This window comes from Flavobacterium sp. N2820, from assembly GCF_025947285.1.
Classification (GTDB): Bacteria; Bacteroidota; Bacteroidia; order Flavobacteriales; family Flavobacteriaceae; genus Flavobacterium.
In genome coordinates this window covers 1152830-1210237 of record NZ_CP110008.1, presented here as the reverse complement: position 1 = coordinate 1210237, position 57408 = coordinate 1152830, and the positions used below count along the sequence as shown (strand labels likewise).

The window sequence follows — 57408 nt, the reverse complement described above, 5'->3', positions numbered from 1 at the left end:
AAGCACTTTCTAAACCGATAGTTCCATCTTTGGCCAAATCAAATTCTAATTTTTTATGTTCGATGTCTAACGGATTATGGTCAGAAGTAATGCAATCAATTGTTCCATCTAAAACGGCTTCTAGTAAAGCTTTTCTCGTAGCTTCTTCACGCAATGGAGGCAATACTTTGTATCTCGAATCAAATCCAAGTAACATTTCGTCGTTTAATACCAAATTATGAACCGCAACACTACAAGTAACTTGCAATCCTTTTGCTTTAGCTTCTTTGATTAATTTTATACTTCCTTGTGTTGAAATCGTAGGAATATGTAATTTTCCTCCTGTATATTCCAATAAAAATAAATTACGTGCCACTTGTAATTCTTCGGCTAAAGCTGGAATTCCTTTCATACCTAATTTGGTACTTACCACTCCTTCATTTGCAATACCGATTCCTTTTAAAGAACTATCTTGGCAAAAAGCAATTACCATTCCGTCAAAATCTTGTACATATTGTAAAGCAATTTTCTGAAGATTTGCGTTTTGTAAGGCTTTTTTATAATCACCAAAAGCAATTGCTCCAGCGTTTTTCATATCGAATAATTCCGCTAAATCGGTTCCTTCGCTTCCTTTGGTTAATGCACCAATTGGATATAAGGAAGTTGCTTGATTTTTTGCTTTGTCAATTACAAATCGAACTTGTGCTTGGTTGTCTATTACTGGATTTGAATTAGGCTGTAATGCTACTGCTGTAAATCCGCTTTTTGCAGCAACCTTTAGTCCGTTTTCTATGGTTTCTCGGTCTTCATAGCCTGGTTCTCCAAACGAAACCGAGCTGTCCATCCAACCTTGTGAGATATGTAAATTTGGCATTTCAACTACTTTGAAATCAGGAGTTGTCGAAATTTCTTTTTCTATTTGAGTTATCGTTCCGTTTTCAATTTTGATGTCCATTGTTTGGTTGTGAAACGGACTTGAAGCGTCGATAATTTTTACTTGTTTTAGAATAACTTGCGTCATTTTACAAATTTTTGGATTAGTAGTTCTGTTAGTAAAAGTAGTAGTGTTGCGATGATAAACCATTTCCAAATTTCGTTGCTCGTGCGTTCGGAAGCAATGTCGTTTAGAACGGTATTTATATTGTTTACTTTGGTGAAATTTTCAAAATTTGCAGTTGAAATTTGCGTTAAATCACTTTCCGTTCTTGGATAGTTGAAACTGATTTTCTTTAACGATTCATCGCCTTTTATTACTTCAAAATTCCCTGCTTTTTCAGGATAATCGCCAAAGGATAACTTGCATTTTGCATTTAAAATTTGTTGCATTGGAATGAAACTATACGCTTTATTTTTTACGGAAATCACTTCGTCTTTTGCTAAAATAGTTTCTAAAATAAGATTTTCGTTTTCACCAATGGTATAAGCGTTAATGCCTGTTTTACCTTGATTTTGTCCCATGTTATAAAGTGTTGGAACAATTAAAGGTGCATTCTGAAAATTACTATTTTGTTTGTTTATCGGAGCCGAAAATGCATAAAAAGTGCCCAATCGATTGGTAGTTGAACCTACAAAAACCGAATTGTCTTCGAATTGTAAAATGTTTGTAATTCCAGATAAACCAAAGCTTTCTTTTGTATTTGGATATTGAAAATTAGTCACTTTTTTCTCAAAAACCGTTTGGTATAACGGATGACTAAAATTGATTTTCGTGATTTGTTTTTCAGCGTTTGTTAGTTGCGAATAATTTAATCCACCGAAGTTTTTTGCGAAAGTATTCAATAGACTTGTTGTGTTTTTCGCATTCGGAATCAAGATGATATTTCCTCCTTTTTCGTAAAACGATTTTAGCGTTGTTCCTAAAGCAACTGGCAAATCTTCCAATTCATTCAGCACAATCGCATCTTGATTTTCAATTTGATTGTAATCTAAAGTAGCTAATGCTGTACTTTGAAAATTGAACTCATCAGCCGTAAAAATGCGACTCAAGAAATTGTTTTTGTCTGAAGTTCCAATGGCAATTACATTCGCTTTTTCAGGTTTTGAAATGCTTAGATAAAAATCGTTGTCATAGCTTAAACTATTATCTTCAATACTAATATTTCCGTGAAAGTCACTTTTTGGAATCGTAATTTGAATTTCGGTTTTCTGATTTTCAAATTTCGCAATGGTTTTTGCAACTGCTTTATTGTTACTAAAAACGGAAAGAGGTACTTCTAAATCAGTATCACCAAAAGCATTCAACGAAATTTTCAATTCATAAAATTGGTCCAAAACTTGAGAAATTAGTACTTTTTCAATGCTGATATTGTTTTTATTTTCGGCTTCAGGCTGAATGAAATATACGATATTGTTTTCAGCTAAATCCAATGCTTTTTTACTTTCCGATTGAATGGCATCGGTAATGATAACGTAGTCTTTTTTCGTGTTTTTCTTTTTGGTTTCAACCTGATTGATTAGATAATCCAACTGAAAAGGCATCGCTGAATACTCTAAATTTTGCAATTCTTTTTGAATCGATTTAATATCTGTATCCCAAAAAACTTCTGAATTGGTTACTAACGAAAATTGTTGGGTTTCAGGTAATTCTTCTAATAATTCTTGGACGCTACGTTTGAGTAATTCGCCTTTTGCACCTTTAGCTTGCATGGAAAACGAATTGTCTAATATAATGATTAATTCATTGCCTTTATTGGTAGTGTCTTTGGCTTCAAAAAAAGGCTGTGCAAAGGCTAAAATCAAACAAGCTAATAGTAATAATCGTGTGGCTAACAACAACCATTTCTTGATTTTAGAACTTTTTCGGGTTTGAATTTGAAGTTCTTTGAGGAGTTTTACGTTAGTAAAATACTCTTTTTTAAAACGACGTAATTGAAATAAATGCACCAAAATTGGTATAACCAACAGAAAAAGGAAGTAGAGAATTTCTGGATGTTTGAACTGCATTTATAATTAGAATTTGTCAAAAGTACGAAATAGAATTTAGAATTTAGAATTTAGATTTCAGAAAATGTTGTGTGTTGTTTTTTTGGAACACAGATGACGCAAATTTGAGAAATTTTCACAGATTTTTTACTGCCAACTCAATACTGAACACTGAATACTATTTCTTCTTTCTTTTCTCGTCTCTTTTACGTTCGATATTTCTATTTCTCGATTCGGTTTTACGGGGTTTACGTTTTCCTGGTCCGCCAAGGTTTACTTTAGCATTTTTATCTTTTTTCTTGTGAAAGGCTTCGCCACCTTCTTTTTTAGGCGTTTTCAACAAGAATTTCATTTTTTTCTTCTCTTTTTCGAAATCCAAATAGCGTTCTTCGATTTTTAAATCCTCGGGAAGTGGAAATTCTTTAATTTCGGTATTCATTAGTAATTCTACCTCAATTTTTGACTCTACTTCACTTGGAGAAACCAAACTGATTGCAATACCTGTTTTATCAGCACGACCTGTTCTACCAATACGGTGCATGTATTTTTCTGGTTCTTCGGTAAATTGTAAGTTGATAACGTGTGTAATATCAGAAATATCTAAACCACGTGCCATAATATCGGTTGTAACCAAACCACGTAATTCACCAGCTTGAAAAGAAGCCATGGTATTTAAACGATAGTTTTGCGATTTATTGGAGTGAATGACACCAAATTGTTCTGGAAACTCTTCGTCTAAGGTTTCAAAAACCAAATCCACAATACGTTTGTTGTTGACGAAAATCAACACACGTTCCATGGTTTCGGTTGCACGAACCAAATGTTTCAACATGTTTAATTTAGTCAAAAAGTTTGGAACTTGATATACGATTTGCTCAATTTGTTCTAAAGGTGTTCCGCTTTGGGCTAATGAAACCTCTTCTGGAAATTCAAAATATTCATCTAACATCGCATCTACTTCTTCGGTCATGGTTGCCGAAAATAAGATGTTTTGTTTTTTGCCTCGCATCATGGATAAAATCGAAGTCAATTGGGTTCTAAAGCCAAGATTTAAGATTTCGTCAAATTCATCGATGACTAATTTTTGTAATTCGTCAAAACGTAACACACCATCTAAGCCTAAATCCATTACACGACCTGGCGTTCCTACTAAAATATCGACACCTTGCGCTAATGCTTTTCGTTGCGTGTTGATGTTGACACCACCATAAATACCAAGTGTTCTCACACTCATGTATTTGGTTAGTTTTTCTACTTCTTCAGCAACTTGAACTACTAATTCACGCGTTGGAACTAAAATTACAATTCTTGCTGATTCGTTATTTTGAAATTTCCATTGTTTTAAAATGGGCAATAAATAGGCAAAAGTTTTTCCTGTTCCCGTTTGTGCAATGCCCATCATATCTCTTCCAGAAAGAATTACAGCATGCGATTTTTCTTGAATAGGTGTAGCGTGAACAAAACCTAATTCGTCTAATGCTTTTTGTAGTGATTTTGGTAAATCGAATTCTTGGAACGTTTTCATAAAGGGTATTAAATTTGTGCAAAGGTACATAATCTTTTTGTAATGATTTTTTTTTACGATGTAACAAAGTTTGTTGCATTTTCATTTACTTTACAAAATTGAACATACTAAATTGGATTGAAAAGAGTTTAATGTAATTATGAATAAAAAAGTTAGTGTATTTTTTGTGTTTGTTTTTTGCTTTTTTTGCGAGGGCGTTTGGGCTCAAGTAAAAGAGCAAGACAGTACCAATACATTATATCAAGATATTCATGATCTATCAAAAAAAAGTAAGTTTAATAAATTTGTATACAAGCTACTTTTTAGATCTTCGGCGGTGAAAGCTGAAAATTTAGTCCCAAAGAAAAAATCAGTTATCAAGCCATTGATTACGAATAAATTAAATGGAAAAATAATTAGAAATATTACAATTGAAACATTAGATCCATTTGGACAATCGGTGACCAATGAAGCTAAAAAGCCTAGAAATAGTTTTGAGCGTTTTGGAAATTCGATTCACTTGAAAACGAAAGAGTTTACTATTCGAAATTTATTACTTTTTAGAAAAAATAGCCTCTGTGATTCGTTACTTTTGAAAGAATCAGAGCGTTTGATTAGAAGTCAACGTTACATCAGAGAAGTTGTTGTAACGCCAATTTTTTTAGGTTCAACATCAGATTCTATTGATATTAAAGTACGTGTTTTAGATTCATGGACATTGATTCCAACAGGAAGTTTATCCAGTAGTAAAAGCAGTATTAAATTAACTGAGCGCAATATTTTTGGATTAGGGCATCAAATTTCAGGTGAAATTGGCAATCAGTTTTCACCGAGCGAAAAAGCTATTTTTGGAAATTATACGATTAATAATGTTTTAAATACGTTTATTCGTTTTGATCTTGAATACAGTAATGATTTTGATAACGATAGTAAAAGAAAAGTAAGTTTAAATAGGCCTTTTTATTCTGTTTTCACAAAAAATGCTGGAGGATTAAGTTTTGAAAACACCATGTTTACCGAACAATTTCCAGTTTCAGATTCGTTGGTTTATGTTCCTACAAAGTTTGAATTTCAAGAATATTGGTATGGTCGAGCATTTCGTTTAAACAAGAAAATTGTAAAAGACAATATTTATACCAACTTGATTGCGGCCATAAATTTTAACCGAAAAGCGATTTTAAGAAAACCAGATGAAACATTGGATCCAAGTTCATTTTTTGCTTCAGAAAAAAACATTATTGGTTATGTAGGACTTTCTAAACAACGTTTTTATCAAGATAAATATGTCTTTAATTACGATATTATTGAGGATATTCCATATGGACAAAATATTGCATTAATTTTTGGACATCAAGATAAAAACAATCAATCAAGATTGTATTCTGGAATTTCAATTTCTCACGGAAAAAAATACAGTTTTGGTTATTTGAGCAGCTTTATAGACTGGGGAAGTTTTTACAACAAAGGCATTACTGAGCAAACGGCATTCAAAGTAGGATTCAACTATTTTAGCCCTTTGATGAGTTGGGGAAAGTGGCGTTTTCGTCAATTTGTAAAGCCAACATACATTTGGGGAAATAATAGAGATGTTTCTTTTAAAGACCAACTTACATTAAACGATTACTATGGTATTGAGGGTTTTAACAATCGTATTTTAGGTTCACAAAAATGGGTACTTTCTTTGCAAACACAGTCCTATGTACCGGGAAGTTGGTATGGATTTCGTTTTAGTCCTTACTTGAATGTTTCTATGGGTTCGCTAGCCGAAAAAAAAGCATTGTTTAGTAGTAAAGTATATTCAAAATTTAGTGTTGGTGTACAGATTAATAATGATTTTTTGGTGTTTAATAGTTTTCAAATTTCGTTTTCATACTATCCATCCATTCCGTTTGAAGGCGATAATATTTTAAAAACCAATTCGTTTGAAAATACCGATTTAACCTTAAATGACTTTCAATTAGGCAAACCCGCTTACATTCGATATGAGTAGGAATGAGTATTAAGAATAAAGTATTAAGTATTAAGATTTTAGAATTTAAGAATTGGGATTTATATGAAATTTTGAAATTTAGATTTTGTTTTTCGGTATTTAAAATCATATTGTCATTGAAAACAACTTTGTTTCTGGTGCTTTTCGGATTAAACGTAAATCAAAAGCCATACAAATATTACGTACAAAAGGTTTTCCTTTTTCGGTAACGATAATTCCATGATCTAAGAATTTCAATAAGCCATCGGCTTCCATTTCTTCTAAATTGGAGTGAATTTCATCTAATTCTGGAAATTGCATTGATGCATCGTCCCATGAAGTTGTAAATTGGCACATTAAATTTAAAATGTGTTTTCTAATAACTAAATCTTCTGGAGTAAGTAAATGTCCTCTAAAAACGGGTAATTGATTGGCTTCTAATCGCGCATAATAATCTTCGATTGTTTTTTCGTTTTGCGCAAAACTGTACCAACTATCACTAATTGATGAAACGCCAAGTCCGATCATTAATTGTGTTTTTGAAGCCGTATATCCCATGAAATTTCGATGTAATTTTCCTTCATTAAACGAAGTGAACATGCTATCGTTTTTCAAAGCAAAATGATCCATTCCGATTTCTTGATAGTCATTTTTCGCTAATAATTTTTTACCTTCTTCATACAATTTTCGTTTTTCGTCATCTTGAGGTAAATCTTCATCATTAAAACCACGTTGCCCATTTCCTTTAATCCAAGGCACATGTGCATAACTGTAAAATGCCAATCGATCGGGTTGCAGCGATTTAGTTTTATCTATCGTATCGATTACGTTTTCTAAGGTTTGAAATGGTAATCCAAAAATTAAATCATGTCCAATGGAAGTATAGCCAATTTCTTTTGCCCAAAAAGTTACTTTGGCTACATTGTGAAACGGTTGTATTCTATGAATGGCTTGTTGTACTTTTTCAGCATAATCTTGTACGCCAAAACTAACTCGTCTAAACCCTAAATCGTATAATTTTTGCAAGTGTTGACGAGTGGTATTATTGGGATGCCCTTCAAAACTAAATTCATAATTTGGAGCTTTATCGGCAAATTTAAATATTCCGTTAATCAATAATTCTAAATTTTCAGGAGAAAAAAATGTTGGTGTTCCGCCACCTAAATGAATTTCTTTGATGATTGGTTTTCTTGGAAAAAGATCACAATACATGCGCCATTCTTTTAAAACAGCTAAAATATAGGGATTTTCAACTTCGTGGCGTTTTGTAATTCGTTTATTGCATCCACAAAAAGTGCATAGACTTTCGCAAAATGGCAAATGAATATATAAACTAATTCCTTCAGCAGCGTTTGATTCTTTAAAGGATTGTAACAATGATTTTTTCCAATCTTCAACATGGAATAAATCCTCTTCCCAATAAGGCACAGTAGGATAGCTCGTATATCGAGGGCCTGGAACGTTGTATTTTTGTACTAAAGAAACTTGCATAACGGAAACAATTTTTTCATAATACGAAGGTATTATAGTCCCATAAAATAAAAAATGATAATTATCATATCGCGCTTATGTAACAAATATTACAGATGAAAGCCTCTGAAATCAATACCTTTGAAATCAATAAAATCAATCACATGAATGCAAAGTTTAAAGAAGTAATACAATCTAATCAATTAGTTTTGGTAGATTTTTATGCAGATTGGTGTGGTCCATGTAAAATGATGTCTCCAATTTTACAAGAAGTAAAAGGCATCATTAAAGACGATATAAAGATAATTAAAATCAATGTAGACCAGCATCAAGATTTGGCCAGTCATTTTATGGTGCGTGGTGTGCCAACGCTAATGTTGTTCAAATCAGGTAAAATGCTTTGGCGTCAATCAGGTGTATTGAGTACCAAAGATTTGGTTGCCATCATCCAAAATCAGTTGAATTAATATTTTTTTGTATATTTAAGCAAATTAAAAAGGAAAGAAATGAAAATAAGAATTTTAAGCGTATTAGTAGTATTGATGAGTTTGACCTCATGTATTAAAAAGCAAGTTGAAGGTGTGCAAGTAGTAGATATTGCTGCTTATGAGCAACAACTCAAACAACCTGAAATACAATTAATTGACGTAAGAACTCCGGAAGAATTTAGTGAAGGACATATCGAAAACGCTAAGAATATTAACATTATGGGGGATGATTTTGATGCGCAAGTAGCTGCTTTGGATAAAACAAAACCAGTGATGGTGTATTGCAAATCGGGTGGAAGAAGTGCTAAAGCATCGGCTCGTTTGAAAGAATTAGGTTTTACAACCATTACAGATTTAGAAGGTGGTATTACCAACTGGAACAGTGAAAACAAACCGACCGTAAAATAATTTAGAAATGATTAGTTGGCATGATTTTGAAAAAGTAGAAATGCGTGTTGGAACTATTGTTGAGGTGCATGATTTTCCAAAGGCAAATAAACCTGCTTTTCAATTAACAATTGATTTTGGAGCGGAAATAGGGCTCAAAAAATCATCCGCGCAAATCACCAAGCAATATAGCCGAGACGATTTAATTGGGAAACAAATTGTGGCCGTTGTCAATTTTCCAAAGAAGCAAATCGCTGATTTTATGAGTGAATGTTTAGTGTTAGGTTCGATAGGAACAGCTAATGATATTGTTTTGCTATCCTCGGATAAACCTGTTGCAAATGGTTTGCGAGTAGGATAGTGCAAGAGAATTATTGAAAAAGAAAAAGACTTGGATGTTCATCTGAGTCTTTTTTTGTTAAAGACATAAATTGTTAAATCTATGTGTTTAATTATTCTTTTCTAATGAATTTACCTATTCCACAATTAATATGTTCATTAATTATACAAATAAAAGAGTATGAATTTCCTTCTACTTAATATTGTTTATATATATATCATGATTAGTTATAGTTGCTGATGAATATCTTTTTTTTTATCATTTAAAAACAATTAGTCAATACAGTACAATTGTAACCATATATTTGTACATCAGCAAGTATATCTGCTTGTTCAATAGTATCACAGCATATTGATAAGAGAGACGGACATTGGTAAATATTTATACCTTGAGTTGCTAAACTTCCGTTTTTTAAAATCAGTGATTGCAGATTGGGATTAAAACTAACATTAAAAAAACTCAAATTTACACTATCTCTTATGTCTAATGAGACGAAGTGGTTTCCATTACAATCTACATAGCTTAAATTGCTGAGTCCCGTTAAATTTAAAGAGGTCAAATTATTGTGATTACAATTCAAATTTGTGAGAAGTGTACAACCCGTAAGCTTGAGTTCATTTAAATTATTTTGTCCACATTCCATATCCAATAAATTTACGCATCCATTTGCATCTATCGATTGCAAGTTGTTTGACATACAATTTACATTTCTTAGATTCCTCAAACCACTCAAATCTAAATTGGTTAAGAGGTTATCTCCAGCATAAAGTTGTGTAAGTTTTGATAGATGACTGACATCTATTTGAGAAATATTGTTTTGAGAAATTCTCAAGTTTGTAAGATTATCTGCTCCATCAATATTTAGATCTGAGATTTGATTAAACTGACATTCAAGAGTTTTTAAAGAGCGAAGTGAGCTGACATTAAGTGATTGTAAGTCATTTCCGTTGCAAATTAAGTTTTCTAAATTATTTAGTTCGTTAACATTTATTGAAGGGATGTTATTGCCTGAAATTCTCAAATTTACAAGACGTTTTAAACTAGTTAAGTTAAGTGCCTGACTAATGTTATTGTAACTTACAGATAAAGTTTGAAGGTTTCTAAATTTATGAATACCTTCAATCGAATTAATGTTTGATTGGTCTATAGTCAAACTGCCCACATTTTCCGCTTCACAAACTTGTATTTGTCCATCTCCATTGACATCAATTGTTGTTTGTCCATTCAATGTTACGCAAGTTTGATGACCACCGGCTAAAAGTTTTGCTTTAAAATTGGCGTCTGGAATAGTAACAATTTGATTACAATTTGGATCTGAATTAACGATTGCAGAATCACTATTGTATTCATCCTCAGAACTACAGCTTGTTGTAAGAATACATAATGAAAAAAGAAGAAAAAAACAGGATTTAATATTCATTGATAAAATTTTAGAAAAAATAATTTTTAGTTTTTAAAGCTTAAATTAAGCTTTAGAGTTAAATCAGTACTAAGCCATTACAAATATAAAAAAAAACATTCTATTCAGTAGGTAACGATTGAAGCAAACCGCTGTTAGCAGTTCTTGCTTTTAATTTACACTTAGCTCCTTAATTAGTTCCACATCATTTAAATTTTTACTGTCAAATCCATTAGGTTTCATAATTATATATACGTTTCTTCCGATAAAAGATATTGTAGAATAGGCATACATTTGTTCAACGGAAATTATATTTTCAATACTATTATCGATTAAGGATAATACTTCATTTCCCCAAAGTTTGTTTTTAACACGATTTATAAAGTTTAGTTTGTCAGTTTCAACTTTTACAAAATGTTTAATTCTTGAATTTATTTCTTCATCAATAAACATTTTTATCGTTTCCTCTTTTTTATTGTTTGAATAAAAATCATTTGGTAATTGAAAATGCTTTTCAGTACCATTTATTTTTACCCTAATAATATCTGTTTTAAATTCAGTATAAATTTTCATCTCTTTTCGTAATTCAGTATGACTGCTAACGTTCTCAGGCTTCGCGAGGTTGCGGACTAAAGAAGCCGAAACTTTCGATTAAACACTGAACTCAAAGTTACAAAACCAACTTTAAATTAAGCCCAAAACCCGCAATCTTGCGAAACCTGTGTTAGCAGATGGTTTTATTATTTAAGTTATCTATAATATTTTATACTTTCACCATTATAGTATCCAATTCCATCATTTTTGGTTAGAAATAGAATTTCTTTTTCACTTATAAATTCAAACTTAATCACATTTAAATGTAAACAATAGTCTTTCTCATATTGTGAATTACAAGTTAGTTTTGGATTAAAAAATAGTTTTTTTGAAAATGAACAATCTAAATTATTTAAAGTATAAAAACCTTTAGAACTAAAGAAGTATAAATTACTATCATATTTGTTATATGAAATATGACCTAAAATATTAACTTCATTTTCGGTTAATATGTTTTCTCTTAATTCTCTATCTTTATTTTTAAAACCCATAAAATTTCTCTCAAAAGCAATCTTATATCTTTCGTCTTCAAGAATATCTTGGTCAAAACAAGATGTATAATAATCACTATCCTTATTTGTGATTTTTATAATAGTACCATCAACAAAATAATGGAAACCATTTCTTGTTGCGTATATTGAGTTAAGTACACCACTTGAAGTTGTGAAAAGTTCATCTTTGTTATTGTAAGTAGCACCTTTGGTTACACTTGAAATACCTAAACTATAAGGATATTTATAAACTGTATCCTTTTCTGTAACTTTAATTATTTCTGGATATTTTTCCTTTAATTTTGTGAAATAGTCATTTCTGTCTTTATATTTAACCTCATCATCAAGTCTTAACCAATCATCGTAAATGAATTCTTTTTTATTTAAATCAAAAAAGCAAACATTTCCTCCCCATTCTCCTTCATCATAGGCAAACCAAATAAAATTCATTTTATCTAAATAAATGTAATCAGGTTCAATTAATATTGTTCCTGTGTATTTTGCTCTAACTTTTCCATAAAAATTGGTTTCCCTTTTAGGTATATAATTTTTTTTGTTGTAGTAAATAGATTTGTTGGAATATATTATATATTCATCTTTTGTATTTATTAATACAGAAAATATTTCTGCATCGATTTTCTCAATCTGTTTAACTTTATGTTTGTTATTTAGTATAAATATTTTTCCATCTTTACTTCCAAAGACTAATTCGTCATTTGATTTTTTCGCTATTGCAGTAATGTTATTTTTAATTAATTTGAAATTATCTTTTTTTAAATCAATTTCAATTAAATCATTATTTTGAGATATAGCATATAACTTATTTTTTACTGATACAAAATCTTTATATTCGGAATTCAATAATTTTATTTGAGTTATTGAAACGCTATCCTTTTGAAAATTACTTTGTGCAATTCCCAAAAAGCTGAAGAGACAAAAAAAATATATTATGTAGAATTTCATTGATGATATTTTTTATTCGTTTTTCGGGTATTGTGCACAACATTCTCCAATTGGCGTTCGTTGAGACTTAGTTAGCTAAGTATTTTCTGCAAGTTAAAAAGATATATGGAAGAATAAAGTTTTAGGCTTGCATAATGCAGCAATGGAGCGTAGCGAGTATTAGAAGTAGTTCTAATTACAATATGTTTTATACATTTCTTTTCCATTAGTTTGACCTAGCTTCACCAATTCCTCCCAAACTTTGCATGCTCCCGTTTTATCTCCTCCTTGAAATAATGCGATGGCTTTGTTATATAAGCCATCAAGCTCTTGAGGATTTAATTCATAGGATTGTGAAAACAGCTCTGCCGCTTTAAGATATTTTCCTTTTGAATAAGCCTTAGTTCCTTCGTCGTATAATTCAAGCGCTTTAGATAAATCACTAATTTTTGGACCATAGAGTCTATTTACGTCTTCTAAATCATGCGTATGATAAAGAATATTTATACCTTTAAATCCTATTCCTTTATCTGTTGTTCGTTGTACTCTTAATACAAAAGGAATTATAATTTTGTCAAATTGACTAAAATTTTTAAAATCCCATTTGTCATAGGAATTTTCTAAAATTCTTGTTATAATATTAATTTTCGTTGAATCGTTTGTTGATGATTCAATAATTTGTGCTGTAATCTTTTTTTCTTTATAAATTTTCAGGTTACCAATCACGTGATAATTGGAAATGTTTTTGTCGCCTAACTCTTTAAAAATGGCACCTTGAATGTCACCTTTTAACAGTGGTGTAAAAAGTTTTGTCGCTACAATTTCTTTTTTGCCTTGATATTTTTGCAAGAAATTTAAATTGAGAGTTTCTTCCCGTATAAGATGATAACATTTCAATCTATCATTTTGTTGGCCATCAATTCGTTCACAGAGAATTAAAGTATCTTTAGATATCCTTTCTACAGTATATCCTGAAGTTTCAGAAGTTTTTAGATAGTTATCTTTTAATTTGTAGCTGATGTAAGGTTTACCTTTAGTAAGAGGATTAGAATTCATAGAAAGTTTATCCCGACTAATAGTAAATTCAAAATAAGTGGAATCTGCATATGGTCGAGGCAACAGCTTGCTTCCATCACGCATTTCTGCATCAAATTTTATCCATCGGCCAACTATTAGGTCAGGATTTAACTGTGCAAAAGAATTTATGTTAAAAAACATCAATAGTATTAAAATGATTTTTAGTCTCATAGGTTAAGAATTACTGCTAACGTTTAAGGCTTTATAGAGTGGTTTGAATTAATCACTGACGAAAGCAAATATAAAACAAAATTACTAATCATAGAGGTTTTTCCGAAGGAAAAACAAAGCCCAAGCCATTGTGCAAAACCACTGTTAGTTGCAGTAAACTATTAAAGTTCTTTAATTTTATCTATTAAAAGGTCTCGAAGGTCAACATCATATTCTATAGTTCTTATTATAGTTTTATTTTCTTCCCCTTTTGATTTTATAATTGTATCTAAAAACAAGGTTTCTAGAATTTTTCCTTTAGGAGGAAGTAATTTAAGATAGTTTTCTATTTTCGAGTTTTCTCTAAAAAAAGTTGTGTCTAATTTTATAGTTTGATTACCGATTGAATCATTTGTAATTTTCCAACCGATAAATTGTGCATATCTTTTTATTGGTATTGGATATTGCTTTTCATTAGGTGACCAAAGAACTAAATCATTTTCTATTACTTGTAGAAACATACTCTTTGAATAGTCAATTTCTCCATTTGGTAAAAAAGTGATTTTTTCATTAAGTTTTTTGGGATTACCGTTTGAAAATCTATAAATGCAAATCATTTTATTATTCTCATTTTTCAAAACTACAATACTATCAACTGGAGTTTTAGTAGAAATACTTTGTAATTTTGGATTTTCGTGACCACAAGAAAATATAAGTATAATAATAAAAAGACTAATTAAATGGATTTTCATTTACAACGATTTTTTTTATTGCAACTAACGTTCTGCGGCTTGCTCTCAGTGGCGTCGCACCAACACCAAGCCATTACAAATATAACAAAACATTCCATTCAGCAGCGGATTTTCCGCAGGAAAATCCGGAAGTAGCCATTGAAGCAAACCGCTGTTATAGCACGTTTTTATTTTTCACTATCAAATTCAATAAGTAAATTGCATAACTTATAAAATTCAGTTTCTTTTTTTGGTGACCATCTCTGAACTGCGTGAAATTTTCTATCGGTACAATTATAACTATTTGGAGAATTTGCTTCTAAAACCCAAGTTGAACCATCAAAACCGTGTTCTTTAGGATTTCTAACTGGAAATGTCCAAAAACAGCTTTTATTTATTTGGGTTTGAAATTTGTTCCACTCACTTTTTAACAACTTTCTTTCTGATTTTTTTTCAATGCTATCTTCTCCATTTAAAGTTTTGTAATTCTTTTTAAGAATCATTTTATAATTTTCATAATCGGTTTGTATTCTATAAATGAATGTTGAACCTGTCATTACGTCTTTTATTGATAATCTGTAAACTTCATTACTCTCAAATCTTAAATCAGGTTCTTTTAAGTCTTCCAAATGCTTTCGCCAAATTGTCTTATTAACTGAATTTATAGTATTAAGTATACTGTCATTTTTTTCTACAACTTTTAAATCAATATTACAGTCACATTTACTTTGACAACTTAAGTTCAAAGCGAAAAACAAAAAAAGAATGATGTGTTTCGTGTTCATAAATATCCTATAACGTTCTTAGACTTGTTTTCAGTGCTTTTACACCAACCAAGTCATAACAAATATAACAAAACATTCCATTCAGCAGCGGATTTTCCTACGGAAAAAGCTAGAGTCAGCGGTTGGAGTAAAACGGTGTTAGCAGTTGTATTTTTTTAGTTTCGTTTGATATGTTTCTGTATATATTTTTCTAATTTTTTTCCGTCAAAGGTTTTATGGTTAATATCAAAATATATCTCATTTTCATTACTCTGCTTTAAAGTAATTAAACTTTTATTTCCGTTTTTTTTCACAATATATATGTCAAACCATTTTTTAGGTCTTATATTATCAACATATATAGCGTTTGCTGAATTTATTATTTTGCTAAACTCTTTGATCTCATTTTTAGTTAACGAAAAGGAATATTCTTTATAAAAATCATATTCTTTTTCGTTCCATTTCCAACTTCCATCACCATTAATAACTTTGTCAACATTAGTTTGATTCAGTTTTGCTTTTTCAGAAGTGTCAAAAGATAATTTTTTATAATAAAACATATTAAAAGTCGACCAAGCAAATAGTAAATTTACAGTAATGATTACAACGATAAATATATTCTTTCTACTCATTTTTATAGTTCTGGGAATAAAGTCACTAACGTTTTAAGGCTTGTCTTCAATGCCTTTACAACACCACCATGCCATTACAAATATAACAAAACATTCCATTGAGCAGCGGGTTTTCTGTAGGAAAATCCGGAAGTAGCCATTGAAGCAAACCGCTGTTAGCAGATGTTATTATTTTCGTTTATAACAATTGCTTTGTATTGTTACAATTTCGATATTTTTTTCGCTATATAATTCTTGATTAATTGTATTTTCAGATGGAATAGATTTATCTTGCTTAATATGAAACTTAAAATTTTTATATCCTAATCCTAAATATTCTGAACAGCCTTCTTTAAACCAATACAAAGAATCTTTATGTTTAATATCTTTTGCTTTTAGAGTTGACAAATCTATGTATTTTCCATCTGTTAAATAACCTTTAAATTCTTTGTTCAGAATGATTTTATAAATTGTACTATCTGCTAAATGAATTTGAAATATAACGTTTTTGTATGATGAAAAAGTAAAACCGCTTTTATGTTGATAGCCAGGAATTTTTAAGGGTGTAATTCCATTTGGGCATTCATCTAATTCTTTGACTAAAACTGTAGTTAAAGGTTCTCCAAAATCTGAAATTTTAGTTTCACACAATTTAATTTTTGATAAATCAGTTAAATCACTTTGTGATAGGATTGTATGATTTATAAGTATAATTAATAAAAAAGTAAATAGTGATTTCATAGTGTTTTTTATAATATCTGCTAACGTTTCTATGGCTTGCTCTCAGTGGCGTTGAACCAACACCAAGCCATTACAAATATAACAAAACATTCCATTCAGTAGCGGATTTTCCGTAGGAAAATCCGGAAGTAGCCATTGAAGCAATCTGCTGTTATGCAACGTTTAAATATCCATTACTTTTTGAGTTCCAAATGTTGATATTTTCCATTTACAAAAACTAAAAATTTTGACATATTTAAGACATCATTATCTCCGCTTATTTCAGTTATCTGATAGAGTTTTTGATTTGGTCCAGCTTGGTTTTCAATTTCAATTGGCTTATCCCATGCAATTTCCACAAAGCTAGGCTGAGTTTTTTTTACAGTTTCTAAATCAGTTCCAATTTTAATATTTTCCGCCCAAACTATAGTATCATCATAATAATTTTTACATGCATTTAACATTACAAAAAATAAAAAGGAAATAAAAAGAAATCGGAAATTCATAGTTTTGTCTTTCATAAATGGTGCATAACGTTTTGGCTCTTGGCGAAGAAGCGGGTTTCGAAGCACTAAACTTTCTGCCAGCGCTGAACTTGATACGAAGTAAAAACTTCATAAGCACTGAACCCGCTTTTTTGCCAAACGCCTGTTGGCTATAGGTTTTCTTTTTGTCATCGTGTATTTATAAAATTATTAAACTCTGTTTTTGCAGTCGAACTTGTAAACAATGCACTATGCCCTTCACCTGCTAACTCTAAAAATTGACTGTTTTGGCAAGTGGTACAGTTCATCACATCTTGTTTAAAAGTTGGCCAAGAGTACATTTGAATAGGTGTGTCGTTCAGCCCTTGAACAAATAAAATGTCTGACTTAAAACCGGTCGTGAAGTTCAATAAAGAACGTTGCATATAAGCATTTGGATTTGCAGTTGTTGTTCCGTAAGTGTTTTTTAGCAAGGTACAAGTTATTCCGTTTGGAATTGTTCCGTTTTCTTCTAATTGACAACGATACACAAGGTTTAACGGTCCAGGTCCATTAGCAATTACTCCGTTGGTTTGGTGCATTGTGTTTAATCGTGTTACCAAATAACCGCCTTGCGAATGCCCAAGTAAAAATATTTTTTTGACGGTTACGCCTAATTCTTCGCTTGCTTTATTTTTCACCCAAAGTAATCCTGCTTCTGCTTCTAGAATGTTGTCACCCATTAGCAAATTTTGTTCAGGATAGGCAACACTCACTATCATCATATCTTCCCTGTCTAATATTGTTTTTACTTTGTCTATGAGTGAGGTAGAAGCTTCTAAAATTAAACTGTCATACATAACAGTTCCGTGATAAACTATAATAACATCCACTTCCTTTAAAGCAGGTTTGTCAATTACCAAGTTAACATTAACTCCATTGTATGTTATGGATTTTGTTCCTACAAAAGCTTGTGGAGAAGGTTCTGTTGTTAGGGTATTGTCTTTTGAACAAGATAAACTTGTCAAAAGAAGTAGTGAAAATAATATTCTCATTTTTATATTTTTAAAATGTTAGACTAATAAAATGTTTAATTGTCACTTGTGGTCTACTTAAACTTACAGCTAACGTTCGGCGGCTTTTGCTCTGCTGCTGCTGCTGCGAACACTGACCAAAACAAATCTACTGAATTTCTTTGAAAGATAGAATTGTAGCAACCAGATTATTTTCCACGAAGACGAAAATAGCAAGCGCAAGCCCAGCAATAGCGCAAAACGGCGGTTAGCGGTTCGGCTTTTTATATCAGTCGTCTTACTTTTTGTTTATAGTCAAAATATTTCTGTCCGTGTTCTTTGGTCAAAAATTCTTCTTCAAGTCGGATTTGCACTTGAATAAGAACGTAACCTAAAATCAAAAACAATGCTGTCAATGCGTTTGGCGTTGTTAAGAAAAGTCCGCACAAACTCAAAATGATACCAAAAAAAATTGGGTTTCGTGAAATCGTAAAAAGTCCGCTTGTTACCAAATCTGTTTTTGTGTCCTTGTCAATGCCGATACGCCAAGAATTTTTCATATGTCCTTGAGCAATTACTGTCCACACCAACGAACCTAGAAGAACTGCAAGTCCAATGTATTTTGTCACCTCAAGGTTAAGTTCTGAAATTGGTAAAAAGTTGTCATGCCAATTCGGAAAAAAAGCATAAGAAATAACATAAATGAACATTGTTATTAATGTCAGCTTGAAATAACGTCCAATAAGTCCATAAGCACTGTCGTCTTTGGGTAAGACAAGTGGATTTTTCCCTATTCGCTTTGCAACTACAACTGATTTTAAAACAAAGGCAACTCCAAAATAAATAATGAAGTATATCGGTAATGCCATTCTCAATATTTCTATCATATGTTTTTAATTTTTATGACACAAAAATATAATGAGGTGGAATGCAATCCTATTGCAAACTTTCACTAAGGCAGTTTTCACATATTCCTTTGGCAAAAAAACGAACCTCATCAATTCTAAAATTTCCTTTTATATTTTTTGGTAAAATAATTTCTTCTTTGCAAGTGGTTTGTTTGCATATTTTGCAGTAGAAATGCAAGTGCCAATCTTTATGAGTATTTTCATTACATTCGTCATTACATAGTTTGTATTTAGTTGTGTTGTTTTCTTGAATACTATGAATAATTCCCTTTTTTTCAAATGTTTTAAGTGTTCGGTAAATTGTTATTCTGTCGGCATACTGAAAATTGTTCTCAATTTCTGATAAGGATAATGCCGTTTTTTGTGAGGAAAGGAAGTCATAAACCAAAATCCGCATACTTGTCGGCTTTGTGCTTTTACTAATTAATTTATTTTCTATGTCGGTTTTCATTTTGTATATTCAATTGTCTTTCGTTGGTCATACTAAGCTGACCGCTAACGTTATGAGGCTTGCCTTCAGTAGTATTACAACAGTACCAAGCCATTACAAATATAACAAAACATTCCATTCAGCAGCGGATTTTTCGTAGGAAAATCCGGAAATAGCCATTGAAGCAAACCGCTGTTATACACAGGCTTTTTATTGTGTTATTTTTGGCCAATCATAATTTTCGTCATCTTTGAATGTTACACCCATTTCAATGTCAATAACCTTTCCATATTCACAATTTAAACTAAGCCAGTAATTTTCATTGAAATACACGGTTAGAAATTCATATTCTTCTTTTTCCCATTCTTGTAATTCACAAAAGATTTCTTCTTTGGCAAATTGAGAATTTGAGTTAATTATTGAATGACCGTTATATGTTAGTTTTGTATTTGAAGTTCTCAAATATCCAAACTTTTCATTTTCGTTTTTGTAAAAAGTTAAACGGAGCTTTTTTTCGTTCCATTCTAAAGTTAATTCATTATCATCATCTTCCATTTCAAATACTCGGTTTGGTTCTCCGAGGATTTTGATAACTTCTAATTTATTAAGTCCAAAAGTAAGATTGTCGATTCCGATTTTTGGTTTAAGTTCCATTTTTGATAGTTGTGTTAAGCTTGTGTATAACGTTCCGGCGCTTGGCGAGGTTGCACTTCGGAACTGATTATTTTCTATCAAAGATAAAATATCTTGCGAAAAATAAACGTGAATTTACTACAAAATTCGCAATCTTGCCAAACGCCTGTTGTGCGTTCGTTATTATTTTTCTTCAAAACTATTCAAGCATTTCAACATAATACTCATATTAGTTTCAAGATTATCTTCTAATTGACAAGAAGCAGTTAATGAGTAATATACTCCTTTCTGTTTGCTTTTTAAAAGTAAAGAAATTGTTTCTGTAGATTTTTTATTATCCGATTTAAAGTGAAAAAAGTAAGATTCATAACTCGTATTTTTTGTTTTACCACTTTCTACAATTTTTTCATTAGAATTTTTCTCAACTAACTTTTTCATTGATTCAAATTCTGTTTTCAAATCGTTATTATTTTCTTCGCTTTTATACTTTTGGATAGAGATTATTTTAGTAAATCTTGTTATCGAATCTGTTTGTCCAGCATCAATTCCAAGAATTATTTTTTTATTGTCATATTCTTCAACTTTCCAATACCAATTTTTTGGAATTAAGATTGAAAAATCATTTGTTGGATAAGAAATTTTTGTTTTTGCGAAATTGACAGGTAAATTTATATACTCATCTACAGTTGTAAATTTTTCTGAACAAGAAGTAAAATTCAATATGATTAAAGCTAATTTGATAAATTTCATTTTCTATTACGGGTTTTCTATAATGACGCACAACGTTCTGAGGCTTGCTCTTAGTGGCGTTGAACCAACACCAAGCCATTACAAATATAACAAAACATTCCATTGAGCAGCGGATTTTCCGTAGGAAAATCCGGAAGTAGCCATTGAAGCAAACCGCTGTTACAAATAGTTTTTTAATTAAAGAAATACCCTAAAGATAAACTTATACAAGAATTTTTGTAATCTCTACCTTCAAATAGTTCTGTTAAACCATAACCATATCTACCTTGAATGAAAATTCCTTTTTCAAATTCATAGGATAAGCCAGCATTTACATTCATATCAAAAGATGGAACGTCGTCGATTTCAAATGTCTCTCCGTTTAATTTAGCTTTTTGACCAATTAAAAAACCAAATTCAGGTCCAATTTCAAAGTTAAATTTTCTGGTTATATGAGTTTTTAATAAAATCGGTAAATTTATATATGTAAGTTTAATTTCGGGATTATTTGACGTCAATGGAAAACGGTAAATTCCACCTTTTGAGTTTAGATTTACTTCACCTTGTAAACTGAAGGTTTTGTTCAAGTCCATTTTTGCAACACCACCAATATTTATTCCGATTAGGTCAGAGTTCGTTCCATTGTCAGTTCTAAAACCTGTTAAATTTACACCTGCTTTTACACCATAAGTAATTTTGTTTTGAGATACTACTGAATGTGAAATAAAAAAGATAGAAAGTAATAAAAAAACTTTTTTCATTGTTTTGAAATTATAATGTTAAATAGTTACCGTTATATTGTCCAGAAATAGTTTGTCCGTCTGTTCTTGTAAATGAAAAAGTAAAGTTTACGGTTGTAGAAGTTATATTATTAATTGTAACACTAATATTATTTGCTTGTAAAGTAGTTTCGTTATCAGATAAAATTTCTGTTCCGCCAGAAATACTTCCACTTGTTCTGTTAGCATTTATTTTTCCGTTATAATCTAATATGTTTGTATAAGTTGTTTGTTCAACATTAACAGCATTAAAATCGAAATTAAGTGTAGCAACGTTAGTTAAATCATTTCCGCTATTTATTTCCGCAGATGTTTTGTTTACTAAACTAAATCCAATATCACTTGGGTTACTGTCTGTAGTATTTTCATCATTTATGTAAACAGTTTTTACTTCGTAGAACGTTCCATTAAAAGTAAAACCATTTTGATTTGAATTTCCAGAACTATCGTCTGAACTACAAGATAAAATTAAAATTGAAAATAATAAAATTCCGATTTTTTTCATAAAGTTTGGTTTAAAATTGTTTGTAACGTTTGCGGCTTGCTTTCAGTGGCGTTGAACCAACACCAAGCCATTACAAATATAACAAAACATTCCATTCAGCAGCGGATTTTCCTACGGAAAATCCGGAAGTAGCCATTGAAGCAAACCGCTGTTAGCAGTAGTGTTTTATTTAATTTCAATTATAATTTTAGTTTTCCAACCAATTCCACCTTCAGTGTTTTCAATTAGGAATTTTTCCATTTCCCTTTTACTTTTTAATGTTTTTTTGAAATCAGAATTTTCAATTTCAATTGTGTTAAATGAGTTAACTTGTTTTCTTATTTCAGATTCAGACCAAGTTCCAATTCCAAAATCTAAAAATGCGGTATCTTTTTCCTTTATAGTAAATACTATTGAATCTCCTTTTTTATTTTCAACATAATTTAAATCGTTATTAGTTATTGTTGTGTCTATTTTAAATTTTATTTTCAATTCTGAATCTGAATTGTTTATAAATTCTATTGAATGGGGTGGATCACAACTTAAGCAAAGTATAGCAATTAAAAAAAGGGCGATATTTTTATTTATATTTTTTTTCATTTCACAGTATTGCTAACGTTATGAGGTTTGTTTTTAGTAGCGTTATACCAACATCAAGTCATCACAAATATAACAAAACATTGCATTGAGCAGTGGATTTACTGTGGGGAAATTTGGAGGTAGGGGTTGGATTAAAACGGTGTTAGCAATAGTACTTTATTTTTCCGTTATACTTTTTAAATTTAGCAATTCGATTGCAGCATTTTTGGCTTCTTCGGTAAGTTTTTCTTCAGATAATTTTCTGTTAAGTTCAGCTTCAGATAAATTTTTAAATTGTTTTTTAAAAAAATCTATTTTTCTATTTTTTTGCTTTTCAATTTCTTCATCGTTTTCAGAAAACCATTTTTCTTTTAAGTCTAAAATTTCATTACGCCTTTTGTAAATTAAAACTAATAAAAGTATGAAATCTGGGATACTTATTATACCAAAATTTAAGCGGAAAGCGAGACTAAATTTTACTAATTTGAATGTTCCTAAAATTAATATAATGATTAAAGTTGTCAAACTAATTTCGACGTATTTTTTATTAGTTATTGTAACAATTGTCAAACCAATTATACCAATTATTAAAAAAATATCAAAATAATAATTAAAGTATAATGTTAGAATTACACTCAACCATAGTATACAAATTATTATTAATTCTGTTGTACATTTATTCATTAAGTTCTCTTTTTGTCTGTCTCTAGAGTATTACAGCTAACGTTCTGAAGTTTAGTTTCAGTAATATTACACCAACACCAAGCCATTACAAATATAACAAAACATTCCATTCAGCAGCGGATTTTCCGCAGGAAAATCCGGAAGTAGCCATTGAAGCAAACCGCTGTTAGCGGTAGTACATTTAAATCTTATTGAATTTACAAATCGTTTAAGTAATGTTCAAGCTTTTCTATCTCGATTGAGTTTACCGTGTCAATTATCATCTCCAACCCAATATAACTACCATGTTTTTTTATTTTTTCAATAATTTCTGAAGAAAGTTTTTTTCCAAGTCTCTTTTCAGAGGTTTCTATAATATACGTTTGCATATTTGAAGCTACTTTGTCCATAATTTATTCCGTTTGTTTTGTTTTAATACTAACAATTAATATAATTCTAAATCCTTTTTATCAATATATAAAGAATTCTTAATTGGATTATGGTTTTCTAAATCAAAATCATCGATATTTTTTTCAAATACTACTAAAACTTTTTCAGGATTGAAGTCTGCTTCATCTATTACGATGCCTTTTTCCCCAATCAGTTTCCAGTAATTTTCTCTATCTTTAACTTTAGTTGTAGGTTTTAAAGTTCCTTTAAAAGTTTTTAATTTAATTACTGTGTTTTTCTCCATTTAGTTTTGGTGTATTACTGCTAACGTGTCGCCGCTTCATGAAGTTGCTGATTTTCAATACTTTTGATTACAAATATAGACAAAATTTAGTTTCAAAAATTACCAATTCTGATAATTCCCAAGCCCCGCAATTTCGTGAAACGGCTGTTAGCGGTAGTTTTAATTTTTATATTTATATTTTCTTTTAAAAATCCCTGTTTGATATGGTTCTTTTCCGAAATAAGTAATTTTTAATTTTTTCATTTCATTTTTGAATATTTCAAAATTAAAATTAAAAAGTTTGATAAGTTCAAATTGATTTTTTTCTGAATAAATTATTATTGATTTAGAGACAAAATGTAAAGGTACTCTTCCATAATAAATTTCAGAATTTGAATATCCTTTGATTTCATTATACTTAAGAGTTAGAATTTTAAATTTTAATAATTGAAATATTTTTATTTTTTCTGAATTTAAAATAGCAAAAGTAAATTCATTCGAAAGTTTATAATAAAGAGCTGCAAAAAATGAAGATGCAAATAGGAGAAGTAAAAACATAACAAATTTACCATCTCTACTATTTATAAAGAAATGATTAAATTCAAATATCCATTCTAGACAAACTAATATCATCATTCCAAAAAATGAAAGGATTGTTAGGTTTATTATTAGCCAAAATATATTAGGATAGGTTTTTATACTTTTCATTTTTGAATTCGTCATTTTGAGGAAAAATTACTGCTAACGTTTTCGGGCTTTGCGTTCGGACGGGTTTCGGAGCACAAAACTGTCAACCTGCACTGAACTTGAATAGAAGCACAAAGCTCCAAGTTTGCACGTCACCCCGCCTGACGCAAAACCCGTGTTAGCCACAGTTTTTATTTCCACCATTGTACATTTTCTTTTTGTCTTGCTTTTTGCGATTCAGGTTTGTCAGGGTCGTAAGAATACGCAAGCCTATAATTTTCCCAACCATTTTTTAAATATTTGTCGTCCACGCTAAACTCTCCAGCCCCAATGTCAAGGTCACCGCATTCTGGAATTCTGTAATCGCCCCAATTACATTTTTTTGAAGCATTCGTTTTATAACTTGTCCAACTGCCAACAAATTGATTTTTTGAAAAACCGTCCGCAACAAACATTAAAGCGTCATATCTAAATTGTCCTTTGCTGTCGATTAGAAATTCGCTTTTCAATTTACCTTTTATAAAGCCAGTCGAGGGTTGCTTTTTGTCCTCATAGAGAATTACGTCACATATTGCATAACCTTGTTTGTAAGTTGCTATGTCACCGTCTTTATAAACCCTTGCTTGTCTAACAGTAATTGTTCCTTGAAATGAACAGATTGTTTCTTTAACTTTTGTCTTGCCGTAAGCCAAATATTCGTATGGATTTGTCGGATTTTGGATGACTGAAACGAAATGAATAAAAAATCTTTGATAGTCGTCTCCTATGAAACCTAATATTTCTGCTCGTTTAAATTTTTCCTTTCCATCTTCTCGGTCTTCAGTTAAAATACTGTCTGCAGCTATTACTGTTGAAAGGTCGTAACTTTTGATTTTGTCAAAAAAGTCAGTTGTTGTCGTGTCTTGTGCATAGGTCTTACTGGACAGTAAAACTGTCAAAACGATTATAGTTATATGTCGAAGTGTTGTCGTCATAAAATTGGTGCTAACGTTATGAGGCTTGCTTTCAGTGGCGTTGCACCAACTCCAAACCATTACAAATATAACAAAAACATTCCATTCAGCAGCGGATTTTCCCTAGGAAAATCCGGAAGTAGCCATTGAAGCAAACCGCTGTTAGAGGCTGGCTTTTAATTTACCAATCCAAATTTTCCAGTTCTTTTATCCTGTCTGTCGTTTTTTTGATTGTGCAATCTATTTTCATTTTGTTTTCATATGGACCACCACCATTGTCTGGATCTTGACTTTGAAATTTACAATCTAAATCTCTGAATTTTATCCATGCTTTTTGAGCCTCAATTAGATTTTTTTTGTCAGTTTCTGAGAGTTTTTTTATGAGTTTATTGTACACAGAATTTAATTCTTTGTCTACTTTCTGATATTCTTTGTAGAGTTCATCTTCGCCATTTACAGATTGTGAAAAAGAGAAAGAAGAAAACATTAAGATTAAAATAGTTTTTTTCATTTTTAAAGCGAATGTTGTTTAAGCTTGCCACTAACGTTATGAGGCTTGTCTTCAATGCCTTTACACCAACACCAAGCCATTACAAATATAACAAAACATTCCATTCAGCAGCGGATTTTCCGTAGGAAAATCCGGAAGTAGCCATTGAAGCAAACCTCTGTTAGCAGTAGTTTTTAGTGTGAAAATTTTACTTCAAATAATTTTAACATTGATTCAACAGTTCTCTTGTCATTAATCATTGTAATATCTTTTATTTTGGATTTTAAATGATTTTCAAATACTTTTACAACTATTATTTTATTTTTTTCATCATAATATAAAGTCCAATTTTCCCATTCTTTTATTTTAGATTGTTTATAATCGATTATATATTCGTTTACAATATTTAAAAAATCATTTTCGGTATAACTTTCTAAATGTTTAAAATTTACAGATAATAGCGTGCTGTCTTTTTTTGAGAAATGGAAAAGCACTTGTTCTAAATCATTAACACTTTTTGTTTCTATAAATGATTCTTCAGAATCTAAAGGAGAATATTTTGATTGAATTTCTTTATAATTGACTTTAAATTGTGAAAATGAATTACAAGTAAAAACTAAAAATAAAATAACAATTTTTTTCATCTTTACGGTTTTTTTTAAAATTACTGCTAACGTTATGCGGCTTGCTCTCAGTGGCGTTGCACCAACACCAAGCCATTACAAATATAACAAAACATTCCATTCAGCAGCGGATTTTCCGTAGGAAAATCCGGAAGTAGCCATTGAAGCAAACCGCTGTTGTGTGCTGTTTTATTTTATAATTATGTACTTTTTTATATTCATCGACAAATTTCCGCAATCTTGGTTATCTTTTGTGTGACAATGGCAAGGTTTAAGGAAGTAGTAGTAATCATTTAAATAAAATGATTCAAACCCTAATTTTTCATTGACATAAATACAAGATTGAATCATATAATAGTTTAGAACTTCTTTATTAAAATTTGAATCAATATCTGATTTTTTGTAAACGAAATAATTAACTTCTTTTGTGTTACCTTTTGTATTTATAAAACTTACATAAAACTGCATCTCTTTCCCGAGGAAGATACTTTTTTCTTCTTCAATTTTTACAGTCCAATTTTCACAGTTAAATTTTTTCCAATCATTTTCTATAGATTGTGATAGACAATTTTCAATGCAAAATAAAGAGATAATTATTAAGTATATTTTCATTTTTTTAAGATAAATGTTCTTACTTCCAATGTTTTTCAAAAATAGCACACAACGTTATGCGGCTTGCTCTCAGTGGCGTTGCACCAACACCAAGCCATTACAAATATAACAAAACATTCCATTCAGCAGCGGATTTTCCGTAGGAAAATCCGGAAGTAGCCATTGAAGCAAACCGCTGTTGTGTGCTGTTTTATTTTATAATTATGTACTTTTTTATATTCATCGACAAATTTCCGCAATCTTGGTTATCTTTTGTGTGACAATGGCAAGGTTTAAGGAAGTAGTAGTAATCATTTAAATAAAATGATTCAAACCCTAATTTTTCATTGACATAAATACAAGATTGAATCATATAATAGTTTAGAACTTCTTTATTAAAATTTGAATCAATATCTGATTTTTTGTAAACGAAATAATTAACTTCTTTTGTGTTACCTTTTGTATTTATAAAACTTACATAAAACTGCATCTCTTTCCCGAGGAAGATACTTTTTTCTTCTTCAATTTTTACAGTCCAATTTTCACAGTTAAATTTTTTCCAATCATTTTCTATAGATTGTGATAGACAATTTTCAATGCAAAATAAAGAGATAATTATTAAGTATATTTTCATTTTTTTAAGATAAATGTTCTTACTTCCAATGTTTTTCAAAAATAGCACACAACGTTTCGCGGCTTCATGAAGTGGCGATGAACCAAGACCAAGCCTTCACAAATATAAACAAAACTTTTAATTAAAAACCTTTCCCATTTCTGATAAATCCCGTGCCTCGCCATTTCTTGAAACCGCTGTTGTACAACGTTTTTATTTTATTTTTTCCCAATCATTATTCAGTTTTGTTGTGTCAACATCAAATTCCTTAAAATATCTAAAAGGTCCAATATCATAAACCATATTTTCTTGATATATTTTTTTGTTGGTTTTCCAGTTTACCCTATATTGTTTGATTATTAATTCAAACTTATTTTTTTTATTGAAATATTTAATTTCAACGTTATGATATTGCGTTTGTGGATCTATTTTCATAGAATAGAGTAGGAAATTCAATAGAGCTATTAAAAAGGTTATAATGATTAATAATATGGAAATAAATTTTAAAACTTTGTTTTTAAGTAAGAGTGAATATTTCAATATTATGAAAAGAATGTAAAAACAATACAAATTAAAAAATATTCCAAATGCTCTATTATATTCAGGTTTATTAAATTCTAGTTTTGGAATGAAATAATTAATCGAGCAAACTATTAAGAAGAAGCTTAAAGAAATAATTGATAATATTTTAAATTTTTTTTCGATTTTGTTTGGTGTAAAATGTTGTACAACGTTTTGCGACTTCAAGAAGTGGCGATAAACCAAGACCAAGCCTTCACAAATATAAACAAAACTTTAAATTAAAAACCTTTCCGATTTCTGATAAATCCCGTGCCTCGCCATTTCTTGAAATCGTTGTTAGCCGTTCGGTTTTATTTTCTTAATTGATAGTATTTTTCAAAACCAATTTCAATTAAATACTCAGGTAAACTTGTTTTAGTTTTTGTAGATGAAACTATTTCAAGTTTTTCATTTTCTAATTTTCCTATTGTAGTTCTATAAACTATTTCTTTGATTGGGTTTTCAATAAATTCAATTTCAACAATATTTGGAATGTCTTTTTCTTTTTCATTTGTTATTTTTCCATCAGTAATGTATGCATATCGTTTTTCATTTGCGCCTAGATAATATTCTATTCGTATTGATGCGAGTTTTTTATGTTTTGGGATTTCTGAAAAAGGAATTTCAATTGAATTAGTATTGTTAAAACTCATTATTTTTTCTATGTTATCTTTTTTTGCATCATAGTCATAAACATATTCAACTTTGATGCTTCGATTTTTTAGTTCTGACTTTTTATCAGTTTTAAAATTTAATATATATCTTTTTACAGAATCTTTGCTAAAAGTAAATCTTGTATCATTTTCAGATACTTCATATTGACTTAAAAAAGTATAAATGTTCTTTTCTTTTTTCCATTTCCCTCTAATTTCGTTCCAAGTAAAACAACTTGAATATGGTCGACAATAAAAGCTAAAAGTTGAATCTGGCGCTATAGTTAAATCACAAAAAGAGAGTTCGTTTGAATCCCAACTATAATTTTTGTTGTAATATGCTTTTGCATCATTTTCATAGACAACTGGTTTCTCTTGAGCGAAAAGAAATTGTGTAAATAATATTAAAATTACTGCTTTTAAATTCATTTTTTTGTCGTTTTTTCTGCGTTTCGCCAAACTGACGGCTAACTAGTAAATATCATCAAATATATACAACTTTTTTAAATTTTTAAATTAATCATCCAGTTTTTTTTTACTATTTATATCGACCATGCGATCCAATGGACTCTGAATTTTATCTACTGCAGTTTTAGTTAAATGGGTATAAATGGTGGTGGTTTTTATACTTGAATGGCCTAAAAACTGCTGTATATATCGAATATCTGTGCCGTTTTCTAACAAATGGGTTGCAAAACTATGTCGCAACGTATGTACCGTGGCTTTTTTCTCTAAACCGCTTAATTTTAACGCATTGCGCATCACTTGTTGCACACTTCCAGTGCTGTATGGCTCACCAGCAAATTGTCCTTCAAAAACATAATGCTTCCCCTTATACAATTCTCTATATAATTGTAACGAGGTAACAATAGAGTAGGGCAACATCACCATCCGATCTTTTTTACCCTTCGCATTCTTAACATGTATTTTGTGTTCCTCAAATAAAATATCACTCCATCGCAAATTCACAATCTCACTCACACGCAAACCGGCACCATAACCTATTAATAATAAAAGCTTATGCTTCGGATTGTCTACCACCTTAAAAATCTGCAAACACTCTTCCATCGTCAATACAATAGGCAATTTCTTCTCCTTTTTAGGCCGTGGAAGCACAAAATTAAAATCACGCTTCCCTAAAACTTGCTGATAATAAAACTGTACACCATTCACCATGCTATGACCACTTGTAGCCGATAACCCACGCTCCATTAACGAACCTAAAAAACGTATAATAGCTTCTCTACTAACATGTTCTGGATCACGAAACTCAAAATAACGCAAAAACTGAATAAAAGCGCCACAATACGTGCGCAACGTTGAACTACTATAATTCAGAGCCAATAACGTATCAATCATACTACTCAAATAGTGCTGTGCTTGATGAGGAACTAAATCTAACAAACTCTTTTTCGTCATACTTAAGTCCAGTTGCTTCTTATTCGGTAAATGTCGCTTATCCAAATAATTTTTTGGTAACAAAGACGTTATCGAAATACCTGTAGATTCAAATTGATGATACAAAGAATCCATAATAACAGGAGCCGCCGGAAGCAAATAACACTGCTTACTCTTACTGTATCGCATCATCGAAAATCGCTTTAGTTTTTCATGAACCAGCACCATTTTAGGAACATAAACCTCCATCCAGGAAACCGATTCGGCATGAGGTAAAACCTTAATTGTACCCTTTAAAACAAAAGCATCCTTTACAAAATAATCAAGCCCAAAAAAGTCAGAAACGCCTAAAACACTTTCAACGTTGAGCTTTACAGCCTCATTCCTAAAAACCATATAGCTTTTATAATTCCCATTCCAATAAACCCCTTTAATCCGTAAAAGTTGTTTGCTAATTTCATGATGAAAATGCATTTTAAAAACCCAATATTTACCAATATTTGGCAACAACTGTAACTTCAATTGTGCTGAAGTTGTTTCTAATTGTTTATGTTCAGGATTACTCAAAGAAGAGCCTAACTGAAGTGCGCTTGAAGAAGCTATGGGTGAAAGGTCACGGTTCGTAGCACCGGTCACCATGGTAGATAATGAAGATTCAGTAACAACAACCAAATCAGGAAAATGAGAACGTAGCGAATGATAAGCAGCCTTCGAATAATCCAAATACCAACACCTTCTAGAACTGCTATAAACAGCACCTAAGCCTTTAATAATGGCAATAGTTTCAAAATCTTTTTCAAAAAACACCCCAATGCGATAAGCACCCCGGTGAAAAATCTTCTCAATTCGAATACGTGTCATGGCTAATACTATTTTAAATGGCTTATAAGGATACAAATATAAATAAATAATTATTTAATTGTATTTTCCATTTTATTAATTTGTTGTTAATCAGGGTATAAAATGTTTTTATCCATAGAATAAAACCATTTCCCCTAGGGCAATGCACTAATTCCCCTAGGGAAAATAGTTGATTGCCCTAGGGGAATTACCCAATTGCTGTACAGCAATTGAATTTAGTGTCCTTATAATTTGTATTTTTGTACTTATAAAATTAAAATAAGATGGCAATAGCTTTTAAAATGGTACCCAAACAAAACAATATTGTATCACCACCACAAACCAAATATTATCCTTGTGCGGTTAGCAGTGGAGCGGTTGATTTAGAATATATTGCAGAGGTTATATCAAGTCGAAGCACGGTTTCAGTAGCTGATTGCTACGGAGTTCTAATAGGAATGAGTCAGGTAATAGGCGAGGAGTTGTCTAAAGGTAACATCGTAAAAATCGATCGCTTAGGCACTTTTGCCCTAACGCTAAAAGGTAAAGGAACAGATGAACCTGAGCTATTAAACAAAAGCTCAATTTTAGGGGCAAAAATGCTGTTTAAACCGGCTCGTAATTTTAAAAAAGTATTGGAAAATCTAAAGTTCAAAAGATTGCGATAACAAAAAACCAGCGATAGGTTTAATTCTCGCTGGTTTTTGATGTGTTTTGAGACTTATTTTTTGCCTTTTCCCGTATTAAACTTAAAACGTTCCACTGGGTTTTCAGGTTTTGCTTTTTTGTCGGCAGGTTTTCCTTTACCAAAAGGTTTCTTTGCAGCAGTTGCTTTCGGTTTAAAAGGTTTTTTATCACCTTCCTTCGCATACGTTTTCTTTGGAGCCGATTCATCTTTATACACTTCTTTTAAAGGCACTTTTGCAGCTTTAATCGAATTTAATACGTCCATAGGTTGTTTCGGATCTTCTTTTGTACCGCGCAAATAAATCACTAAACCGTTTAAAAAATTACGCAATAATTGATCCCCACATTCCATAAAATTTGGATGGTCTTCGCTTCTAAATACATTAGCTAACTCCCCTTTAGAAACCCTAAAGTTTACCAGATTTAGTACTTCAATAATTTGGTCATCACGTAATTGCAACGCAACACGGAGTTTTTTAAAAATATCATTATTGTTCATTTATATCTTCATTAATTATTTAACATCAAGTTCAAGTTCAACAGCAATTGTTTTCGATTTATTCAAACGGAATCCCACTTTGTAGCAAATTCCTCTTTCATCAGAATGACAAAATCAACTCATAACTCATAACTCATAACTCATAACTCATAACTTTAAAAAAGCCAAAGGTACGCTTTTGCAAATTCTTTTGCCCATAATTTTTCATTATGTTTTCCTTCGGGTACCACCTTAGTACGTGTCAGATGCAAACAAGAACAGCGCGTGGTATTGACTAAATCAATCATGCGTTCCATATCGGCTACCATTGTTTCACTTTCATTGCCACCACACATAAAATAGAGTTTTGATTTCAGCTTTTTAGTATTTTCGCTTAAGGTATACACTTCAGGATTAATCCAAAATGCAGGCGAAAAAATAAGGGCTTTTCCAAACACTTTTGGATAGTGCAATACCGCATAATACGAAACCAATCCACCTAGCGAACTGCCACCAATGGCGGTATTATATTTTCCTGTTTTTGTTCTGTAATGACTATCTACATAGGGTTTTAAGGTCGTAACTATAAAATCTAAATACGCATTGGCATTGCCACCACCATGTTGTTCGTGTACATAAGGCGTAAGTTCATCAATACGTTTTTCATTGCCGTGTTCAATTCCGATGACAATTACATCGGCTTTCAAACTGTCTAAGGTTTCATCAATGCGCCATTCGCCAGCATACGCAGTTTTAGTATCAAATAAATTTTGACCATCGTGCATATAAATCACCGGAAATTTCTTGTTGCTAGTAGCATAATCCTCAGGTAAATACAGCCATATTTTTTTGGTAGTTTGCAGTTGAGGCGCTTCAAGCATAAAGAAAGAAACATTTTTTTGAGCATTACAAAAAGCAACTGTTAATAAAAAACAACAGCGAAATAGGAATAAATACATTTTCATTTTTATATTTGATACATCAACACGATATAAAATTAGTATTTTGATGGATAGTTACCAAGAAAAGATAGGTTTATTACAAGAAATGATTGCATTTGCACTGGTCGATGGCGAATTGCACGATAGAGAATATGATTTTTTAGAAATTGTAGCCAAAGAGTTAGAAATCGATAAAGAGACATTCTTGAAATTATTTGAAAATAGAAGCGAAACGGTTGTGATTAAAGACGAGTTCAATAGAATTTGTCAGTTTTATCGTTTGGCTTTGTTAATGCATTGCGATGGGGTGTTGCACGAAAGAGAACAAATCAAAATCAACGAAATAGGCATCAATATGGGATTGAATCCTTATGCCATGAAACGTGTTTTACAACTAATGAAAACTTCGCCTAATCGAATGGTACCAGGCGAAGTTTTGTTAGCTGTTTTTAGTGAACAACACAATTAATTAGCGGGAACTTCATCAAAATTTACCATCCAATTGATGCCAAATTTATCTGTAAACATGCCGAAATAAGCACCCCAAAATGTTTTTTCCATTGGCATGATGATCGTTCCACCAGCAGAAAGTCCGTTGAATAATTGGTCTGCTTTTTCTTTACTATCGGTATTGATTGAAACCGAAAAATTGTTCCCAAATGTAACATCACCACTAAATGAAGTGCTGTCGCTTCCCATTAAAATCGTTTCTTTACTAATTGGTAAACTCACATGCATAATGCGGTTTCCTTCCGCTTCAGTTGGAGGCGGACAATTTTCATCAGCAGGCATGTCTTTGAATCTACCCATATAAGTAAATTCGCCACCAAAAACCGATTTATAAAAATTAAAAGCCTCTTCAGTAGTACCATTAAAGGTAAGATAAACGTTTACTGTTGTCATGATTTCTTAATTTATGTGTTTTTTAAAATTGTCCAGAATTGCTTGCCAACCATCACGTTGTAACGCAATGGAATGGACATTTTCTGGTTCAAAGATTTCCGTGAGAATTACCTTGTCGTCTAAAACATCAAATTTTACAACTACTTTTCTGCCATCAGCAATTTTATACACTATTTTTTTATGTGTTTCAATGGCTTCATAAGTGCCTTCAAAGTCAAATGCAACAGGTTCATCTTTTGAAGCCATTGTATAGTTGAATGTTCCGCCTACTTGCAAATTATTTTTTGCTGCTGGACAATGCCAATCATCTGAAGCAAAATTCCATTTCGTAATGTGTTCAGGTTGGGTAAAAAAGTGCCAAACTTGTTCAACAGTTGCTTCGATAGCGGTGCGAACGGTAATTGATTTTACAGTTGGATTTTCGGCAATAGCCTTAATGTTTTCTAATGCTTTAGGGAAAGAACCTTCAAAAAAAGCACTATATTGTTCTAATGCATCTACTGAAACCGTTAAAGTCGTTATTTCATTTTTTTCGGTCAATGTATAACGTTCTTCGCAACCTGTCCATTGTTTGGTTTCGTCGTCAAGCGGCAATTCTTTTAAATTATCAATGTTGCCAATGTGGGCAAAAACCATCGATTCAAACGGCTTGTTCTCACTAATTTTAGAATACATTCCTCCACCAGATGGGGATAAAAAGTGAATTTTGCTTCCTTCTTCCCAACTCGAAATAGCATACGAGCCCTCACAAAAAGCAGTCGTCCAATTTTCGTAGTTTTCGTCGTCCCAAAGGGAATACCAAACTTTTTCTTTTGGTGCTTTGATAGATATAGTAAATGCTAATTTTTTCATTTGTAGTAAGTATTAAATGAAAATTAAAGTTACGTTTTTTTTAAATACGATTAGCGACCAAATTGGGATTCATTCGCTTTAATATAGTCCACAATTAAAGTGACCACATCTTCTTCGCTTTCATTAGTAAAGAAGAGTTCGTCTAAATCTTCCCAACCCGAAAGTATTTCTTCCTCAGCTTTTGCAATTAAAGCCTGACGTTCTTCTAGATCTACGGTATAAGTTTTAGGGAAAATTTTTACAGCATTAGCAATTAATTCAGCCGTTTTTGGCGCCTTAATTTCTTGATACGAAGTAATAATTTCTTCCACAAAATTCCCAGATTCTGAAGTAAAAAAGAAATGAAGTCCGCCTTCGCCCATTGCACCTTCAAAGATATCGATAAAAACAAATACTTTTTCTTCGTCCGTTAAGGCCGAAAAATCTTCAGTAGCTTCTTTCTTTTCCCAAATTAAAGAACCAATTGCTTCAATGATGGCTACTTCGTCTTCTAATTTTAATATGTTGTTAATTGTGTTCATTGTTTCTTGATTAACGTTTTTATATTCTTGTCATTCTGAACTTGTTTCAGAATATCATTTTATTTGACTAAGAAGCTGACCCGAGCTTTGCGAATTAACGAAGAAAACGAGTGCAGCATGACAAAATTAGAGAAAATTACAATTTGTCTTGTAATGCTTTTATATCATCACGTAGTTTGGCGGCTTGCATAAAGTCTAATTCTTTAGCAGCTTTTTCCATCATTTTGCGTAAATCTCTAATTTTTTTCTCTAATTCAGGTTTTGATAAATATAAGCTTTCTGGTTCGGCAGCTTTTAAGGCTTCTTTTTCAAAATAGCCTGTGGAAACCGAATTGCCACTTAAAGCGCTTCCTAAACTCTTGTTCAATGCTTTTGGTGCTAAACCGTGTTTGGTATTATAATTGGTTTGTTTTTCTCTTCGGTACGTAGTTTCATCAATGGTTTTTTGCATGGAAGCCGTAATTTTATCGGCATACATAATTGCTTTTCCATTTACATTACGAGCAGCACGACCTACAGTTTGTGTTAATGAACGATGGCTACGTAAAAAGCCTTCTTTATCAGCATCTAAAATGGCAACTAACGAAACTTCGGGTAAATCCAAACCTTCTCTTAATAAGTTGACACCAATTAACACGTCAAATATTCCTTTTCGTAAATCTTGCATAATTTCTACACGCTCTAACGTATCCACATCGGAGTGAATATAACGACAACGAATAGCTACTTTGGTTAAGTATTTAGCCAGTTCTTCTGCCATACGCTTGGTTAAAGTGGTTACTAAAACGCGTTCGTCTGCTTCACATCGCAACTGAATTTCTTCTATTAAATCGTCAATTTGATTGGCACTTGGTCTAACTTCAATAATGGGGTCAAGCAATCCAGTTGGACGAATCACTTGTTCCACATAAACCCCTTCCGATTTTTGCAATTCATAATCTGCAGGTGTTGCTGAAACATAAACCACTTGATTTTGCAAGGCTTCAAATTCTTCAAATTTCAACGGACGATTGTCCATTGCCGCAGGTAATCTAAAACCATATTCAACCAAGTTTTCTTTACGACTTCTATCACCACCATACATGGCATGTACTTGTGAAATGGTAACATGACTTTCATCCACCACCATTAAAAAATCATCTGGAAAATAATCCAACAAACAGAATGGGCGAGTGCCGGGTTCACGACCATCAAGGTAGCGAGAATAGTTTTCAATTCCAGAGCAATACCCTAATTCGCGAATCATTTCTAAATCGAAATTCGTGCGTTCTTCTAATCGTTTGGCTTCTAAATGTTTGCCAATTTCTTTGAAATAATCCACTTGTTTTACCAAATCTTGTTGGATGGCCCAAATGGCATTTTGCAACACATCAGGCGAAGTTACAAACATGTTGGCAGGATAAACCGTTAGTTTTTCATAACGTTCTAAAACCTGAGCTGTTCGTGCATCAAACGCTTCAATTTCTTCAATTTCATCGCCAAAAAAGTGTATTCTAAACGGTTCATCGCCATAACTTGGAAAAATTTCTACAATGTCACCTTTGATTCTGAAATTCCCAGGATTAAAATCGGCTTCGGTTCTCGAATATAAACTTTGAACCAATTGATGCAATAATTTTGTACGAGAGATTTGTTGGCCAGTTTCTAAATTCACTACATTTTTCTGAAACTCAACCGGATTTCCAATACCATACAAACAAGAAACCGAAGAAATTACAATGATATCTCTACGACCTGAAAGTAGGGCAGAAGTGGTACTTAAACGTAATTTTTCTAATTCTTCATTAATGGATAAATCTTTCTCGATATACGTTCCAGTTACAGGAATAAAAGCTTCAGGCTGATAATAATCGTAATAGGAAACAAAATATTGCACCGAATTATTAGGGAAAAACTGTTTAAATTCGGAATATAATTGAGCGGCTAGCGTTTTGTTATGTGCTAAAACTAAAGTCGGTTTTTGTACTTCTTGTACCACATTGGCAACAGTAAAGGTCTTTCCAGAACCTGTAACCCCTAATAAAGTTTGGTATTTTTCACCATTGATAATGCCTTTTGAAAGTTTTTCAATAGCTTGAGGTTGGTCACCTGTTGGTTTATAATCAGATACGACTTGGAATTTCATTTAAAGCTTTAATTTTGAAGGGTTTTGTCTGTTTTCCCATACGGCTAAAACAACAATATGTTCTTGAAAAATCTCGTAGAAAAGGTAATGGTTATCAATTAATAAGCCTCTAACTCCAATTTTATTTGTTTTTTTACCGATTTCAGGTTGTTTAAGCAATAGTTTAATTTCATTTTGAATTTTTCTATGCAATTTAAGAGAATAGGTTTTACTTTTATTACGATAGTTGTAAAATTCATAAAGGTTTTTTAAATCAATTTTTGCTTTTGAAGACCAAACAATTATTCTTTCAGCCATTTTTCCATTTCTTCATTTAGAACATTATTGTTCTCAAAATTTCCTGAAAGATATTCATTTTTTGATGCTTCTAAGCTGTCTTTTTGCTCCTTGGATAGTGCTATGATTTGGTCTGTTTTAGATTCAATTAAAATTGTTAATGCCTCCAAAAACTTCTTATCGTTTATGTGGTCAATTTTAAATTTTAGAATATTTTTTAGTTCCAATGTATTCATAGCAAAACATTTTTACGAAGATACAAAAAAAAGTTAGTCCCAACATTCCATCAATAGCAAATCACCTTCAATGTGTTGTATTGAAACAATGCCATCTTCTGTTACATGATTACTACTTCCGGTACGATAACCAATAGTTAGTTCTTCATTATTAAGTGGATAAAATAAGTTTTTTGTAGAAATTCCACTCACTTTTCCAATCGGAATTAATGATATAACAGTATTAGCAGTATACCATTTATCATATTTATTGGGCAATAAAAACACTTTAGAGTGATCGTCAATAATTACAATTTTTAACTGATTGCGATAGGCTACTATATTGGTAATATTGGTAATCGTATGATCGGCACGTTTTCCGGTTGCCCAAATTACATTTACGGCTTTATGTCCTTTTTCGATGAGGTAATCAAAAGCTTTTTCTAAATCAGTTTTATCTTGATTGGGCGTGTAAACAATTTCTAGCGGATATTGTTGTGTTAAATAATAATCCGGATTGAAACCTCTGTCAAAATCGCCTAATAAAACATCAACTTTAATACCCAATTCCAGCACCCGTTCAATTGCCGAATCTAAAACAATTACTAATGGAGACCATTCTAATAATTGTCCCATTAATTCTTCACTACATGATGCGCCGTTAGCAATAATTAAAGCGGGTTCTTGGTCATCTCTGACGATGTGATGTGAAGACATTTTTTTTAGGTTTTAGGTTTCCTCTTGAGTTTGGTTTTTGAGCTTGAATTTGTTTTCGAATTTGTAAAATTACTGAACTTCGTATTCGATTGCATCAATTTCACTCAAAAAAAAGTAGCCCAACGGAAAATCTTCCGCATTGGTTTCGTTAACAACATTTCCTCTAATCGTTGCGGGTGGTGTTGCAAATGGATTTCCAGAACCACTTCCTGCAATGGTTACCAATTTATTCATGTAATTGTAATACCCAATTGATACGCCTTGAACGCTTAATCCTAAAGTAATTCCAGGTTCGGTTTCACTACTTCCATAAAAGCCAAACATTAAATTTCCTTGAAAAAACTCATCACTTACAACGCCAAATTCAGGAATTTGTTTATTTGGATTAACCACGCCTAAAAGGTAATAATTGTCTTCTGCACCATTATCTTGGAAAAAATATTTTATTTCAATTTCGTCTTCACCACTAATTCCTTGCACCGTTTCTTGTGTTATATTTACAATTTCTGGAGTAGCATACAATTTACTCGAAGCGCTATACAATTGCCCTTCATACTGAATTGTTAAAGCATAAGTTTCATCAATTGCAGGTAAAAAATTGGAACAGACATATTCCCCAGAATTGGGAACAGCTTCCAAAAAGTCAAATGTAGTACCACCGCTGTTGATTACTGTTACAATAGCACCCGAAGCTGGTAATATGTCATTTGTATAAAAATCGTTTGTTAGACTTAGTTTTATGGTTTGAACTTCACCAGTAGTTCCTTTTTGCCATTTGATAATTGCATCGATTACTAATTTTGGTGCAGCATTATTCAAATCAACATCAACTACTTTTTCGCAACTTGAAAAAAGAAGTGTAAGGAATAAAAAAGCAATATATTTTTTCATCAGATTAAAATTTAAAATTATAAGATACCGAAGGAACAATTCCGAAAATAGAGAGTTTTACTGCTTCATTGTTTCCTGTTTCTGAATTTTGTCTAAAATTAATAGAAGCCGCATTGTATCTACTATACAAGTTATAAATTCCAAATACCCATTCGCGTTTGTATTTGTGTTTTTCTTTGTGTTTTGGTGTCAAAGTTGCCGAAATATCCAAACGGTGATAAGCGGGTAATCGGTCATCATTTCGTGAATTATAACTTGGAACAGTTACACCTTGAAAGACATATTTACCTGTAGGAAAAGTTACTGGTTGCCCAGTTTGTAAAGTAAAGTTAGCGCCAAAAGTCCATTTTTGATTCAATTTATAACTCCCTGTTACGGCTAAATTATGCGTTTTGTCATAAGCTGAACGGTACCAATCACCATTGTTAATTCCAATTTCTGTGGGAGTTCTTCCTGGTGTTTGTTGTTCAGAACGCGATAAGGTATATGCTACCCAACCGTTAAAATCACCCGAGTTTTTTCGGAATAAAACTTCCAAACCATACGAACGCATTCTTCCATTTAAAATGACTTGTTCGATGGCTTCATTCGCAATTAAGTCGGCGCCATCAATATAATCGATACGGTTTTTAACTTTTTTATAATAACTCTCAACTTCTAGCGAATAGTCTCCCTTTTGGAAATTTCTAAAATAACCGATGGCAACTTGGTCGGCAATTTGTGGTTTGATGTAATTGTCACTAGGGGTCCAAACGTCTAATGGCGTTGGAGAAGCAGTATTTGAAACCAATTGCATATATTGTGTCATGCGATTATAGCTGGCTTTAACCGATTGATTATCATTAATTTCGTAAGCAACGGTTAATCGCGGTTCAAAGTTAGAATAATCGGCAATGGTTTTGTTTTTTCCGAAATATTTTGTTGCAATTGGGGTTCCTTTTTCATAAATCTTCAATTCTTCATCATACACAACAGCCTGATTATTTTCATAATAATTTATGGTAGAACTTCCCAATCTGTAAAAAGAACTGTAACGAAATCCATAAGAAACATTTAGTTTTTTAGAAAGTGTTTGTTCCATTTCTGCATAAATTCCAGTTTCAAGTGCAAACTTTTTATCCAATTGTTTGTAATTGATTGACGAAGCCTCATTTAATGGATTGATCGTCCCTGGATTTAAGTCGTAATAATTTAAATTGGTACCAAAATTCAGTTTCATTTTATCCGAAAGATAGTATTTGAAATCATATTTGATGTTGTAATTTTTAATGCCGGATTCCCAATTAAATCCGATAAAATCTAAATCTAAACCATAATAGTAATCGCTATAAATCAACGAAAGATTTGAAAAAAGTTTATCAGAAAACAAGTGATTCCATCTCAAATTAATAGTTGAGTTTCCATAGGTGTTGGTGAAAGATTCACTCAAAGAAAAAATATCTCTTCCAAAATATCCCGATAAATACAGATTGTTATTGTTGTTAATTTTGTAGTTGATTTTGGTATTCAAATCATAGAAATAAGCTACATTTTCATTGTCTGTAAATTTTAAAAATAGGTGCGCATATGAACCTCTTCCGGCAACAATAAATGAACTTTTGTCTTTTACAATAGGACCTTCTGCTAATAATCTACTCGAAATAAGCCCAATTCCACCATTCATGCTGAATTTATTGCTATTTCCATCTTTTTGATAAATATCTAGTACCGAAGAAGCCCTTCCGCCAAATCGAGAAGGAATTCCGCCTTTGTATAATGACAAATCTTTGATAGCATCAGGATTAAAAACAGAAAATAAGCCAAAAACATGCGAAGTATTATACAATGTAGCTTCGTCTAAAAGTACTAAGTTTTGATCGGCACCTCCACCACGCACATTAAATCCCGATTGTCCTTCACCTGCATTGGTAACACCTGGCAAAAATAAAAGCGATTTGATAATGTCAACTTCACCTAGTAAAACGGGCATTTGTTTAATGGTGTTAATGGACAATTTTGTAACACTCATTTCGGGTTTTTTAATTTTAGTTTTATAAGCGTTTTCAACTAAAATTACTTCATCTAATTCTGTGCTCGTTTCTAAAAGGCTGAAATTTTTCTTCATACTTTGATTCAAGTCCAATTTTTCAATGACAGAGCCATAGCCTAAGTAATCGGTTTGAACGGTGTAGGTTCCTTTAGGAATGGTTAGTGAATAGAAACCATATTCGTTGGTAAATGTACCTACTTTTAATTCGCTAATATAAACAGTAACGCCAATTAAAGTTTCGTTATTTTTTCCATCAGAAACAACACCGCTAAGCGTTATTTTTTCTTGCGAATAGCTAAAAATGGTAAAAAATATAAAAATTGAGTAAAGTTTGAATTTTAAAATCATTTCAGCATAGTTTTTGATGTACAAATTTCAGCATTAAATTTAGTTAAAGTTTAAAACAAATGTTAATTTGTGATTAAATACTGATAAAAATTTTAATTTTACTATCTAAGAAAATAAACCCAATGAATTTTAGAATCATTTTCCTTATACTATGTTGTACAGTTCAATTGAGTTGGGCGCAAAAAGATACCCCTTTTAAAACTTCAAAACTAAAACTGAATTGGGACGAACCAGCCGCAGTGGAACCAGCTTCAACTTCATCAGGTTTGCAATATAAAAGTATTTTAGAAAAAGATGATTCCTATTTAAAACGCTATTCTATTCTTAAAAAAGACGAACAGAAAACAAGTGTTTTAGAGCAAAAAACAGATTTTAAAAACCCAGGTGATGAATTTAAGAAAAAATTAAACAAAGAAATCAATGAGGGTAGTAAGGTGGATGTTTTCTTTGGAAAATTTGTTGTAAATACGCCTACATTAATTATAAAAACTAGAGATCATATGGATCCTGATGGTGATAAAGTTAGGATTATAGTAGATGATGTTGTAGTAGTTTTAGTAGTTAATTTGGAAAGTACTTTTAAAACACACACTGTAGATTTGAAAGAAGGGGATAATTTATTGGATATTTTGGCTTTGAATCAAGGTTTATCTGGTCCCAATACTGCGACTTTTGCACTATATGATGGAAATAACAATTTGATTACGACAAACGATTGGAACTTGAATACGGGTTTAGCGGCTAAATTTTTAATTGAGTATAAAAAACCACTTGAAGAAAAAAAATAAAGCAACCAAATGGTTGCTTTATTTTTACAATTCTATCTAAATTAATTTAGCTTGGCTAAAATAGTATTTAAAGTTGTGCTCGGACGCATTGCTTTTTCTGTTAATTCAAAACTTGGGTGATAATAACCTCCAATATTTTGAGGCTTACCTTGTGCAGCAATTAACTCTTCATTAATTTTTGCTTCGTTAGCAGTAAGTTCTGTTGCGATAGGAGTGAAGATGGCTTTTAATTCAGCATCTTTATCTTGAGCAGCAAGCGCTTGTGACCAATATAATGCAATGTAAAAATGTGAACCTCTATTGTCCAATTGACCAATTTTTCTTGCTGGAGATTTATCGTTTGCTAAGAATTTTTCAGTAGCTTCATCTAACGTTTCAGATAAAACCATTGCTTTTGCGTTGTTTAACGTTTGGCCTAAGTGTTCTAATGAAACACCTAAAGCTAAGATTTCCCCTAAGGAATCCCAACGTAAATAGCCTTCTTCGATAAACTGTTCTACGTGTTTTGGCGCAGAACCACCAGCACCAGTTTCAAACAAACCACCACCATTCATTAAAGGAACAATTGATAGCATTTTAGCCGAAGTTCCTAATTCTAATATTGGGAATAAATCTGTTAAATAGTCACGTAAAACATTTCCTGTTACAGATATAGTGTCCAAACCAGCTTTCAAACGCTCTAAAGTAAATTGTGTAGCATCAACAATATTTAAAATTCGGATGTCTAAGCCAGTAGTGTCGAAATTTTTCAGGTAAGCTTGTACTTTTTTATTAACTTCTCTATCGTGAGCACGGTTTTCGTCTAACCAAAAAACGGCTGGAGTATTAGATAATCTTGCTCTGTTTACGGCTAGTTTAACCCAGTCTAAAATTGGAGCATCTTTCACCTGACACATTCTGAAGATATCGCCTGCTTCTACTTTTTGTTCCATGAATACATGACCGTTACCATCAGTAACTTTTACGGTTCCATTTTCAGCCATTTGAAATGTTTTGTCATGTGAACCATATTCTTCTGCTTTTTGAGCCATCAAACCTACGTTTGGTACGCTTCCCATGGTTTTTGGGTCAAAAGCTCCGTTTTTCTTACAGAAATCAATGGTAGCAACATATAAACCAGCATAACATCTGTCTGGAATTAATGCTTTTGTATCTTGCAAAGCACCCTCTTTGTTCCACATTTTACCTGAAGTTCTAATAAAAGCAGGAACAGAAGCATCTACAATAACATCAGAAGGGATTTGGAAATTTGTAATGCCTTTTTCAGAATTTACCATTGCCACAGCAGGACCATTTGCAAAAGCTTCGTTTAAAGCAGCTTCTACTTCGGTTTGCATAGGATGTCCTGCAATTTTTGCATAAACATCACCTAATCCGTTTTTAGTATCAATGTTTAATTCGTTAAATAAAGCTGCATATTTAGTAAATACATCCGCAAAGAAAACATCTACAATAGCGCTAAAGATGATAGGGTCAGAAACCTTCATCATGGTAGCTTTCAAGTGAACAGATAATAATAATCCTTTTGCTTTTGCATCTGCAATTTCTTTAGCAGCATAGTTTTTTAAAGCTTTTAAACTCATTACTGAAGTATCAATAATTTCGCCTGCTTTTAAAGGAGAAGCAGCTTTTAAAATGGTTGAAGTTCCATTTTCTGCAACAAACTCGATTACAAATTGAGAAGCTTCTGCAATAGTAACCGATTGTTCACTTCCATAGAAATCTCCTTCGGTCATGTGTGCTACTTCCGTTTTTGATTCTGACGACCAAGCACCCATTGAATGAGGATTATTTTTTGCGTAGTTTTTAACTGCTTTTGGAGCTCTACGATCTGAATTTCCTTCACGTAGTACAGGATTCACTGCAGAGCCTAATACTTTAGCATATTTAGCTTTAATGTTTTTTTCTTCTTCTGTTGTAGCTTCTTCTGGGAAGTTAGGAATGGTATACCCTTGCGATTGCAATTCAGCAATTACTTCTTTTAATTGAGGTACAGATGCCGAAATATTAGGTAATTTGATAATGTTTGCTTCTGGAGTAGTAGCTAATTGTCCTAATTCAGATAAAGCGTCTCCAATTTTTTGATCTTCTTTTAAAAACTCTGGAAAGTTTGATAAAATTCTACCCGCTAATGAAATATCTCTTGTTTCTATAGCAATGTTTGCGGGTTTTGTAAAGGCTTTTACAATAGGTAAAAACGAATGTGTTGCCAACATTGGCGCTTCATCCGTAATAGTATACATTATTTTAGATTGATTGGACATGAATGTTATGTGTTTGTTTGAATATAATTTGTAAAATCTGCCAAATATAGGAAATTTGAAAGAAATAATTTAGGATATACGCTTAAATCTTGCATAAAGTTCAATAAAAAAAGCCACAACAATGTTGCGGCTTTTTATACTTGAGAACGTACAAATTAGTTTTTGTATCTTCTTTCTTTAATTTTTGCTTTTTTACCTGTAAGGTCTCTAAAGTAGTAGATACGAGCTCTACGAACTTTACCTCTTTGGTTCACTTCAACTTTTTGTAAAGCTGGTAAGTTTACTGGGAAGATACGCTCAACACCAACAGAACCTGACATTTTACGAATGGTAAAAGTTTCAGTTGCTCCAGTACCTCTTCTTTGGATTACAACTCCTTTGAAGAACTGAGTTCTAGTTTTTTCACCCTCTTTAATTTCGTAGTATACAGTGATAGTATCACCAGCTCCGAAAGCAGGGAAATCTTTTTTTGCAACAAATTCGCTATTCACGAAATCAACTAAATTTGACATAGTCTTAATAATAAATGTTTGATTCAAAGCAACATACACGTCCATCGCCAGAGGTTGATTCAAAGTGGGTGCAAAATTACAAATTTATTTTATATATACAACTTTTTTATCAGTTTTTAGTCTTAGTTTTCAGAACTATTTTTAAATTAAATAGCGACTGACAACTGCGACTGAACACTGAATACTGAACGCTGCGACTAATCCTCCAGCAAATCAGGTCTTCTGTTTTTGGTATGCTCATACGCCATATCTTCACGCCATTTTTCAATTTTAGCGAAATTTCCACTTAATAAAACTTCGGGTACTTTTAATCCGTTATAGTCGGCTGGACGAGTGTAAATGGGAGGTGACAATAAATTATCTTGAAAGCTATCGGTCAATGCCGAAGTTTCATCACTCAATACACCCGGAATCAATCGGATAATGGCATCGCAAAACACAATAGCACCAATTTCGCCACCGCTCAATACATAATCTCCAATTGAAATTTCTCGGGTAATGTGCATATCACGTACTCTTTGGTCTACCCCTTTATAATGACCACACAAAATCAATATATTTTCATACATCGAAATCGAGTTGGCCATTTTTTGGTTTAAGGTTTCTCCATCCGGCGTCATATAAATAATTTCGTCGTAGGTTCTTTCGTTTTTTAGTTTTGAAATACAGGCGTCAATGGGTTGTACAGACATCACCATTCCGGCACCGCCACCAAACTGATAATCGTCTACACTTCTTTGTTTGTTTGTAGTGTAATCTCTTAAATTGTGAAAATGAACTTCGACCAAACCTTTTTCAATGGCACGTTTCATAATGGAAGCTTCAAACGGACTTCGCATTAATTCGGGTAAAACTGTAATAATATCAATTCGCATGATGCAAAGATAGTAGATTATTTTTTAGTTGCCGAAAGTGAATACACCATTGGAATTTTGTTTTCCAAATGTTTAATTCGGAATTTATTGGATTCAAATTCTTCAGTTTGATTGAAACAATTGTATGGAGAATAATCAAATTCGTTATAACAATTTAATTCCAAATTGTTTGTAATCAACGCATTTAAAAGTTCTGAAGTGGGGTGATTCCAAGTAACCGTTTGTGCTGCAATTTCTGCATATCGATCGGCATATGTGCCCGATTCATCTTCAACAATTTCTTCAGTATTGAAATAATTATAAAACACTTCTTTGAAATCGTTATCAAACATCCAAACTACTGGATGAAAATCGGCCATGACAAATTTTCCACCGGGTTTTAAAAAATGCGAGATGACCTTAGCCCATTTGTCTAAATTTGGAAACCAACCAATCGTACCATAACTGGTAAAAACAATATCAAATTTTTCATCTAAATGATTGGGTGCGTCATAAATATCACAGCAAACAAAAGTAGCATCTAAATTTAATTTTTTATTGATTTCTCTAGCTCTATCAATGGCTTTGTCTGATAAATCGACACCAGTAGCTTTCGCACCCATTCTCGAAAAAGTCATGGTGTCTTGACCAAAATGACATTGTAAATGTAAAATCTTTTTTCCTTTTACGTCACCAAGTAACTCTAATTCTATAGCATTTAAGGTTGATTTTCCGTTCAGAAAACCTTCCATATCATAAAAATCAGAGTCAATGTGTACATCGACTTTGTTGTTCCAAGTTTCTTTATTGATGTTGATATAATCTTTAGCTTCCATAGTATTCAAATAAGTATATCAAATCTACTATTTATTTTGTAATTTTGCATCTTTAAATTAAAAATCAAAACAATGGAAAACGGAATATACGCTAAATTTAACACGGCTAAAGGTGTTATTTTAGTAAAATTAACACACGATTTAACGCCAGGAACAGTGGGTAACTTCGTAGGATTAGCAGAAGGTCAATTAGAAAATTCGGCACGTCCAATGGGAAAACCTTATTATGACGGATTAAAATTTCACCGTGTAATTCCTGATTTTATGATACAAGGTGGTTGTCCTCAAGGGCAAGGAACAGGTGGTCCTGGTTATAACTTTGACGATGAGTTTCACCCCAATTTAAAACATGACAAACCAGGCGTTTTGTCTATGGCTAACGCTGGACCTGGAACGAATGGTTCTCAATTTTTTATTACACATGTTCCTACGAATTGGTTAGATGGAAAACACACTGTTTTTGGACATGTAGTAGAAGGACAAGATGTAGTAGACGCTGTTGCTGGTGATGATGCTTTAGAAAGTATTGAAATCATTAGAGTAGGAGAAGAAGCTCAAAAATGGAACGCAGTAGAAGCTTTCAGAACTTTTGAAGGTTCTAGAGAGAAAAGAATTGCAGAACAAAAAAAAATGGCAGAGGAAGCTTTGGAAAAATTAGCCGCTGGTTTTCAAAAGACTGATAGTGGTTTGCGTTACCAAATTATCCAAAAAGGGAATGGTACACAAGCTGAAAAAGGTAAAAAAGTATCAGTGCATTATCAAGGCGCATTAGAAAACGGACAAGTTTTTGATTCTTCATACAAAAGAAAGCAACCAATCGATTTCCAATTAGGCGTTGGACAAGTAATTGAAGGTTGGGACGAAGGTATTGCTTTGTTAAAAGTAGGAGATAAAGCCCGTTTTGTGATTCCTTCTTATTTAGGATATGGCTCTAGAGGTGCTGGAGGAGTAATTCCACCTGATGCTACTTTAGTATTTGATGTAGAATTGATGGATGTAAAGTAATTTGTTTCCTATTCAAAATAAAAAAAGGGCAGTCTAGATTTTAGATTGCCCTTTTTTAATTCAAATTGAAAGCGTTAGTTTTTCTTTAAAAAACTTTCCGCATATTTTTTACCATCTTCCGTTTCAATAGCTAAGATGTATAAACCTTCTGATAAGTCAGAAACATCGATATTTCCGTTAGTTAATTTTCCTTTTTTAACTACTTTTCCTAAAGTTGAAATAATTGATATATCCTTAATGTTTAACATTTCAGTATTAGAAATACTTAATGTAGTAGCCGTTGGATTAGGATATAAAATGATTTTTGAGTTGCTATTTTCCGCAAGACTCAAAGGACTTGAACCTTCGATAATTGTTAATGAACTATTGATAGATGGGTTATTGATAACATCTACGGTTCCTGAAGGCCATAAAATAACAACTTGAGTAATTGCAGTTGCAGTTCCAATACCAAAGTGAACATTTAATGAACTCATATTTCTAAATCCTTCACCGCTTCGAACATCTCTAATTTGTTTTCCCCAAGGTCCATAAATTTCTACTCTAGCTCCAATTCCATTTCTATTGCTTTGTATGCCTTGTAGATTGAATTTTATCCAATTATTAGTATTTCCATTACTATAAAAAATGGTTGAACCACTTTGAATATCTACAAAACCATCATTATTAAAATCGCCTACAGGACCTGGAGTAAAACCAATAGTAAAAGGAGTAAAAGTCATGTCACCATTGTTTCTCATAATTTTATTTCCACCTCCCATAACGTCTGCAAATCCATCATTGTCAAAATCATACGTAATGTGTTCAATATTTAAACTAGTATTTGTATCCCAACCTGAACCCGCAGTAATATCTGTAAAAGTACCATTGCCATTATTTCGCATTAATTTATGCGTTCCGTCAGCTGTAGAACTAGCACCAACTAGTGCATCCATATCACCATCATTATCAAAATCATTCCATGCAGATGACCAAGTTTGAACAGGGTCAGCCATATTAGAAATTACCGAAACATCTGTAAAAACACCACTTCCGTTATTTTGGTGTAGCTCATTTACTTTAGCCGTTGAAGCACCACCTCTACATTTTGCAATGAATAAATCTTGGTCTCCGTCGTTATCATAATCTACCCAAACAGAGCCATAATTTCCTCCTTCAGCGTGATCTCCCAAACCACCTTGATAAAATGTTAAGTTGCCAGTGCCATCATTTAAATAATATACATTTGGATCCACATCATGACAAACAAAAACATCTAATTGGCCGTCATTATTGATGTCCACCATATTAGACCGTTGTGAAAAAACATATTGCGAACCTGAAACTTCTGTAAATCCTGTACCCGTTGCATTGGCTTTCATAAAAGTAACACCACTACCACCGCCGTATACCAAATCATTAAATCCATTTTTGTCTATATCACCAGCCGCAATACTCCAAGATGGTAGAAAATCAGCCGCAGTTGTTGTTATTGTGCTATTAGTAAAACCACCAGAAGCTTGTTGATAATGAATTTGAACATTAGTTGAAGAAACAGCCACAATATCGTCTAAATAGTCTCCATTCATATCCACAGCACAATTTGTATATGCTCCCGAAATTGTTGGGACAACCTGTGCTGTAAAACTTACAGGAGTTGGTATTGGTGGAGTGTATGTGTTTTCAATTAGTTCAAATGTAAATCCGGCGGCACTCCATTTATTGTCAAAAGCAATGTAATAAGTAGTTCCAGCCATCGCAGAAAAAGTAGCTATTGATAAATATCCATTTCCAATCGTTCCACTATCGTCATCTCCATCATGACAAATTAGCGCTCCACAAGTTCCAGAATAGACATTAAAGTTAGTGTCTCCACCAGAGTTAATGGCTAAATCAGTTGTAATAGTTACGGTATAATTAATACTAGGGGTGTAGCTATACCATTCAGAAAAAGGAGTAGTTTGTGTATTAACGTTTCCGTCACAAGCTAATGTTGATGCAGTTCCGTCTAAAGTACCAACTACATGTAAGCCAGCGGAAACGTTTACTGCTGTTCCACAGGTATTTTGAGCAAAAGAAAAACTTCCAAGAAGAATTCCTATTAAAAGTAATGTTTTTTTCATAAAAAAAGCGTTAGTTGTTTGTAGTTTTTTTAGTTGCATGGCCCCAATGTATTAATCCATTGTTCGAGAAGTTGTACACCTTCTGTGTGAACAATACTTCTTCCCAGTAAAGGCATTCTAATACTTTCGTCTGTTGCATTTAATCGGTAATACATTACAGAACGATTTTTATTTGCGGGTGCTATAATATTTGTTAATCCACTGTTTATATTTTCTTCAGGAGGAATACAAACTCCTAGATTAGCAGGATTAGTTGTTTCATTGAAAGCCAATCGTATAGGTCTATAATCGCAGTGGCTTCCTTCATTATGACAATGCGCACAATTCATGTCCACATAAGAACGAACTCTTAATTCTAATGGTTGGCTGGTATCATTATAATCCACAGTTGAGTTTATAGTTCCTGGTAAATTGTTTTCTAGGATTCCATTTTGAATCCATTTTTGCAACTGATTTTTAGTTTCTGTACCATAATTATATTCAAAATTCAAACTTTGAGGTTTAATTCCTATGGGTATAGGTTGGTTGTTTCTTTTGTGGCATGTAAGGCACTCGGTTTCTGAAGGAATTCTGTAATTAATATTCAAAACATCTCCGTTTTCATTGATAAATTCAACATTTGTATAACTTCCGGTCATATCTAATGTTGCTTCTGTTTGAGCTTCATTCCAAATATATTCTGCAAAAATCCATCCTGTCGATTTTCGAATCATAATTCGTGTTTCAATAATTCTGGTAGTATTTGAAGGTTGCACATTATCATAATAAAATGTTTTTATGATAGCCGAACCTACAGGAAGTTCTAAAACATTTCCATCACCATTGTAGGTTGCTTTTGAACCTTTTGGAATCCAAATGAATCTTTTTTTATGAGCATAATCTGTAAAAAGAGTACTCGCAGGAACATAAGGTAAAACATCTAATGAAGGATTTTGATTTTTCATTTCTCCTTCAAAAAAATGATAATCAGATAAATTAGTATAGGGAACTTGCGTTAAATCTACCGTAACAGGTGATATTGGAACATATTCTTCATCATCATTGTCCGTGCAAGAAAATATAAATAGTAGGGAAATAGCAAAAAAGGATAGAATTGCGTATTTTTTTGTCATATTGATATAGTTTGTTTGTTTTTGTGATAACAAATATAACTTTTTTTTTAAAATGACAAAGTTTTATGTAAAATGGAAAGTATTATTTACTAAGTTTTTCAGAAACTACAACATTATAATTTTGTAAATTTTTTAATGCTTCGGTGGAATGATAATCAAATGTCATTTCAAGTTCTTTATATTTCTTTTTATTTTCAATACGATTGATGCTGTCATAAAATCGACGCACTTCTTCCATATTAGAAATAATCAATTTTGGAACTTTTACATTATTTCCCAATTCGTCTTTGGCAACCATTGTAAAATAACTCGAATTACAATGTTTTTTAATCCCTGTTTGTATATGTTCTGATGTTACTCGAATGCCTACAACCATAGAAGTTTTACCCACATAATTTACGGAGGCTTTCAATGTAACTAATTCGCCAATTTCAACCGGATTTAAGAAATCAACGGTATCAACAGAAGCTGTTACACAATAGCATCCCGAATATTTTGAAGCGCAAGCAAAGGCAATTTGGTCCATTAATTTTAGCAAATAGCCACCATGAATTTTTCCACTAAAGTTGGAGTGGGATGGCAGCATAAGTTCTGATAACGTAATCTTTGATGCTTTAACAGTATTGGCAGTTTCCATCTATTTGTTATTAAAGTATGGTGATTGCTCTGGTGTAACTTTCACAATAAAATAATGTGTATCGCCCCACCAAGGTAGTGTTTTTATGCGCTCTTTGTATTCTAATTTCACATATTGACCTTGGTATTTTTTCAAATCTTCAATCACTTTTTCTTCATTATCTTGTACTGAAAATGGAAAAAAGCGTGTGGCGCCAAAACCTTCATTTAGTTCGCCTTCCCAGGTTTTAAAAATCACCCCTTTGTTACTAAATTTCGATAAAACACCGCTTCTTACGCCATCACTCAAAGTGAAATTGTAAATAAATAAGGTGTAGCCTACTAATGCAAGGGTTACTGTTAAAATGAAGTAAACCAAAATTTTTCTTGCTGTGTTCATGAGTTAGTTATTTTCTTCGGTTAGTAAATTTTCTTCGTTTTCGGCTCTTTTTAAAACCGATTCGGGTAATGCTTTTTTGGCTTTAGCACCCATTTTCTTTAATTTTTCAACACTTGTTATTAGGTTTCCTTTTCCGTCAACTAATTTGTTCATGGCGTTACCATATTCAATTTTGGCTTCGTCCATTTTTTTACCAATTTTAATTAAATCGCCAACAAATCCTTCAAATTTATCATACAAAGCACCGGCTTGACGTGCAATTTCAATCGCATTTTCTTGCTGTTTTTGATTCGTCCACATGCTATCAATCGTGCGTAAAGTAGCCAATAGCGTAGAAGGCGTAACAATTACAATATTCTTCTCAAAAGCTTTGTTGTACAAGGTTGTATCTTCATTTAAAGCAATAGCAAAAGCCGATTCAATAGGGATAAACAACAAGACAAAATCGGGACTTTCCATATGGTATAAATCCTGATAATTTTTGTTGCCCAATTGTTCCACATGGCGATTAATTGAAACCACGTGTTCTTTTAAATGCTGATTTTTTAGGTTATCATCTTCTTCATTAATGTAGCGTTCATATGCTGTAAGCGTTACTTTTGAATCGATAATCATTTTTTTACCATCTGGAAGATTGATTATAACGTCTGGAAAAACACGATTTCCATCTTCGGTAGTGTGACTTTGTTGAACGAAATATTCTCTATCTTTTTCTAATCCTGATTTTTCTAAAACGCGTTCTAACACCAATTCACCCCAATTTCCTTGCATTTTGCTATCGCCTTTTAAGGCTTTGGTTAAATTGATGGTTTCCTTACTCATTTGCTCGTTCATTTCACGAAGTCCCAAAATTTGTTGACGTAACGCTGCGTGATAATCGATACTTTCTTTATGGGTGTCTTCGACTTTCTTTTCAAAAAGTTGAATTCTATCTTGCAAAGGAGAAAGAATATTTTTCAGATTTTCTTTGTTTTGCTCGGTGAATTTTACGGTTTTTTCTTCTAAAATTTTATTGGCTAAATTTTCGAATTCTTTGGTAAATTTCTCTTGAAGTTGTTCTACTTCTTGTTTTTGTTCTTTATTGCGTTCCCAAAGATTTTCAAAATCATTTTCTTTTTTTGCCAATTGAATGGCTAACGATTCTTTTTCTTTCTGAAGGTTTTCTTTTTCGGAAGAAAGCTGTAAAAGCGATTTTTCAAACTGAATTTTTTCGGTTTGAAACTGGATTTTCAATTGGTCTATTTGACCTAAAAAACCATTGATTCGTTCTTCTAAGCCTGATTTTTCAGATTGTGATTTGGCAGTAAATAGCAACTTTCCAAGGAAAATTCCAATGGCAAGTGCAACAATAAACGTAACTAAAATAAGCATTGATTCTGGCATAAATGATTTAAATATCTGAAGTTAAAAGTACTACTATTTTTCGGAATAATTAAAATTTATAACTCAAAACCGCTCTAAAATTAAATGGCGTTCCTGGTGTAAAATGAATTTCGGTAACAGAAGCACTTTCACTTTGCAGTTGCGATTCGGTTTCAAATTGAGTTTCGTTCCATTTAGTATTAAAAATGTTTTCAATTAATATTCCGGCAGTGAAATTTTTAAACGTGTAATTCAAATTCAAATCAGAAACAAAATAACCTTTTGCGGTTAAGGAATAATCTTCATTCGCAGGTCTATCGCCTAAGTAACGACTTTTAAATGAACCCGAAAAGCGATTTTTAATTACACTTAAACTTCCCATAAAAGTATTTTTTGGTGCTAACGGAATATAATCATTTCCATTTTGTTCTTCTGTGCTTTTGGCATCAGTGTAGGTGTAATCTGCATTTAAGAACAACCAATCTGTAAACTGATAACGCAAACCAAAATCTATTCCTTTTCTAGCTGTTTTTCCACTTGGTTCAACTATTCCTGCATCGCCAACGTAAACAAATTCTTGTTCCAAAAACAAATACCAAACGGCTGAATTGAAAATTAATTTAGGTGTTGGTTTCCATATAAAACCTAAGTCAGAACCATATGAAGCGGGTAATGTTTTTCGACCACCATTAACCACATTTACACGAGTATCGTTACTGTGAAAACCTTTTCCGGATTTTAAAAACAGTTGAAGTTTGTCATTGTGTTTATAGAGGAAATTTAATTTTGGACTTAAAATCCCTTTGTTCACCGCTTCATTAGAATATGTTGGATTCAATTTGTCATAGTAATCAAACTTAAAATAATCATAACGAAGTCCAGCATTTACAATTAGTTTATCGAATTTGAATTCTGAATTTCCATAACCTGATAAATTGGTTTCATTAACATCACCAAGCATAATGTTTTGCAGTGTTGTAACTCGATTGGCAGTATGAGAAAGTTCAATATCATCCACTTTATCTTGTCGTAAACCAATTCCTAATTGATAGTTAAAAGGTGTGTTTTTGATTGAAGTACGCTTTTCAAATTCAGTATTTAATCCGAAGGTTGATCGGTTTTCTTTTTGTCTAATTTGGTCACCATTTATCGGATCTTCTAAGAAAAAAGTAAAATTCGAATACAATTCAAAATCATACAAAGAAATATAAGCATTGGTTTTCAAACTTGAATTTTCAGACAATTGTTTTTCGTGTTTGAAATTTAAAATGCTACGACTAGTATTACCGCCTTCGGTATCATCAATGGCTCCAAATCTTCCAATTAATCCTTGGTCCACTGCTCTTTGTGGAATTTGCCCCGATGCATTCCATTTGCTATCAAAGTGAAATACCGAAAAAGATAGTTTCGAAGATTCGTTATACAATGTATATTTTGAAAAAAGATTGGTACGATTAAAATTTTGTGGAGAATCAAAGTAACTATCGGTTTGTAAATAAGAACCAGAAAAATACAAACTTTCTTTGTCTGATGCTAATAAATTGAACATTCCTCGAATACGTTGTGTGTTAAATTGCCCAATTTCTATTGCTATTTCATCGTGTTTGATTCGGTCTTTTGTAGTGAAATCAACATAACCTGCAGTGGCTAAATTTCCTTTATTGGCAAAATAAGAACCTTTGTCAAAATCGATATTACCAACAGTTTCGGGTTCCAAAAAGTGTAAATCTGCATACCCTTGACCATGTCCATGGGAAACCATATTTACAGGAACTCCGTCAACATTGATAGCAATATCGGTACCGTGATCAATGTCAAAACCTCGTAAAAAAATTTGTTCAGCTTTTCCGCCACCAGCATGTTGTCCTATGAATAAACCTGGAACAATTCGCAATAATTCTTGTGGTGAATTTACTGGATTTGTTTTTAAATCTATTTTTGAAATTTCGTGTAAATGATTCAATTCATTTGTAATAACCACTTCTTTCAAACTGACAGCTTTTGGAATTAAAGTATAAATTCCAGCTTCAATGATAACAGTTCGTTTTTCGTCAAAATTTTTATGAGAAATACTAATACTATCACCAATTTTTGAGTTTTCTAAATTAAATTCACCTTTATAATTTGAATGTGCATGCGATTTATTTTGGATGTTTTGAACATATACATCAGAAATAGCAATTCCTTCAGAATTTATTATTTTTCCTTTAGAAGTTTGTGCTTGAACTAATGTTGATAAAATTACAACAAGTAAGGTGTAAAAGTATTTCATTTATTTTTGATTTAAAGATGGCAAAGATATTACTTGTTCCACTATTTTATTGTTAAATTTGGCAACTGAAATTACAATTTATAAAAATCTGATGCACCATCATTTCCTTATTCATAAGCCTTATGGCTATTTATCGCAGTTTATTTACCAACTCAAACGCAATAAAAAATTATTAGGTGAATTATATGATTTTCCTGAAAACACGATGGCAATTGGTCGTTTAGATGAGGATTCTGAAGGCTTACTTTTGTTAACAACCGACGGCATGATGAGTGAGATTGTGCGAAGTAAAAAAGTAGAAAAAGAATACTATGCACAAGTTGACGGAATAATAACTGAAGAAGCCGTTGAACTACTTAGAAACGGTGTAGAAATTGGTTTTCATGGAAAAAAGTACATCACTAAAAAATGCAAAGCATCTATTTTAGAAGTGATTCCAAACTTAGGGGAACGCGGAAAAAAGATTCGAGATGAGCGTCACGGTCCAACCTCTTGGGTTTCGATAACTTTAACCGAAGGTAAATTCCGTCAAGTACGAAAAATGACATCTGCAGTTGGTTTTCCTACGCTGCGATTGGTTCGAGTGCGTGTGGGAAACATTCATTTGAAGGATTTGAAAGCCGGTGAAGTTTTGGAGGTTAGTGGTTTTGACGTATAAAAAAAACAGCTATTTCAGATGAAATAACTGTTTTTTTGAATCAATTATGTAATATTATTCGTTTGATTATGCTTTTTTAATTTTAATCAAACAAGGAATAATTGAAATTAAAAGACTAATTCCTAAAATCATCCCATAGTTTATATCATTCCATTTTATTTTTCTAATCCCGTCAATACATGCAGTACATTCAATAACTTTCAAGTTCGCATCAATAGCAGATATTACAATAATTGAAATAAAAAATATTATTAAACTTCGGATTATATTTATTAAAATTTGAGAACTATTTTTATTTGAATTTTCAATTGATATTATAACTAAACTTAATCCCAAAGTTGGA

General features: G+C 32.0%; 64 protein-coding genes (2 of these 64 only partly in view). 9 read left to right on the top strand and 55 right to left on the bottom strand.

Going from position 1 to position 57408, the window contains the following annotated elements; all coding sequences use genetic code 11:
* From OLM52_RS05795 to OLM52_RS05785, 3 genes are all read right to left on the bottom strand, one after another.
* Positions 1-1000, bottom strand: the 5' portion of a protein-coding gene (locus OLM52_RS05795; protein ID WP_264550192.1) for a dihydroorotase. The gene continues 260 nt to the left of window position 1, outside the view; the window shows 1000 of its 1260 coding nt (coding positions 1-1000); its start codon is at positions 998-1000; its stop codon lies beyond the left edge, outside the window.
* Entirely contained in the window at positions 997-2922 is a 1926-nt protein-coding gene (locus OLM52_RS05790; RefSeq protein WP_264550191.1) for a vWA domain-containing protein, read from the bottom strand. The genes OLM52_RS05795 and OLM52_RS05790 overlap by 4 nt, the downstream gene beginning before the upstream one ends.
* A 157-nt stretch (positions 2923-3079) precedes the next feature.
* Positions 3080-4426 (bottom strand): DEAD/DEAH box helicase, encoded by a 1347-nt coding sequence (locus tag OLM52_RS05785; RefSeq protein ID WP_264550190.1) that lies wholly within the window; start codon positions 4424-4426, stop codon positions 3080-3082.
* 139 nt (positions 4427-4565) lie between these two features.
* On the opposite strand from OLM52_RS05785, the gene OLM52_RS05780 reads away from it, so the two are divergent.
* Positions 4566-6395: a hypothetical protein gene (locus OLM52_RS05780; protein WP_264550189.1), complete on the top strand. Its 1830-nt coding sequence runs from the start codon at positions 4566-4568 to the stop codon at positions 6393-6395.
* A 105-nt stretch (positions 6396-6500) separates the two neighbouring features.
* Here the strand turns inward: OLM52_RS05780 and hemN are convergent, their stop codons facing one another.
* Entirely contained in the window at positions 6501-7865 is a 1365-nt protein-coding gene (gene hemN, locus OLM52_RS05775) for an oxygen-independent coproporphyrinogen III oxidase (RefSeq protein WP_264550188.1), read from the bottom strand.
* A gap of 95 nt (positions 7866-7960) precedes the next feature.
* Between hemN and trxA the strand changes: the two genes are divergently transcribed.
* The 3 genes from trxA to OLM52_RS05760 are packed head-to-tail and all read left to right on the top strand — an operon-like array spanning position 7961 to position 9080.
* Positions 7961-8311, top strand: coding sequence for a thioredoxin (trxA, locus tag OLM52_RS05770; protein WP_264550187.1), 351 nt, complete (start codon positions 7961-7963; stop codon positions 8309-8311).
* 39 nt (positions 8312-8350) lie between these two features.
* On the top strand, positions 8351-8740 hold the full coding sequence (locus OLM52_RS05765; protein ID WP_264550186.1) for a rhodanese-like domain-containing protein: 390 nt from the start codon (positions 8351-8353) through the stop codon (positions 8738-8740).
* A 7-nt stretch (positions 8741-8747) separates the two neighbouring features.
* Positions 8748-9080 carry a tRNA-binding protein gene (locus tag OLM52_RS05760; protein ID WP_264550185.1) on the top strand — a complete coding sequence of 111 codons (333 nt, stop codon included), beginning with the start codon at positions 8748-8750 and terminating at the stop codon, positions 9078-9080.
* A 241-nt stretch (positions 9081-9321) separates the two neighbouring features.
* On the opposite strand, the gene OLM52_RS05755 is transcribed toward OLM52_RS05760, so the two are convergent.
* From OLM52_RS05755 to OLM52_RS05615, 29 genes are all read right to left on the bottom strand, one after another.
* Positions 9322-10479 carry a leucine-rich repeat domain-containing protein gene (locus OLM52_RS05755; RefSeq protein ID WP_264550184.1) on the bottom strand — a complete coding sequence of 386 codons (1158 nt, stop codon included), beginning with the start codon at positions 10477-10479 and terminating at the stop codon, positions 9322-9324.
* Between the two features lie 150 nt (positions 10480-10629).
* Positions 10630-11031: a hypothetical protein gene (locus OLM52_RS05750; protein ID WP_264550183.1), complete on the bottom strand. Its 402-nt coding sequence runs from the start codon at positions 11029-11031 to the stop codon at positions 10630-10632.
* A 176-nt stretch (positions 11032-11207) separates the two neighbouring features.
* Positions 11208-12506 (bottom strand): hypothetical protein, encoded by a 1299-nt coding sequence (locus tag OLM52_RS05745; protein WP_264550182.1) that lies wholly within the window; start codon positions 12504-12506, stop codon positions 11208-11210.
* Between the two features lie 171 nt (positions 12507-12677).
* On the bottom strand, positions 12678-13733 hold the full coding sequence (locus OLM52_RS05740; RefSeq protein ID WP_264550181.1) for a hypothetical protein: 1056 nt from the start codon (positions 13731-13733) through the stop codon (positions 12678-12680).
* A 161-nt stretch (positions 13734-13894) separates the two neighbouring features.
* Positions 13895-14464, bottom strand: coding sequence for a hypothetical protein (locus OLM52_RS05735; RefSeq protein ID WP_264550180.1), 570 nt, complete (start codon positions 14462-14464; stop codon positions 13895-13897).
* 167 nt (positions 14465-14631) lie between these two features.
* Complete coding sequence (locus OLM52_RS05730) at positions 14632-15072, bottom strand: hypothetical protein (protein WP_264550179.1); 441 nt, start codon at positions 15070-15072, stop codon at positions 14632-14634.
* Between the two features lie 311 nt (positions 15073-15383).
* On the bottom strand, positions 15384-15839 hold the full coding sequence (locus tag OLM52_RS05725) for a hypothetical protein (protein WP_264550178.1): 456 nt from the start codon (positions 15837-15839) through the stop codon (positions 15384-15386).
* A 168-nt stretch (positions 15840-16007) separates the two neighbouring features.
* Positions 16008-16559, bottom strand: a complete 552-nt coding sequence (locus tag OLM52_RS05720) for a hypothetical protein (RefSeq protein WP_264550177.1) — start codon at positions 16557-16559, stop codon at positions 16008-16010.
* A 173-nt stretch (positions 16560-16732) separates the two neighbouring features.
* Entirely contained in the window at positions 16733-17059 is a 327-nt protein-coding gene (locus OLM52_RS05715) for a hypothetical protein (protein ID WP_264550176.1), read from the bottom strand.
* Positions 17060-17211: 152 nt separating this feature from the next.
* Positions 17212-18057: an alpha/beta hydrolase family protein gene (locus OLM52_RS05710; RefSeq protein WP_264550175.1), complete on the bottom strand. Its 846-nt coding sequence runs from the start codon at positions 18055-18057 to the stop codon at positions 17212-17214.
* Positions 18058-18299: 242 nt separating this feature from the next.
* Entirely contained in the window at positions 18300-18902 is a 603-nt protein-coding gene (locus OLM52_RS05705) for a methyltransferase family protein (protein ID WP_264550174.1), read from the bottom strand.
* A 49-nt stretch (positions 18903-18951) separates the two neighbouring features.
* Positions 18952-19374, bottom strand: a complete 423-nt coding sequence (locus OLM52_RS05700; protein WP_264550173.1) for a Fur family transcriptional regulator — start codon at positions 19372-19374, stop codon at positions 18952-18954.
* Between the two features lie 189 nt (positions 19375-19563).
* Positions 19564-20007 (bottom strand): hypothetical protein, encoded by a 444-nt coding sequence (locus OLM52_RS05695; protein WP_264550172.1) that lies wholly within the window; start codon positions 20005-20007, stop codon positions 19564-19566.
* Between the two features lie 162 nt (positions 20008-20169).
* Positions 20170-20736, bottom strand: coding sequence for a hypothetical protein (locus tag OLM52_RS05690; RefSeq protein WP_264550171.1), 567 nt, complete (start codon positions 20734-20736; stop codon positions 20170-20172).
* 173 nt (positions 20737-20909) lie between these two features.
* On the bottom strand, positions 20910-21476 hold the full coding sequence (locus OLM52_RS05685; RefSeq protein ID WP_264550170.1) for a porin family protein: 567 nt from the start codon (positions 21474-21476) through the stop codon (positions 20910-20912).
* Positions 21477-21486: 10 nt separating this feature from the next.
* Positions 21487-21999, bottom strand: coding sequence for a hypothetical protein (locus tag OLM52_RS05680; RefSeq protein ID WP_264550169.1), 513 nt, complete (start codon positions 21997-21999; stop codon positions 21487-21489).
* A gap of 165 nt (positions 22000-22164) precedes the next feature.
* A complete protein-coding gene (locus OLM52_RS05675; RefSeq protein WP_264550168.1) occupies positions 22165-22578 on the bottom strand; it encodes a hypothetical protein in 414 nt (137 codons plus the stop codon).
* A gap of 156 nt (positions 22579-22734) precedes the next feature.
* Positions 22735-23241 carry a hypothetical protein gene (locus OLM52_RS05670; protein ID WP_264550167.1) on the bottom strand — a complete coding sequence of 169 codons (507 nt, stop codon included), beginning with the start codon at positions 23239-23241 and terminating at the stop codon, positions 22735-22737.
* Positions 23242-23438: 197 nt separating this feature from the next.
* Entirely contained in the window at positions 23439-23630 is a 192-nt protein-coding gene (locus OLM52_RS05665; RefSeq protein WP_264550166.1) for a hypothetical protein, read from the bottom strand.
* 35 nt (positions 23631-23665) lie between these two features.
* Positions 23666-23914: a hypothetical protein gene (locus tag OLM52_RS05660; protein ID WP_264550165.1), complete on the bottom strand. Its 249-nt coding sequence runs from the start codon at positions 23912-23914 to the stop codon at positions 23666-23668.
* Positions 23915-24073: 159 nt separating this feature from the next.
* Entirely contained in the window at positions 24074-24601 is a 528-nt protein-coding gene (locus OLM52_RS05655; RefSeq protein ID WP_264550164.1) for a hypothetical protein, read from the bottom strand.
* A 170-nt stretch (positions 24602-24771) separates the two neighbouring features.
* The gene (locus OLM52_RS05650) at positions 24772-25518 is read right to left on the bottom strand and encodes a hypothetical protein (RefSeq protein WP_264550163.1); all 747 of its coding nucleotides are present in this window, start codon (positions 25516-25518) and stop codon (positions 24772-24774) included.
* A gap of 196 nt (positions 25519-25714) precedes the next feature.
* On the bottom strand, positions 25715-26044 hold the full coding sequence (locus OLM52_RS05645) for a lysozyme inhibitor LprI family protein (protein WP_264550162.1): 330 nt from the start codon (positions 26042-26044) through the stop codon (positions 25715-25717).
* Positions 26045-26217: 173 nt separating this feature from the next.
* The gene (locus OLM52_RS05640; RefSeq protein ID WP_264550161.1) at positions 26218-26667 is read right to left on the bottom strand and encodes a hypothetical protein; all 450 of its coding nucleotides are present in this window, start codon (positions 26665-26667) and stop codon (positions 26218-26220) included.
* Positions 26668-26835: 168 nt separating this feature from the next.
* Positions 26836-27258 carry a hypothetical protein gene (locus OLM52_RS05635; RefSeq protein WP_264550160.1) on the bottom strand — a complete coding sequence of 141 codons (423 nt, stop codon included), beginning with the start codon at positions 27256-27258 and terminating at the stop codon, positions 26836-26838.
* A 190-nt stretch (positions 27259-27448) separates the two neighbouring features.
* Positions 27449-27871 (bottom strand): hypothetical protein, encoded by a 423-nt coding sequence (locus OLM52_RS05630; RefSeq protein WP_264550160.1) that lies wholly within the window; start codon positions 27869-27871, stop codon positions 27449-27451.
* Between the two features lie 192 nt (positions 27872-28063).
* Positions 28064-28285 (bottom strand): hypothetical protein, encoded by a 222-nt coding sequence (locus OLM52_RS05625; protein ID WP_264550159.1) that lies wholly within the window; start codon positions 28283-28285, stop codon positions 28064-28066.
* Between the two features lie 437 nt (positions 28286-28722).
* On the bottom strand, positions 28723-29493 hold the full coding sequence (locus OLM52_RS05620) for a hypothetical protein (RefSeq protein ID WP_264550158.1): 771 nt from the start codon (positions 29491-29493) through the stop codon (positions 28723-28725).
* A gap of 87 nt (positions 29494-29580) precedes the next feature.
* On the bottom strand, positions 29581-31323 hold the full coding sequence (locus OLM52_RS05615) for a tyrosine-type recombinase/integrase (RefSeq protein ID WP_264550157.1): 1743 nt from the start codon (positions 31321-31323) through the stop codon (positions 29581-29583).
* Positions 31324-31586: 263 nt separating this feature from the next.
* On the opposite strand from OLM52_RS05615, the gene OLM52_RS05610 reads away from it, so the two are divergent.
* Positions 31587-31970, top strand: a complete 384-nt coding sequence (locus OLM52_RS05610; protein ID WP_264550156.1) for an HU family DNA-binding protein — start codon at positions 31587-31589, stop codon at positions 31968-31970.
* A gap of 53 nt (positions 31971-32023) precedes the next feature.
* Here the strand turns inward: OLM52_RS05610 and OLM52_RS05605 are convergent, their stop codons facing one another.
* Together OLM52_RS05605 and OLM52_RS05600 are read right to left on the bottom strand one after the other, a co-directional pair.
* Positions 32024-32488, bottom strand: coding sequence for a DUF1456 family protein (locus OLM52_RS05605; RefSeq protein WP_264550155.1), 465 nt, complete (start codon positions 32486-32488; stop codon positions 32024-32026).
* 155 nt (positions 32489-32643) lie between these two features.
* The gene (locus OLM52_RS05600; RefSeq protein ID WP_264550154.1) at positions 32644-33348 is read right to left on the bottom strand and encodes an alpha/beta hydrolase; all 705 of its coding nucleotides are present in this window, start codon (positions 33346-33348) and stop codon (positions 32644-32646) included.
* Positions 33349-33475: 127 nt separating this feature from the next.
* On the opposite strand from OLM52_RS05600, the gene OLM52_RS05595 reads away from it, so the two are divergent.
* Positions 33476-33877, top strand: a complete 402-nt coding sequence (locus tag OLM52_RS05595; protein ID WP_264550153.1) for a TerB family tellurite resistance protein — start codon at positions 33476-33478, stop codon at positions 33875-33877.
* On the opposite strand, the gene OLM52_RS05590 is transcribed toward OLM52_RS05595, so the two are convergent.
* From OLM52_RS05590 to OLM52_RS05550, 9 genes are all read right to left on the bottom strand, one after another.
* Complete coding sequence (locus OLM52_RS05590) at positions 33874-34311, bottom strand: VOC family protein (RefSeq protein WP_264550152.1); 438 nt, start codon at positions 34309-34311, stop codon at positions 33874-33876. The two genes, OLM52_RS05595 and OLM52_RS05590, sit on opposite strands and share 4 nt — an antisense overlap.
* A gap of 6 nt (positions 34312-34317) precedes the next feature.
* Positions 34318-35163, bottom strand: a complete 846-nt coding sequence (locus OLM52_RS05585) for an SRPBCC domain-containing protein (protein WP_264550151.1) — start codon at positions 35161-35163, stop codon at positions 34318-34320.
* A 50-nt stretch (positions 35164-35213) separates the two neighbouring features.
* Entirely contained in the window at positions 35214-35684 is a 471-nt protein-coding gene (locus OLM52_RS05580) for a DMP19 family protein (protein WP_264550150.1), read from the bottom strand.
* Between the two features lie 136 nt (positions 35685-35820).
* The gene (gene uvrB, locus OLM52_RS05575) at positions 35821-37809 is read right to left on the bottom strand and encodes an excinuclease ABC subunit UvrB (RefSeq protein WP_264550149.1); all 1989 of its coding nucleotides are present in this window, start codon (positions 37807-37809) and stop codon (positions 35821-35823) included.
* A complete protein-coding gene (locus OLM52_RS05570; protein ID WP_264550148.1) occupies positions 37810-38106 on the bottom strand; it encodes a type II toxin-antitoxin system RelE/ParE family toxin in 297 nt (98 codons plus the stop codon).
* Positions 38091-38321, bottom strand: a complete 231-nt coding sequence (locus OLM52_RS05565; protein ID WP_264550147.1) for a hypothetical protein — start codon at positions 38319-38321, stop codon at positions 38091-38093. Before OLM52_RS05565 ends, OLM52_RS05570 begins: the two co-directional genes overlap by 16 nt.
* Before the next feature lie 33 nt (positions 38322-38354).
* On the bottom strand, positions 38355-39017 hold the full coding sequence (locus tag OLM52_RS05560; RefSeq protein ID WP_264550146.1) for a thiamine diphosphokinase: 663 nt from the start codon (positions 39015-39017) through the stop codon (positions 38355-38357).
* Between the two features lie 69 nt (positions 39018-39086).
* Positions 39087-39908, bottom strand: a complete 822-nt coding sequence (locus tag OLM52_RS05555) for a DUF4249 domain-containing protein (protein ID WP_264550145.1) — start codon at positions 39906-39908, stop codon at positions 39087-39089.
* A 4-nt stretch (positions 39909-39912) separates the two neighbouring features.
* A complete protein-coding gene (locus OLM52_RS05550; protein WP_264550144.1) occupies positions 39913-42285 on the bottom strand; it encodes a TonB-dependent receptor in 2373 nt (790 codons plus the stop codon).
* Between the two features lie 122 nt (positions 42286-42407).
* On the opposite strand from OLM52_RS05550, the gene OLM52_RS05545 reads away from it, so the two are divergent.
* A complete protein-coding gene (locus OLM52_RS05545; protein WP_264550143.1) occupies positions 42408-43073 on the top strand; it encodes a hypothetical protein in 666 nt (221 codons plus the stop codon).
* A gap of 41 nt (positions 43074-43114) precedes the next feature.
* Here OLM52_RS05545 and OLM52_RS05540 read toward each other — a convergent pair whose 3' ends face one another.
* The 4 genes from OLM52_RS05540 to OLM52_RS05525 form a co-directional block, all read right to left on the bottom strand.
* Entirely contained in the window at positions 43115-45337 is a 2223-nt protein-coding gene (locus OLM52_RS05540; protein ID WP_264550142.1) for an NADP-dependent isocitrate dehydrogenase, read from the bottom strand.
* 155 nt (positions 45338-45492) lie between these two features.
* Positions 45493-45849, bottom strand: coding sequence for a 50S ribosomal protein L19 (rplS, locus tag OLM52_RS05535; RefSeq protein WP_264550141.1), 357 nt, complete (start codon positions 45847-45849; stop codon positions 45493-45495).
* Positions 45850-46046: 197 nt separating this feature from the next.
* A complete protein-coding gene (gene trmD / locus OLM52_RS05530; protein WP_264550140.1) occupies positions 46047-46724 on the bottom strand; it encodes a tRNA (guanosine(37)-N1)-methyltransferase TrmD in 678 nt (225 codons plus the stop codon).
* A gap of 17 nt (positions 46725-46741) precedes the next feature.
* Positions 46742-47539 carry a class I SAM-dependent methyltransferase gene (locus OLM52_RS05525; RefSeq protein ID WP_264550139.1) on the bottom strand — a complete coding sequence of 266 codons (798 nt, stop codon included), beginning with the start codon at positions 47537-47539 and terminating at the stop codon, positions 46742-46744.
* A 72-nt stretch (positions 47540-47611) separates the two neighbouring features.
* On the opposite strand from OLM52_RS05525, the gene OLM52_RS05520 reads away from it, so the two are divergent.
* A complete protein-coding gene (locus OLM52_RS05520; RefSeq protein WP_264550138.1) occupies positions 47612-48544 on the top strand; it encodes a peptidylprolyl isomerase in 933 nt (310 codons plus the stop codon).
* Positions 48545-48618: 74 nt separating this feature from the next.
* Here the strand turns inward: OLM52_RS05520 and OLM52_RS05515 are convergent, their stop codons facing one another.
* From OLM52_RS05515 to OLM52_RS05490, 6 genes are all read right to left on the bottom strand, one after another.
* Positions 48619-50646 carry an FG-GAP-like repeat-containing protein gene (locus tag OLM52_RS05515; RefSeq protein WP_264550137.1) on the bottom strand — a complete coding sequence of 676 codons (2028 nt, stop codon included), beginning with the start codon at positions 50644-50646 and terminating at the stop codon, positions 48619-48621.
* Positions 50647-50675: 29 nt separating this feature from the next.
* On the bottom strand, positions 50676-51758 hold the full coding sequence (locus tag OLM52_RS05510; RefSeq protein ID WP_264550136.1) for a hypothetical protein: 1083 nt from the start codon (positions 51756-51758) through the stop codon (positions 50676-50678).
* Between the two features lie 82 nt (positions 51759-51840).
* Positions 51841-52395, bottom strand: coding sequence for an acyl-CoA thioesterase (locus OLM52_RS05505; protein WP_264550135.1), 555 nt, complete (start codon positions 52393-52395; stop codon positions 51841-51843).
* A complete protein-coding gene (locus OLM52_RS05500; protein ID WP_264550134.1) occupies positions 52396-52773 on the bottom strand; it encodes a 6-phosphogluconate dehydrogenase in 378 nt (125 codons plus the stop codon).
* Positions 52774-52776: 3 nt separating this feature from the next.
* Entirely contained in the window at positions 52777-54156 is a 1380-nt protein-coding gene (gene rmuC, locus OLM52_RS05495) for a DNA recombination protein RmuC (protein ID WP_264550133.1), read from the bottom strand.
* Positions 54157-54205: 49 nt separating this feature from the next.
* A complete protein-coding gene (locus OLM52_RS05490; RefSeq protein WP_264550132.1) occupies positions 54206-56407 on the bottom strand; it encodes a TonB-dependent receptor in 2202 nt (733 codons plus the stop codon).
* Positions 56408-56498: 91 nt separating this feature from the next.
* Between OLM52_RS05490 and OLM52_RS05485 the strand changes: the two genes are divergently transcribed.
* Positions 56499-57065 carry a pseudouridine synthase gene (locus OLM52_RS05485; protein ID WP_264550522.1) on the top strand — a complete coding sequence of 189 codons (567 nt, stop codon included), beginning with the start codon at positions 56499-56501 and terminating at the stop codon, positions 57063-57065.
* 66 nt (positions 57066-57131) lie between these two features.
* Here OLM52_RS05485 and OLM52_RS05480 read toward each other — a convergent pair whose 3' ends face one another.
* On the bottom strand, positions 57132-57408 hold the 3' portion of the coding sequence (locus OLM52_RS05480; RefSeq protein ID WP_264550131.1) for a hypothetical protein. The gene runs 170 nt beyond the window's last position; the window shows 277 of its 447 coding nt (coding positions 171-447); its start codon lies beyond the right edge, outside the window; it ends in the stop codon at positions 57132-57134.

Excerpts from the sequence above, each read along its gene's own strand:
- OLM52_RS05720 (WP_264550177.1), bottom strand. The coding sequence starts at position 16,559 with ATGAAATCACTATTTACTTTTTTATTAATTATACTTATAAATCATACA.
- OLM52_RS05760 (WP_264550185.1), top strand. The coding sequence starts at position 8,748 with ATGATTAGTTGGCATGATTTTGAAAAAGTAGAAATGCGTGTTGGAACT.
- OLM52_RS05685 (WP_264550170.1), bottom strand. The coding sequence starts at position 21,476 with ATGAAAAAAGTTTTTTTATTACTTTCTATCTTTTTTATTTCACATTCA.
- OLM52_RS05765 (WP_264550186.1), top strand. The coding sequence starts at position 8,351 with ATGAAAATAAGAATTTTAAGCGTATTAGTAGTATTGATGAGTTTGACC.
- OLM52_RS05705 (WP_264550174.1), bottom strand. The coding sequence starts at position 18,902 with ATGATAGAAATATTGAGAATGGCATTACCGATATACTTCATTATTTAT.
- rmuC (WP_264550133.1), bottom strand. The coding sequence starts at position 54,156 with ATGCCAGAATCAATGCTTATTTTAGTTACGTTTATTGTTGCACTTGCC.
- OLM52_RS05615 (WP_264550157.1), bottom strand. The coding sequence starts at position 31,323 with ATGACACGTATTCGAATTGAGAAGATTTTTCACCGGGGTGCTTATCGC.
- OLM52_RS05630 (WP_264550160.1), bottom strand. The coding sequence starts at position 27,871 with ATGAAAATATACTTAATAATTATCTCTTTATTTTGCATTGAAAATTGT.
- OLM52_RS05610 (WP_264550156.1), top strand. The coding sequence starts at position 31,587 with ATGGCAATAGCTTTTAAAATGGTACCCAAACAAAACAATATTGTATCA.
- OLM52_RS05780 (WP_264550189.1), top strand. The coding sequence starts at position 4,566 with ATGAATAAAAAAGTTAGTGTATTTTTTGTGTTTGTTTTTTGCTTTTTT.
- OLM52_RS05505 (WP_264550135.1), bottom strand. The coding sequence starts at position 52,395 with ATGGAAACTGCCAATACTGTTAAAGCATCAAAGATTACGTTATCAGAA.
- OLM52_RS05500 (WP_264550134.1), bottom strand. The coding sequence starts at position 52,773 with ATGAACACAGCAAGAAAAATTTTGGTTTACTTCATTTTAACAGTAACC.
- OLM52_RS05620 (WP_264550158.1), bottom strand. The coding sequence starts at position 29,493 with ATGAATTTAAAAGCAGTAATTTTAATATTATTTACACAATTTCTTTTC.
- OLM52_RS05635 (WP_264550160.1), bottom strand. The coding sequence starts at position 27,258 with ATGAAAATATACTTAATAATTATCTCTTTATTTTGCATTGAAAATTGT.
- OLM52_RS05525 (WP_264550139.1), bottom strand. The coding sequence starts at position 47,539 with ATGGAAGCTAAAGATTATATCAACATCAATAAAGAAACTTGGAACAAC.
- OLM52_RS05550 (WP_264550144.1), bottom strand. The coding sequence starts at position 42,285 with ATGATTTTAAAATTCAAACTTTACTCAATTTTTATATTTTTTACCATT.
- OLM52_RS05660 (WP_264550165.1), bottom strand. The coding sequence starts at position 23,914 with ATGGAGAAAAACACAGTAATTAAATTAAAAACTTTTAAAGGAACTTTA.
- OLM52_RS05600 (WP_264550154.1), bottom strand. The coding sequence starts at position 33,348 with ATGCTTGAAGCGCCTCAACTGCAAACTACCAAAAAAATATGGCTGTAT.
- OLM52_RS05785 (WP_264550190.1), bottom strand. The coding sequence starts at position 4,426 with ATGAAAACGTTCCAAGAATTCGATTTACCAAAATCACTACAAAAAGCA.
- OLM52_RS05710 (WP_264550175.1), bottom strand. The coding sequence starts at position 18,057 with ATGAGAATATTATTTTCACTACTTCTTTTGACAAGTTTATCTTGTTCA.
- OLM52_RS05755 (WP_264550184.1), bottom strand. The coding sequence starts at position 10,479 with ATGAATATTAAATCCTGTTTTTTTCTTCTTTTTTCATTATGTATTCTT.
- OLM52_RS05545 (WP_264550143.1), top strand. The coding sequence starts at position 42,408 with ATGAATTTTAGAATCATTTTCCTTATACTATGTTGTACAGTTCAATTG.
- OLM52_RS05715 (WP_264550176.1), bottom strand. The coding sequence starts at position 17,059 with ATGAAAGACAAAACTATGAATTTCCGATTTCTTTTTATTTCCTTTTTA.
- OLM52_RS05605 (WP_264550155.1), bottom strand. The coding sequence starts at position 32,488 with ATGAACAATAATGATATTTTTAAAAAACTCCGTGTTGCGTTGCAATTA.
- OLM52_RS05725 (WP_264550178.1), bottom strand. The coding sequence starts at position 15,839 with ATGAGTAGAAAGAATATATTTATCGTTGTAATCATTACTGTAAATTTA.
- OLM52_RS05520 (WP_264550138.1), top strand. The coding sequence starts at position 47,612 with ATGGAAAACGGAATATACGCTAAATTTAACACGGCTAAAGGTGTTATT.
- OLM52_RS05570 (WP_264550148.1), bottom strand. The coding sequence starts at position 38,106 with ATGGCTGAAAGAATAATTGTTTGGTCTTCAAAAGCAAAAATTGATTTA.
- OLM52_RS05680 (WP_264550169.1), bottom strand. The coding sequence starts at position 21,999 with ATGAAAAAAATCGGAATTTTATTATTTTCAATTTTAATTTTATCTTGT.
- OLM52_RS05655 (WP_264550164.1), bottom strand. The coding sequence starts at position 24,601 with ATGAAAAGTATAAAAACCTATCCTAATATATTTTGGCTAATAATAAAC.
- OLM52_RS05540 (WP_264550142.1), bottom strand. The coding sequence starts at position 45,337 with ATGTCCAATCAATCTAAAATAATGTATACTATTACGGATGAAGCGCCA.
- OLM52_RS05745 (WP_264550182.1), bottom strand. The coding sequence starts at position 12,506 with ATGAAATTCTACATAATATATTTTTTTTGTCTCTTCAGCTTTTTGGGA.
- OLM52_RS05485 (WP_264550522.1), top strand. The coding sequence starts at position 56,499 with ATGCACCATCATTTCCTTATTCATAAGCCTTATGGCTATTTATCGCAG.
- OLM52_RS05695 (WP_264550172.1), bottom strand. The coding sequence starts at position 20,007 with ATGGAACTTAAACCAAAAATCGGAATCGACAATCTTACTTTTGGACTT.
- uvrB (WP_264550149.1), bottom strand. The coding sequence starts at position 37,809 with ATGAAATTCCAAGTCGTATCTGATTATAAACCAACAGGTGACCAACCT.
- OLM52_RS05790 (WP_264550191.1), bottom strand. The coding sequence starts at position 2,922 with ATGCAGTTCAAACATCCAGAAATTCTCTACTTCCTTTTTCTGTTGGTT.
- trxA (WP_264550187.1), top strand. The coding sequence starts at position 7,961 with ATGAAAGCCTCTGAAATCAATACCTTTGAAATCAATAAAATCAATCAC.
- OLM52_RS05735 (WP_264550180.1), bottom strand. The coding sequence starts at position 14,464 with ATGAAAATCCATTTAATTAGTCTTTTTATTATTATACTTATATTTTCT.
- OLM52_RS05665 (WP_264550166.1), bottom strand. The coding sequence starts at position 23,630 with ATGGACAAAGTAGCTTCAAATATGCAAACGTATATTATAGAAACCTCT.
- OLM52_RS05645 (WP_264550162.1), bottom strand. The coding sequence starts at position 26,044 with ATGAAAAAAACTATTTTAATCTTAATGTTTTCTTCTTTCTCTTTTTCA.
- OLM52_RS05690 (WP_264550171.1), bottom strand. The coding sequence starts at position 20,736 with ATGAAATTTATCAAATTAGCTTTAATCATATTGAATTTTACTTCTTGT.
- OLM52_RS05670 (WP_264550167.1), bottom strand. The coding sequence starts at position 23,241 with ATGAATAAATGTACAACAGAATTAATAATAATTTGTATACTATGGTTG.
- OLM52_RS05625 (WP_264550159.1), bottom strand. The coding sequence starts at position 28,285 with ATGAAAATAGATCCACAAACGCAATATCATAACGTTGAAATTAAATAT.
- OLM52_RS05675 (WP_264550168.1), bottom strand. The coding sequence starts at position 22,578 with ATGAAAAAAAATATAAATAAAAATATCGCCCTTTTTTTAATTGCTATA.
- rplS (WP_264550141.1), bottom strand. The coding sequence starts at position 45,849 with ATGTCAAATTTAGTTGATTTCGTGAATAGCGAATTTGTTGCAAAAAAA.
- OLM52_RS05700 (WP_264550173.1), bottom strand. The coding sequence starts at position 19,374 with ATGAAAACCGACATAGAAAATAAATTAATTAGTAAAAGCACAAAGCCG.
- OLM52_RS05580 (WP_264550150.1), bottom strand. The coding sequence starts at position 35,684 with ATGAACACAATTAACAACATATTAAAATTAGAAGACGAAGTAGCCATC.
- OLM52_RS05560 (WP_264550146.1), bottom strand. The coding sequence starts at position 39,017 with ATGTCTTCACATCACATCGTCAGAGATGACCAAGAACCCGCTTTAATT.
- OLM52_RS05490 (WP_264550132.1), bottom strand. The coding sequence starts at position 56,407 with ATGAAATACTTTTACACCTTACTTGTTGTAATTTTATCAACATTAGTT.
- hemN (WP_264550188.1), bottom strand. The coding sequence starts at position 7,865 with ATGCAAGTTTCTTTAGTACAAAAATACAACGTTCCAGGCCCTCGATAT.
- OLM52_RS05590 (WP_264550152.1), bottom strand. The coding sequence starts at position 34,311 with ATGACAACAGTAAACGTTTATCTTACCTTTAATGGTACTACTGAAGAG.
- OLM52_RS05510 (WP_264550136.1), bottom strand. The coding sequence starts at position 51,758 with ATGACAAAAAAATACGCAATTCTATCCTTTTTTGCTATTTCCCTACTA.
- OLM52_RS05740 (WP_264550181.1), bottom strand. The coding sequence starts at position 13,733 with ATGAGACTAAAAATCATTTTAATACTATTGATGTTTTTTAACATAAAT.
- trmD (WP_264550140.1), bottom strand. The coding sequence starts at position 46,724 with ATGCGAATTGATATTATTACAGTTTTACCCGAATTAATGCGAAGTCCG.
- OLM52_RS05555 (WP_264550145.1), bottom strand. The coding sequence starts at position 39,908 with ATGAAAAAATATATTGCTTTTTTATTCCTTACACTTCTTTTTTCAAGT.
- OLM52_RS05565 (WP_264550147.1), bottom strand. The coding sequence starts at position 38,321 with ATGAATACATTGGAACTAAAAAATATTCTAAAATTTAAAATTGACCAC.
- OLM52_RS05585 (WP_264550151.1), bottom strand. The coding sequence starts at position 35,163 with ATGAAAAAATTAGCATTTACTATATCTATCAAAGCACCAAAAGAAAAA.
- OLM52_RS05595 (WP_264550153.1), top strand. The coding sequence starts at position 33,476 with ATGGATAGTTACCAAGAAAAGATAGGTTTATTACAAGAAATGATTGCA.
- OLM52_RS05750 (WP_264550183.1), bottom strand. The coding sequence starts at position 11,031 with ATGAAAATTTATACTGAATTTAAAACAGATATTATTAGGGTAAAAATA.
- OLM52_RS05640 (WP_264550161.1), bottom strand. The coding sequence starts at position 26,667 with ATGAAAAAAATTGTTATTTTATTTTTAGTTTTTACTTGTAATTCATTT.
- OLM52_RS05515 (WP_264550137.1), bottom strand. The coding sequence starts at position 50,646 with ATGAAAAAAACATTACTTTTAATAGGAATTCTTCTTGGAAGTTTTTCT.